We start from the raw sequence: 57671 nt of genomic DNA, 5'->3' as shown, positions 1-57671 counted from the left end.
TCCGCGCAAGCCGCGCGCCAAGCATATCGGTGCAACCCTCCTTCGCATGTGGGGTTATCTTCAGCAACAACGCACTGGACTGCTCACTGTTATTCTCCTTACCGTCCTCGGCAGCGGACTTGCGCTGCTCGGGCCTTATTTGATAGGCGTAGCGATTGATGATTACATCGTACCGCGCGACCGCAGCGGCTTGCTTGGACTCTGCCTCCTTTTGCTTGGCTGTTATTTGTTCAGCGGAGCGGCTACGTGGATTCAATCCTATGTGATGGCGGGGGTCTCTCAGCGGACGGTTTGGGAAATGAGACAGGATCTGTTTCGCCATCTGCACAAGCTGCCGATTAGTTATTTTGACAAGACTTCTCATGGTGAGCTTATGAGTCGCACGACGAATGACGTCGATAACGTAGCAACTACGCTCAGTCAAAATTTAACACAGATCATTACAAGTATCGTTATGATTGTCGGTTCTTTTATCATGATGATTACTTTGAATATTTGGCTTACTCTCGTTGCGCTCATTACTGTTCCTATCGTCCTTTTCACAACAAAACAAATTACGAGGCACACACAGCGCTTATTCAAGGAACAACAGCAGCGGCTCGGCGAGTTGAATGGCCTAATTGAGGAATCGATTTCTGGGCAAAAGGTGGTCAAAACATTTCGTCGTGAAGCTGCGACTGTCCGCCAGCTCGATTCCATCAACAGGCAGCTCCGTGCTGCCGGTACAGGTGCCCAGCAGCTCTCGGGCATGATGGGACCAAGCATGAATATGATTAATCATTTCAGCTTCATCCTGCTGGCTGCCATTGGCGGCTGGATGGTGCTCAATGGCTGGACGATGGTAGGCGTTATTATCAGTTTCCTCAACTATTCCAAGCAGTTCAGCCGCCCTATCAACGATCTCGCGAATCAATATAATATGATTCAGTCCGGTATTGCGGGGGCCGAGCGTGTGTTTGAAGTGATGGATCGCAAGACGGAATACGATCCATCGGGGAATGCTGTAGAGCTAACGGAGGTTAAGGGCGAGGTCGTGTTTCAAAATGTCTCCTTCCGTTATACCGACGATGTGCCTACGCTGAACGATGTTACGTTCGCCGCTGAGCCCGGCGATTTAATCGCCTTAGTTGGCCCGACGGGCGCCGGCAAAACGACGATCATCAACCTGCTGACCCGCTTCTACGATGTCGGCGAAGGCTCCATCACCATCGACGGCCGCGATATTCGCAGCCTCGACAAAGATAGTCTGCGCAGCCGCCTCGGCATCGTGCTGCAAGATGTGTACCTTTTCTCGGATACGATCCGAGAAAATATCCGCTTCGGCCGTCTGGATGCGACGGACGATGAAGTCGAAACCGCCGCGAGGCTTGCCAACGCGGACGGGTTCATTCGCAAGCTGCCTAACGGCTATGACGCCATGTTGACCGCCGGAGGCGGCAACCTGAGTCAAGGCCAGCGACAGCTGCTCACAATCGCGCGGGCGATTCTCGCCGACCCCGCGATTCTGGTGCTCGACGAGGCGACGAGCTCCGTCGACACGCGCACGGAACTGCACATCCAGCAGGCGATGGGCGTTCTGATGAAAGGGCGCACGAGCTTCGTGATCGCCCACCGGCTTAGCACGATTCGCGAAGCGAGTGCGATTCTGGTGATCCACGGCGGCGAGATCGTGGAACGGGGCACGCATGAGGAGCTGCTTGCGCTCCGTGGGCATTATTATGAATTGTATGCTAATCAATTCAGCCAGGTTAGCTCGCTTTAATAGGTAGAGAGCCTTCCCCACAAGGAAGGCTTTTTTTGTTTTTGAAGTAACGGGAAAATCTACCGGTATTCTGCGCTGTTTGGTCGCAGGATGCTTTTGGAAAATCAAACTAGGGCACCCTACCCCTAACACGAATTATCTTCAGCCGTAGTTATGCATCTTAAATCTTAGTTATATCAACACCCTACAGGAATCAGGTACTCTTAGAGATGTAAGGATGTAAGCACATTCATTTCTAAGTACACGGGAGGTCACATATTAGATGAAAAAATCATTCAAACAATGGATTGGTGTTGGCACGACGGCTGTCATGGCAGCAACGGTATTAGCAGGCTGCGGCAGTACGGCGAACACGGCACAGCCATCTACTCAGCCAAGCGCCGGTGCTGCGGCAACCGCTAACGCAAAGCCATACGCAGGTAAAACAATCTCGCTCGTAACGGCCAACCACCCTTGGGCAGATGCCATCAAGCCTTTGCTGCCGGATTTTGAGAAGGAAACAGGCATTAAAGTGAATGTCGAAAGCTTTTTCGAGGATCAGCTCACACAGAAGCTGACGGTTCAATTCACATCTGGCTCCGCAACGCCTGACGTTTTCATGTACCGCCCGCTTCAGGAAGGCAAGCTTTTCTACAAGAACGGTTGGGTACAACCTTTGGACGACTACGCTCAAAAAGCGAAGGATTACGATTTCAACGATTTCTCCAAATCCGCCATCGGCTCCACAACCGTCGAAGCGAAGTTAGCGGGCATTCCGATTATTACGGAGCAAGAGATTCTATACTACCGCAAAGACTTGCTGCAAAAAGCAGGCATCGCTGTACCGAAAACGCTAGATGAGCTGAATGCTGCCGTGAAAAAACTGCACGATCCGAAAAATGAGATGTACGGCTTCGTCGCAAGGGGGCAACGCTCTCCGCTCGTAACACAAGTCTCGTCCTACCTGTATTCGGAAGGCGCAGACTTCACGACAGGCGAGAAAGCCAGCATCAATACGCCTGAAGCGATTAAAGCTTTTACCACTTACGGCACGCTGCTTAAAGACTACGCGCCTCCAGGTGTGCTTAACATGTCCTGGCCGCAGGCCTTTGGTATTTTCGCACAAGGAAAAGTCGCTTTCCTGACGGATGCTAACTCCTTGTACCAGAACGCAACGGATCCAGCCAAATCCAAAGTAGCTGACCAAGTCGGATTCGCTGTATTCCCTGGCGGCAAAGCAGGCTCCAAGCCTTACAGCATTACATCTTGGGGACTTGCCATGAATGCCAAATCCGGCAATAAAGATGCGACTTGGGCCTTCATCCAATGGGCAACAAGCAAAGATGTTGTGCTGAAAACACAGCAAAAAGGCAACCCTGGCGCCCGCACCTCCGTATGGGATAAACCAGAAGGCACGACTGGATTCCCTGCAGAGCTAGTTCCGATCATCAAGGAAAGCGCCAAAACAGGTGTTGACCACGACCGTCCAACGGTTATCAGTGTAGGTGAAGCTCGTGATGCGGTTGGTGAAATCGTGCAAAAAGTGATGTCTGGCGAAACCAACATACAGCCCGTTGCAGATAAAGCTAATCAAGCGCTGCAAACGATTATCGATAAAGATAAAACGAGGTAAATAGGCGTTTGAGGGGTGAAAAGGGTCATCTGATGGCCCTTTTTCCTTTCATACAGTTCCTTCCTATACGAACATCAGAAAGGGTGACTTCAGGTGCAATACAGCTGGTTTAACCGCAACTTAAAATGGATTTATACCCTTCCGGCCGTCATCTTCGTCCTGCTGATGATGCTGTTTCCAATCATCTACACGGTCCGCATCAGCTTTTACGAATGGAGCATGTCCGCTACGACGCCTCCTCTTTGGGTGGGCTTATCCAACTACACGGCCTTATTAAAAGACGAGCGCTTCTGGCATGCAGCAGGCTCGACGTTTTATTTTACCTTTGCTGCACTCGCTTTGGAGGTTATCCTTGGCATTGCCATCGCCTTACTGCTCTCCAGGGAGTTTCGCGGGAAGAACCTCGTTAAGACGGTTTTCTTGCTTCCAATGGTCGCCACACCCGTTGCCATGGGCTTGGTCTGGATGCTGATTTACGAGCCGACAATTGGCGTCGCTAACATGATGCTTAAATCATTAGGACTCGAACCGCTGCTATGGCTGGCTTCCCCCAATCAGGTCATTCCTTCCCTGGTCATCGTAGATGTCTGGGAGTGGACGCCGATGATCGCGCTCATCATTATGGCCGGGTTGGCTACACTGCCAACAGACCCTTATGAAGCCGCTGACGTGGACGGCGCGAGTACATGGAGGAAATTCGTTTCCATCACACTTCCGCTACTAAGACCTACGATAATCGTGGCAGCTATGCTTCGTTTAATCGATGTTTTGAAAACATTTGATATCATCTACGCAACAACCCAAGGCGGACCGAACTTCGCTTCGGAGACACTGAATCTTTACGGCTATGTACTCGGCTTTCAATACTTTAAGCTCGGTATGGCATCGTCCCTGCTTGTCATTTTCTTCGCGTTAGTAATGGGGCTCACATTATTTATGATTTGGATGCGTAAACGAATGGAGGGAGCCACTTCGTGAAGAAAAAAAGAGGTTCACGGTTCCTGCAAACCCTGCTCACCTTCCTTGTGCTGATCGTTTTTGCATTCCCGTTTGTCTGGATGCTGCTCGCCTCCTTTAAAACACAGTCGCAAATTTTGTCAACCGGCCAACTATTTATTTTCAAACCAACTTTCCATAACTATGTCAGTGTGTTCAAGGAATACGACTTCATAAAATTCATCTGGAACAGCTTCCTAGTCGCTTTCGGCTCGACGCTGCTATCCCTTATCTTAGGCCTTCCGGCAGCCTATGCGATTGCAAGGCATCACCTTCATAAGCTCGGGCTTCTCATTCTAGTCGCTAGGATCATTCCAGGGATTACGTTCCTGATTCCTTGGTTTATTTTATTCTCCAAAATCCATTTGGTGGATACGTATACGGCCCTCATTTTGAGTCATATGCTCGTCGGTCTGCCTTTTATTATCTGGATTATGATCTCCTTCTTCGAGGCGCTTCCGACGGAAATTGAGGAGTCAGGCCTTATTGACGGCTGTACGCATCATCAGGTTTTCTTGCGGATTATTCTGCCGATCTCTGGACCTGGCGTGATCACGGCATCTCTGCTTTCCTTTATCTTCTCATGGAACAATTTCATGTTTTCTGTCATCCTGGCTGGGGACAAAACGAAGACGCTGCCGATCGCCGTATTTAACTTCATGTCTTATTCCGAGATTAACTGGGGCGCTCTTATGGCTGCAGCTTGCATCATCACGCTTCCGGTACTGATTATCGCCTTAGTATCCCAACGTTATGTGGTCAGCGGACTTTCTGCAGGTGCTGTAAAAGGTTAATCCTAAAGGGTTACCCCAGAATGCAACGACGAGAGAAGTTTCCATTCATTTGGAGGACTTCTCTCGTAGGCGTATACTCTAGGTTATAACGCTTAGATGACCCGGAAGGTGATTGGCATGCCCTATAAACTTAATATTTTTAGCAAAATCTTAATCATGTTGATCTTACTGCTTATTCCTATCGTGCTGCTGTACAGCTATACGAACCGGATTACGAACAATGTTGTGCAGGATCAGATCCAATCGTCGAATTTAAATCAACTCTCCTTCTTCATGCATCAGCTCGATGCAGATGTGGAGCGGCTTGCCATGTCCCCTGTTATTCTCGGGAGCGATCCCTACATGAGGGAATATATCAACCGGAGCGATTCACCGGATTATGATGTGCTGAAGGAACAATCGCGAATGATCCAAAAGCTTAGCTTACAAAGCGTCTCTAGCGGCTGGGTTAATGAACTCACGGTAGCCATTCCTAATGGAAGGCAGGTGCTTTCCTCCAGCATTTTCGTCAACGGCACCGATCAATGGCCTTGGCATCGAGCCATTCAGCGCACTTGGACATATGAGGTGCGGGAAGGCGACAAAGGGATTGGATCGTTCATCCGAGAAATTAGCGAACCAATACGTGCACAGACGGTGGATCAAGCAAATGTGCTCTATCAGGTAAGGTTCAGTGTTCAAAACATGGTGAATCTGATGGATGTGTACAAGCAGGACAAACGCAGTGATCCTTTTTTGGTGGACGGTAGGAACGCCTTGATTGTGAACAGCTCTTCTAACCAGCAGATTACGAATGCCATTAGAGAGCAGCTTACCCTTGATGCGAACCTGCCAAGCTCCGGTCAAGTCCAGTTCGAGATCGATCGCCAGCAGTATTTGATTAGTTATGTGAAGTCCACGCAGCTAGGATGGTTCCTAGTGGATTATGTGCCTGTTGAGAAAATACTCTCGCCCATTACTATGACGCGTAAATTGTTCTATATCACCATTGGACTTCTGCTCGTTATGAGTGTACTTGCTTCTTTCATGCTGTACCGGAACGTGCAAATTCCAATTGGCAAAATGATGCAAAGCGTGCAAAAGGTGAAGCGCGGCGATTTATCTGCCCGTATCCACTACAAAGCCAAGAATGAATTCGATTTCCTCATTCAGCGTTTCAATGAAATGGCGGAACAAATTCAAGTACTGGTCGAAGACGTCTATGCAGAGAAAATCCGGTCCCGTGAGGCGACCTTAAAGCAGCTACAGTCGCAAATTCATCCGCACTTTCTCTATAACTCCTTATTTTTCATTATTAATTCGGCCGAGATGGAGGACAAAGAGTCTGTCGTGGCTATGGCGCAAAACTTGGCCGAATTCTACCGCTATACGACCAGGGTTGAAAAGCAAGCCGTTAAGCTGGCAGACGAGCTCGACTTGGTCGGCCATTACTTGAATATTCAGCAACTGCGTATCCATCGTCTGAAATATGATATTTCGGTTCCCGTGAATATGTTGGAAGAATGGGTTCCCCGGCTGATCCTCCAGCCTTTAGTGGAGAACGCCATCCTCCATGGCATCGAGCGCAGCGTGGAAGGAGACTGTATCACCATAACTGGCGAGCAGGATGAGAGCTGGAACCGCGTCATTGTTGAAGATAATGGTGCAGGACTTCATGAGGCAGGACTAGCTGAGCTGCTGGAACAGCTGCATTCACCAATGTCCGATGACATTGGCTGCGGCACTTGGAATGTCCATCACCGGCTGTATTACCAGTTCGGAGAAGGATCAGGACTTACTTTTTATCCCGGTGAAAAAGGGGGCTTGAAGGCTGTGTTAACTTGGAAGCGCAGTGCGCAGATGAACCTTCCAGAAGCTAGCGGGGAGAGCAAACGATGATTCAACTTTTGATCGTCGATGACGAAGCTCATGTTGTAGATCGGCTCCATGCCACCATTGATTGGGCATCCCTTGGGATTGAACAGGTGTTCAAAGCCTACTCAGGCAAAGAAGCACTAGAGCTGCTGGAGCAATTCTCCATCGATATCGTCCTAACCGACATTCAGATGCCGGGCATATCCGGCTTGCAGCTCATTGCGGAAATCAACCGCAGATGGCAGAAAACAAAGTGCATACTCTTATCGGGTTACTCCGATTTCAATTATGCCAAGGAAGCGATTCTTCAAGGAACTGAGGATTATTTGTTAAAACCTGTTACCGAACAGGATTTGCTAGCTGCTGTTGGTCGGGTCATGGAGAAGCTTCGGAACGAGTGGCAGGAGGTTTTTTCTAAGCAGCGACTTAGCTATACAGTCAAGGAAAACCTCCCTCTGCTGCGGGGGAATTTACTAAGTGACCTCCTTCAGGGGCGCAAACTCACCGAGCAATCCCTCCGGGACAAAATGCAGATGCTGGAGCTTCCGGATTTCCATGAACATCCCTGTGTGCTGATGATGATTCGGCTTGAATCGGAATTTCTAGAGTACGATATGAGCCGCCTATCCCTTATGGAGTATGCCATCAGCAACATGGTCGAGGAGTTATTCGCGGAGAAGTTTGATAGCTGGCATACGAAAGATGCGCATGATTATTTGATTTTTGTGATGAAAAAGAAACCGTTGGCCGCGGATCAAGAGGACTCCTCTTGGCTCGAACGAACCGCCTCTGTGCTGCAATCAGCCGTAAAAAACTACTTAAAAGGAAAAATTTCCATTCTGCTGAGCAGTTGGGGACAATTCCGTAGCGAAATTACAACCCTGTACAACGCCTCTTTGAGCGCTTTCCGCAAGCAAATCGGCAGCGAACATGAACTTTTGATACGACTCGGGGACGAATCCGTCCAACCAGAGCTCTCAGCACTCCAAAGATTGTATGAACCGCCTACGCTCAATCATCTTCTGGAAGCCGCCCGTTGGGAGGATACGGAGGATAAGTTGACTCTGATTTTCGACGAAATGGAGGCCAAATTCTCCGAGTCCCAAGAGCATTTGCTGGAGGTTTACTTCTCTGTAGCGTCTGCTTTTGCCTATATTGCTCACAAAAATGGCCGGCCTCTGCACCAGCTCATTGGCGGAGATTACGACCGAATGACCGAAGGTATCCCCTTTCGTACGGTCAACCAGCTGCGTGAATGGACGATTCGTTCCTTGCATCGGATGAGGGAGGACATGGATCAGGAGCGGAAAAACAGCAGAGTCACCCTGATTAATGACATCAGGTCATTTATCGATCAGCGTCTAGCCAGCGATGTGTCGCTGCAATCGATTGCCGATCATGTCTTTTTGCACCCCGTGTACGTGTCTAAAATTTATAAGCTGGAAACCGGTGATAACCTCAGCGATTATGTCAACCGTGTGCGCATGGATCGAGCCGCTTATCTGCTGAAGAACGGTCACGATAAAATATACGAAATCGCTACACAGCTCGGATACCAACGTCCCCACTCCTTCAACCATGCCTTCAAAAAGCATTACGGCATGACCCCGCAGGAGTATCGTGATCAATATTCGTAGAAAAGGAGATGTGGTTCATGATCTCAGATTGTTAGCAGACGCTTTTTCCTTCGGCGTAGGAGGAAGTCTGGTTGCGCTTAGCGAAATTGAGAAGGGGAGTTATAAAGCGATTACAATATATGCCGAGCAGCTTATGGCGGCAGTAAACCAGTAAGACATTCTATGGTTTGGGAGAGGAAATTTACCATGAAGATTACGAAGTTAGAACTGTTTAAGGTGCCGCCAAGATGGTTGTTTTTGAAAATCGAAACCGATGAAGGCATTACGGGATGGGGCGAGCCGATTGTAGAAGGGAAAGCGGATACAGTCGCAGCCGCCGTTATGGAAATGAGCGAGCAAATCATCGGCAAAGATCCATTGCGGATCGAAGACATGTTTCAGGTGTTGTACCGCGGCGGTTTCTATCGCGGTGGGCCTATCCTGACAAGCGCGATCTCCGGGATCGAGCAAGCGCTTTGGGATATTAAGGGGAAATTTTACAATGCCCCTATTTATGATTTGCTCGGCGGTGCGTGCCGTGAGCGCACACGCGTTTATTCCTGGATCGGCGGCGACCGTCCGAGCGACGTTGGGCTGGCGGCCAAACAGCAGGTGGCCGCGGGCTTTACAGCCGTGAAGATGAATGCCACGGAGGAAATGCATTACATCGACTCGCTCAGCAAAGTGGACGAGGCTATCGCTCGTATTGCCGCTGTCCGTGAGGCCGTTGGCCGAGATATTGGCATCGGCATCGACTTCCACGGGCGCATCCATAAGTCCATGGCCAAAATCCTCGTCAAAGAACTGGAGCCTTACCGTCCAATGTTCATTGAAGAGCCTGTTTTGCCGGAAAATAATGAAGCGCTTAAAGAGATCGCGCGCCACACTTCATGCCCGATCGCAACCGGCGAGCGCATGTACACGCGTTGGGGCTTCAAAGATCTGTTGGCACAAGGCTATGTGGACATTATCCAACCCGATCTTTCCCATGCTGGGGGCATTCTGGAGACCCGCAAGATCGCCGCGATGGCAGAAGCCTACGACGTTGCGGTTGCGCCGCATTGCCCGTTAGGCCCTATTGCACTGGCATCCTGCTTGCAGCTGGACACCTGCTCCCCGAATGCTTTCATTCAGGAGCAAAGCTTGGGTATTCACTACAATCAGGGCAGCGACCTGCTCGATTATTTGAAGGATTCGGCGGTGTTCCAATATGAAGACGGCTTCGTCAAAAATCTAACCGCTCCGGGTCTCGGCATCGAAATCAACGAGGACAAGGTTCGTGAAATGGCCGCTATCGGGCACAATTGGAAGAATCCTGTCTGGCGCCAAGCGGATGGTACGGTGGCTGAGTGGTAGGTTGTTATAATAGGCTGTTCCCCATGGTCTGTAAAGGCCGTAGGGGCAGCTTTTTTCTTATTAACACCACCGTTACGTTACGGACTCAGATGCCGTTATTTTGCTGAATTCGGCTAATTTTGCGCTGCTATCGGACTGAGGAGGCGCTATCTATGGATTTATCCACTGTTTTTGGGTATTTTCATAGCCAATAGCGGCTTCTGTGTCCGTTAGATGCTACTTCTGTCACAAAAGCGGCAAATAGCGTCATCTCAGTCCGTTAGCTGACAGTAACGTCAATCGAGCATCTACACACGTTCCGGTGGAAGTTCTGGCACGATAAAAAAACGGAGCCACGCAAAGTTTGCGGGCTCCGTTCCATATTTAGTGTTATTTCAATTCTGCAATGAATCTGTCCACTTCACCATTCGGTGTAGTTACCGATTCATAGACTTTAATGGACACATTATTTTGAACTTGGTTTTGAGTCAGATTGTTGAAGCTCAGTGATTGGGTGCCGCTCACTAAACGATTTGTTCCGGTGAAAGGGAACGAACTTGAACCCAATGAACTTCCAGAACCATCAACTAATTCAAATTTCAATTTGGAGAAGTTATTATCTACGATAACTTCAGGATCACGCGTGAAGTCCAAATCAAGATTTAGTTTATACGAATAAGATAAGGACGGAGTCGTCATCGTCAGCTGAGATAATGTCCAGCTTTTGATATTCAGCTTGAATGGATATAAGGAAACATTGTTATGATCATTGTCACTTTGCGTGCTGACCGTGTAGCTGGCAATGGTAGATTTATAAGCAGAAGAACCATCAGCCGTTTGTCCTTGTGAAGCTCCTGAAAGGACTCCCTGCACGTTCATTGTGTACTGATCACTTTGGTCTGTCGTTGGAATCGTATAGCCATAGCTGACCACGACACCTGTTCCAGGAGCAATATCCGAAGTACCCATGGTTTGACGGCTTCCCGTGTAGGTGTTGCCATCTTTCCCTGCTAAATCCGCGGCAAAAGCCGGTACTGGAATTGGCTTATCACCTTTATTGATCAGTTTGAACTTAGCTAGTCCTGTTTTATTACCGGTTTCTTCGTTATTCGTTACATGCAATTCTTCCAGCGATACAGCCAGTTTGGGATTGATGAACTCATTTCCTTGCTGGAATACCATCGGTGTACCAAAGGTATAATTGCCTCCAGAAGGGACTGTGCTTGCATCTGTTCCTCCATTAGCCGGAAGTCCGAATCCGATGCGACCTGTATAGTATTGAAGCGGTGTAGTCTGGCCTTGTTTCAAGAAGCTTTCAGGCGTAAGAACGTAGAAGGCATTCAATTGCGTATTTGTATCAGTTGTAACCGCAAAATGAATATATTTCTGCTCACCGGCATTAAGGCTTATCGGCGATTCTTCAACTCTTTTTCCAATATAAGATTGTCCAGCCGATTTCCCGCTAAGTGTAAAGTCTGGAATGGTTTCCGCATAACTTCCTGAATTCTGGACTTTCACCTGCACGATATAAGTTGGCGATTGCCCCGTGAACTGCTTGGACATACTCGCGGCCGAATATTTCAGAGATGAGGTCACGCCTGGAATGGAGAAGGTAGCCCCCCACTCACCCATGAGCGCAGCGTCATTGATCACAGCATCGTTACCGCGCCATACAATTGAAGCAACGGGAGAATCCGCCAGCAGCGTCTCCTGCTTAGGATATACTTTTGTATTCACATCGATCCAAAGAACATCTGTTAAACTTACGTCCGACTTTACATTAATATCGGTCATATAACTAAGCGTCACATCACTCTGTGGCAAAATCGAACGAGCGTTGCTTGCGCTTGGCAATAGCGTATAGTCTGTGCCGTCTGCCGTTCTGACACGAAGTTCGTAATCGGGAATCCGTATTGTCGAATTGGACGAATTGGTCAACTTAACGACGGTTCCAACTTTCCAACCATCTGTAGTTTTTTCCTGTAGGACACTTTTGACTTGAGCCTGAGAGCCGCCTGGGAGACTGTAGGCTTTCAAATCCTCTGCATGGATTTCTGAATGCTGACCTGAGGATGTATTCCCCCCGTTAGCTGCAAATTGCTGCTTCGCTGCATAAGAGGAAGTAACCAGCAGATCGCGTGTCGCAGGTTGGACTCCCCCGAATGTACCGTCTGCTTGGTTCCCTAACAAGTTCAATTGAATAGCCAATGCGGCATACCCCTTGGCCCAACTCGAGACGGTGCTATCATTCACCGCTGTAGTCCCTTTAGCTTCAGCATCCTTATTCAGTCCGCGAATTAGGAATGCGGCCAGCTGTTCTTTCGTTACTTCCCCTGCCGGGTTGTATGTGCCTTGGCCGAATCCGTCGGTAAGGTTTGCAGCTTTCAGAGCTTCGATATAAGGCAGCGCATAGCCGTTAGCCGGATCTGAGCTGCTCACATCGCTGAAACTAGATACCTGCAAAGTTGAATTTACTTTCAATCCGAAGATCAAAGCCGCCACTTTAGCGAATTGCGCACGGTTCATTTTATCATGAAGGCCAAAAACGCCATTACTGACTCCTTCAAAAATACCTGCGGAAATCATCGCATCAAACTTAGATTTAGTTCCCGCATCAAGCTGACTTAAATCACTGAAATCCGCAGAGGATTTGGGGGCTGTCGCACCTAAAGCTACAGATGAAAATAAAGTAAGGGCCATAGCAGTGCTCACGATTACGGATAAATTTTTCTTCATTTTCGTACTCCTCTCAAAAGCTAGATTATAAAATGTGGATGCCTAACAGTTACTCTTTAACCTCGGTTGGCGCTTTTTTTCTCTGGATAAAGAAAAGAACGAAAGGTATACATATGAAAGCAGGAATCGCAGAAATATAAAAAGTGTCAGCGATGGACCTGACCAAAGATTCTTTTTGCATAAATCCAGCTAAATAAGTGGCCGCAGTTCCTGAGGCTGTTGTCATATCGACCGACCAGGAATAAATAGAACCTGAAAGCATGGATATCGTACTATTTGCTGTAACTGAATCAACCGGTACACTATCACTGATGTGTTGATAGTGAGTAATTTGACGATTGCTCATGAGCGCCGTAAAGATCGCAATCCCAAGGGAACCAGCAACCTGACGAACTACGTTGGATAGCGGCGAGGCGTTACCGACCTGCTGTGGAGATACCGCACGCATTCCCGCAGTGGTCAGAGGCATCATGCAAAGCCCAATACCAATACCGCGAATTGTTAATACGGTATTTAGCCAGTGGTTAGGTGTATCCGTCGTAAGATGGTGCAGATCCAATGTCGTAACACCAAGGATGGTAAGCCCTGTGATACACAAGGGGACAATCCCGAATTTATCGGCCAGCTTTCCACTAATCGGCATCATGAGCGCCATCGCTATGGATTGAGGCATCATTAGAAGTCCCGTCTGCATCGCTGTGAGCCCTTGGATATTTTGCAAATATAGTGGGGTCAAGAACGTGCCGCCCATCATCCCCATCATAACTAAACTACCCGCAATAACACTAATCGCAAACTTTAAATTTTTAAAAAGCTTCAAATCAAGCACGGGCTGCTCGACTCCGAGCTCTACCCAGATCAGCAGTAGCAGGCTGAAGAAGGCAACAAACAGCAAGCTAATGATGAATAAAGAAGTCCATCCTTGCTGCTGCCCTTTACTTAGCGCGAGTAACAGGCTACCAAAGAAGAGCATGGACAGAACGGCCCCGGTCAAGTCGAATTTCAATCCTTCTCTTCTCGGAGAATCTTTCAGCAAGACCTTTCCAAGAATGACAGCAAGAATCCCAATAGGAATATTGATAAAAAAGAGCAATCTCCAGCTGAAATTTTGGATCAGATAACCACCAAACGTCGGCCCGAGTGCAGGGGCACACATGGCCGCTACCCCCCATAAGCCAATCGCTGTACCGGTTTTCTCCCGGGGAAACGTGGTATAAATAATTGACATCCCGATTGGCATAATAAACCCACCGGCAAAACCTTGTATGATCCGGAACAAGATCATCGTACTAGAGCTCCAAGCCAGACCGCATACCACGGAAAACAAGGTAAACCCGGCTACAGAGTAAATAAATATATTTTTATTTCCGAATTTGGCACCGAGAAAGCCGCTCATCGGAATAACCATCGCAGATGCCAAGGTATATCCCGTAATGACCCACTGCATCGTATTGATATCCGAGCCGAATACGGCAACGAACTTGTTCATGGCTACATTCATTAAGCTGCTGTTCAGAACGGCAACGAAGGTCCCCATGACGATAGCGATAAGCGACAGCCACATTTTGCCGGAGCCTTCTGATTCTTGTTGTTTAACTGCCGATGCATCGGCCATAGCTGCGCCTCCTATTCGGCTTTTACCTTCGTGCCTTCAGCAATCTTGTCTGCAGGGTTCACGACAATTTGTTCATTAGCCTTTAATTTATCGGTAGGCAGCACGTACAACCAATCCTGGTTTTTCTCCTCTGTTTTCACTTCAACGAGGTGGGTTGTATTGTCGCTTACTGTGAACAAATATTCTTTTTGATCTTTTTTAATAACTGCGCTTTTCGGAACTTCCAAACGGCTCTCTTGAGCTGCGTTCAATTTAACTTCTGCCACCATACCTGCAAAAAGCGAACCATCTTTGTTGTCTACTTTCACTTTGACAGGGAAGGTATTGCTGTTCGCATTAGCCACTGGGCTTACGAAGAAGATCTCGCCTTTAAACGTTTGATTCGGCAAGTTTTGAATGGCAACGTCTACCTGCATGCCCGCCTTCACTTGTGAGATTTGGCTATCAGATACACTCAATTCCACTTGAACTTGATCCATGTTCACCAGAGAGAGGATCTGCACACCGGGTTGAGCAAGCTCACCCACCGAAATGCCTTTTTTAACAATGAGTCCGTCGATTGGCGCGGTAATCGTGGCATTGCTCAAACCGCTGCTAGCAAGCTCTAATCCTGCATTCAAACGGTCAACATCCGCCTGAAGCGCCGAAATCGTGTTATCCGTTGGTCCGACCTTGGCCAGTTGCAGCTTGGCTTCTGCTCCTTGCAACTGTGCTTCAGCCGCTTTTTGCGCACCCTGTGCTTGTTCAGAGCCGGCTTTCGCCTTCTCAAAATCAAGTGCTCCTTTATCCAAATCTTCTTGCGTCACGCCAGAATTGCTGTCGTAGGAATTTCTTAAACGATTATAAGTGCTTGTAGCGAGATCTAATCCTGCTTTGGCTTGCTCCATCGCCGCGGTCGCTTGTTGATAAGCACCTTGAGCCGCGCTGACTGCGCTTTGAAGCCCTTGAATTTCCTGTGAACGGGCACCGGCTTTCGTATCAACAAGTTTCGCTTGGGCTGCAACGAGGGCAGATTCAGCTTGCTTCATTTGTTGCGTTAGATCACTCGTTTCCAGTTGCACCAGTACATCGCCTTGTTTGACTTTACTGCCTTCTTGCACATTGACACTGGCAACTTTGCCCGCTACTTTGGACACGATTTTAATGTCCTGATCGGGAATAACTTTCCCGCTTAACCCTGCAGATGCAGGTTGTCCCACTTTAATAACTTGGATCGGAACGGCTGTGGAATCCGCTTGTCCTGAGACTTTCGCGCCACATCCCGGAAGGATTGCAATGGCTGCAAATATGAGAATCGCTGGAACGATTAATTGATTTCGTTTACTCATCGTCGACTAACTCCTCTTGTTTTAGTTGCCCTTCAAATGAATCTTGATCGAAGTGCTAATTCCGGGTGATAAATCAAGCCCTTGGTTGTCATCGATCGAGATTTTGATAGGGATACGTTGGGTTACTTTTGTAAAATTCCCGCTGGTATTAGTAGAAGGTAAAAGTGAAAAGGTCGACGCAGTGGCTTTACTAATTTCCTGCACTTTGCCTAATAGCACTTTGCCTGGAAAATTGTCCAAGTTGATTTCTACGACTTCGCCTTCCTTGACCTTATAGATCTCTGTTTCCTCAACATTGGCCGACACATACAATTTGTTCGTATCTACGACCATGGCTACAGTTTGACCTGGCGAGGAGACTTCTCCGGTTTTGACCAATGTTTTAATGACAGTTCCTTCAATTGGTGATCGCAGTGCTGCTTGATCAAGGCTGCTTGTGGGCAAATTATTGTTGTCTTGCTGCCCAATAATCTGATCGGCCAGCACATGATCCCCTTCGTTAACCTGCAACGAAGTTACTTTCCCTGTAATTCGCGGCATCACTTTGTAGATGTCTCCGGCAAGTCTGGAATCATCCGTAGAAAGATAGTTTTGGCCTTCATACCAAAAATAACCACCGATTCCTCCGCCGACGACGACCAAAGCTGTCAATATGACATACAACATTACTTTACGCTTCATAATTTCTCCTCAACCTTCTTTTCCAAATGTCTTGTAATCAAATCGAAAGAATTATGAATGGTCACTAATTCTTCTTCTGAGAATCCATTTAAAAATTTAGAATAATTACTCTCTTGAAAAAAAGAGTTTTCCTCAAACTTTGCTTGCATTTTCTCAGACATATAAATCCAAGTCATGCGGCGATCCACTTCGTCTTTCACACGCTCAATCCAACCATCGCGTTCAAGCCGATCTATGATACCCGAGACGGTACTGTAGGATAAATCAACAGCGTCGACAATCTGCCCGATCGTCTTAGGCTCCTTCTTAATTTGATGCAACGTCATGAATTGGGGAGGTGTTAAACCCAAACAATTAATCCTTCTAGCTAATGACTCTTTATGGTATCTCGTCAGTTGCCTCAAAAGTTTAGCAATGTTCGTCTCAAGATACATCCACACACCTCATTTCAGACAAATAGATTTGAAGAGTCGACATTGACTCCCCCAAAAACAAGTTGTATCATAAAACTACATTGTTGTATTATACAACTTTATGATGGGTTGTCAATAATCAATTCTAGCCTTCTTTTTCAGATTCAAAATTAGAGTGTGGTATGTTACCATAGTTCATATAGCTAATGAGGTGAAGAAGTATGAAAATAGATTCATTGGAAATCATAGAACTTGAAATGGCCATATTTGTTCGCCGCCTCACATCCTTATCATCTGACAAAAAATTCGGTAATATCGATCGTTCTGCTTATCTTTTGCTGCACCAAATATCGGCTCATGGCTGTGCTGGCGTAAAAGCATTAGCAGATGTATTCCAATTGGACATCTCCACTGTCAGTAGACAAACTGCTTCCTTAGAGCAGAAGGAATATGTGTACAGAATTCCTGACCCACAAGATCGAAGAGCCTACAGCTTACAAATAACGGATCTGGGCAAACATGAATTAGATGAGTACAAAAAGGCAAGGTCGGTCCGATTTAAGGAAGTGTTAAAAGAGTGGTCAGATGACGAATGCCAAACATTCGCACAATTATTAAGAAAATTCAATCTTACGATCAATCAAAGTCGTGCCAAAGAGCCCAACTAATCCTAGTTGGGCAAAAAAAGAGGTCCACCAGATAAATCCGGTGACCTCATATATGGTGAAACCTCTAAAACAAATCCAGCTGCCTCGGCGCCAGCCCCTCATAATCAAGCTCCAGCATCGCCATCAACTGCTTGGCATTCCCAGCCGCGTGTCCACCCGAGTTATTGTTGAACACCACACATACTTCTCGCGTCTGCTCTTGAAGCCCCTGCAACCAATCCTTCCATTCCAACAATTCCTGTTGATTGTAGTTATACAAATACCTCACGTCACGCCAATTCGCCTCGTTGTTTTGCACCCAACCACCGACATTCCGCCCGTGGAAACGTACCATCGTCATCTCGGGATGCGTGACCGCAAGCACCGTAGGAACAGAGCCAACTCCCGCTTGCGGCTCGTCACAGATGCTGTGCATCCAGCCCTCGCGTTTCATGAACGTGAGCGTCTTATCCTGCATGTCCTCTTTAAACCAACTCTGATGGCGGAATTCTAGAGCTACAGGCACATCACCCATTTGCTCCCTCGCATCACGCAGCACGTCCACATTTGCTTTGCTGCAATCGAACCAGGGTGGGTACTGGAAAAGCACCGTCTTAAGCTTTCCAGCTTCTTGAACAGGTCGGATTGACTGCAAGAAAGTCTCAAACATCTCTTGGGTCCCACCAGCAAAAGGGCTCGCGCCCCGCAAATGTCCCGTCATTCCCTGGTAGGCCTTAATAATGAAACCGAATCCTTCCGGCGTTTCTTGATTCCATTTGATATAATTGCGCTCAGGCTGAATCGCGTAAAAGGAAGTATCCACCTCCACAACTGGAAAGTGTGCACCGTACTCCCGCAGCTTCCCTCTGCTGCCGCCCAGCTCGTGATCGCCCCATCCGGCGAGACCGATATTGATCATTGTAAGTTCCCCTTACATCGCTGACTTTTCTTTATTGTAGCTTTTGCAGGGGCTTTGGACAACTAACTCACCTAAAACGAAACATGGAACATTTTCATCCAAAACACCGTCAGTAAAGCCGAAAAACCATACGCTAATAACGGTTTGACAGAAAATAATTTGAGCATAGGAAACATGATGATATTGAAAATAATCGACCATCCTAAAGACCAGCCGTATTGGTACTCAATTCGACCCGTCAGAGAGTAAATGTACTCCACTCCACCATAGATCAACACCCACTGTACATAGTGAAAAAAGACCTTCATCCGGCCTTGCGGATAATTCGTCAGAAACAGCAAGGCTGTGGCCGGAAAAATGATAAAGGTATATATCAATTCCGTCAGGCCTGTGTCCCCAAACCAATCCGGGGTCAGCGTCCAGAGCATACGTTCAGCACATAAATAATTGTATAATAAATTGCCTATAGCGAAGTACATCATGGTTGGTTGATACTTCTGCCAGTTTCGCCAATCGCCCCATCGATACGCCGCCCAAATAATGAAAATAGCCACAAATAAGTGCATAAATAACATGTCTCCTTCTCGCGTTGTATCTATTATACAAATAATTTACAATTATATACAAATAAGTGTAGGAGGCCTGATCATGACTGATCATACGGATAACACTCTCAGCCGCCGCGACCTCAACCGAGCCCTCCTGGCCCGGCAACTGCTGCTGCGGCGATCGGACATGCCCGTCCTAGCGGCGGTCCGGCATCTAGTCGGGCTGCAGGCGCAAGCCCCCAACCCACCCTACGTGGGGTTGTGGACCCGCCTGCAAAGCTTTCACCATGAGCAGCTGTCGCAGCTCATCCTAGATCGAAGCATCGTGCGCATCGCCTTGATGCGCTCGACGATCCACCTCGTCACGGCAGACGACTGCGTGACGCTGCGCCCGATCCTGCAAGCCGTGCAGGATCGCGGCTTGCAGGGCGTGTTCGGCAAGAAGCTTGCCGAACTAGACCTGGACGCGCTTGCCGCCGCCGGACGAGCGCTGCTTGAGGCGCAGCCGCTCACGCTAGGTGAGCTCGGCAAGCGCCTCGAAGCCCAGTGGCCGCAGCGCGACGCCACGGCCTTGGCGCAAGCGGTCCGCTGCCGCTTGCCGCTGGTTCAGGTGCCTCCGCGAGGCATCTGGGGCGCCACCGGGCAGGCGGCCCATACCACCGCGGAGGCGTGGCTCGGCCGCCCGCTAGCGGAGGGGGCCAGTCTGGAAGCCATGTTGCTGCGCTACTTGGCGGCATTTGGGCCTGCATCCGTGAAGGATATGCAGGTGTGGTCCGGGCTGACTCGGCTGCGCGAGGTCGTGGAGCGGCTGCGTCCTAGCCTGCTCACCTTCCGCGACGAGCAGGGCAACGAGCTGTTCGACCTGCCGGAGGCCCCACGGCCGGACGCTGGTACTCCTGCTCCCCCTCGCTTCTTGGGGGAGTTCGATAATATGCTGCTTTCCTACGATGATCGCTCGCGCATCATGGCGGAGGGTGTGAAGCAGCGTGTGTTTACCGATAACGGCATCATACGCGCGGCGCTGCTTGTTGACGGTTTTGTCAGTGGCATTTGGTCCATCACGCTAAAGCGCAAAGTGGGAGTGTTGACAGTTACTTTATTCCGAGAGTTATCCGAGGAGGAGCGGAATGTTGTTGAAGCGGAGGCCGAAGGGCTCTTTACCTTTCATTTTCCTGAGGCTGAATCCACGGAAATCCACTATAACTAAAGAGAGCTGCCCCAAAAGGTTAGGAACAACCTTTGAGACAGCCCTCTCGGCTATGCACGTATTCATCGAGTGGGAACTATGGGACCTGTAGATCCCTCTGCATCACCCTTCTATTTGCGCACAGCTTACTTTGCAGCTTTATCTGCCCATTTCGCCTTCAGAGCACTTTCCACTTCTGCATAAATCTGATCGGCTGTTTTACCATCGGTAGAGATACCTAGCTTCTCAGCTCGTTTATTTAACGCTGCGGATTTTTTCGTATCTTTGCCTGCTTTGAGAGCAGCACGAATCTCTTTTGCTGTTTTGCCGTCCGTTGCAATGCCCGCTGCTGTTGCTTTCGTTTGCAGTTTAGTCAACTCCGCTGCTTGCAGCGCTGTTTTGATTTCTTTATTCGTTTTGCCATCTGTGCTAATCCCGAGCTTAGTCGCTTTTGCTTGCAGTTTCGTTAATCCTGCCGCTTTCAGCGCCTCTCTCAATTCTTTGTTCGTTTTCCCATCCGCACTGATCCCGAGCTTAGTCGTTTTTGCTTGCAGTTTCACCTGAACGGCTGCTTGGATGTCCGCTTTGAGCTGATCTGCTGTCTTACCTTCTGTGTTAATGCCTAGTTTCGCTGCGGCTTTATTCAAGCGCTCTGTGTTTTGAGCTGCATGCGCAGTTTTCAGTTCATCTTTAATCTGTTTGTTCGTTTTACCGTCCGTCGATATGCCAAAAGCACGTGCTTTATCCTGTAATAATTGTTTGAGCGGATGAAATGTACTGCTCTGTGATTCCGCCGCGAAAGCCGCCACCGGAACAGTTAATGCGATTGCGCCTACCAAAGCTAATCCTGTTAATTTTTTCAACATAAGTATCACTCCTCGATTGGTCTATGGTTATGGTTATGTTTACCTTACAGACCCTATCTTAGCGGATAATTATGTCATAAGTTTGTCATGGTGCGACGCTTACACAGCTGGCAAAAATATTTTAAAAACCGTCCCCACCCCAAGCTTCGACTCGACGCGAATGGAGCCTCCGTGGGCTTCAATGATATGTTTACAGATCGTCAGCCCGAGGCCTGCGCCGGAGCGATTGCGGCTTTCATCCGCTTTGTAGAAGCGATCAAACAGATGCGGCAACTTCTCAGGCGCAATCCCCTGACCGTTATCCCAGACTTCGATCCAACGCTCATTTCTGATCGCTTTCACCCGAATTCCTGCCTCTGATCCCTCTGGGATATGATTAATCGCGTTATCCAGCAAATTGATGAAAACCTGCCTCAGCCGATCAGTATCCCCTTGTACCCTATACGGCATCTCGGCTTCCGAGCTCAGTTCAATTTGTTTGGACTTGGCTTTCATCTTCAGCTGCGTGACCACGTGGGCAATGACATCAGATACATCCATAGGTTGAAAGCTTAACTTCACCTGCTTCTCCTCAAAAGACGACAGTTCCATCAAATCATCGACCAAACTGCTCAGTCGCAGCGTCTCTTGGAGAGACACTTGAATGAACTCCTTAGCATCCTCTGGCTCCACGACACCGTCCGTTATCCCCTGCAGAGAGGCCCGAATCGTCGTTAGCGGTGTCCGCAGCTCATGTGAAATTTCAGATAGAAACCTTTTGCGACCCTCTTCAACCTTCTGCAGCTTGCCTGCCATGCGATTCAATGATCCCGACAGCGATGCAATCTCGTCTTTTCCTCGAACGGGGACCCTTCCGCTAAAATCCCCCAAAGCCAGCGCCTCCGCTGTCTTGCTCATGAGCTGAATCGGCTTCACAAAATGCCGTGAAACAAAGTACAGCACAGCCATCGCCAGCAGCGCGACCGATACCGCCGAGACATAAATCGCCCGATTGATATCGTTGATTGTCCCTTGAATATTCATAATTGGCGTATATAGAAAAATAGCCCCAACCACACGGTTCTCCAACACCACAGGGCGCCCGACAATCAACATTTTTACCGTACTATTTTGGGCAAAATTACTACGTACCGTCACCTGGTTCCCTGCCAGCACCTTGTCCAGCCATTCCTTGCGTGCCGGGGACTCGCCGATGGACTGGATTTTATCTACATTCACTTTTGGATGCTTAATCAGAGCCACGCGTACGTTGGACGACTTCTCTATGGCGCTTATTTGCTTGCGGAAATCCTTCTGCAACGTGGATCCGTCGAATAACTCTTTGGCTAGCTCATCGACTTGTTCAACTTTCTCCAGCAATAGCTTCTCGCTGCGGTCATACGTCTTCTGTTTCATGGAATAACCAATCGTTCCCGAAATCGCAAGAATCGACACAACCGTAATCGACATGTAAATAAATAATAGCTTGCGATAAAAAGAGTTCAGCATGACTCGGGTCCCTCGAACTTGTAGCCGATACCCCACACCGTCCGAATGTTCCAGTCTACTTTTCTTTTCGTATGTGCGGAAAGTTTCTGTCTTAGACGTTTTATGTATAAGTCAACGACACGGTCCTCCCCCTCGAAATCCCAGCCCCATATCTTGGCGATGAGGTCTTCGCGAGTGAATACTTGATTCGGATTGCGCACGAAAAACAGCAGGAGCTCGTACTCCTTTTTGGGCAAACCGACCTGTTGACCCTCAACGGTGACATCGTGGGACAAGGCGTCTAGACGCAAACTGCCGACTTCATACATATTTGAAGGAGCTGCCGCTGCTGTTCGAATCAGTGTTCTACGAAGTATCGTGGTCACGCGTGCGACCAGTTCGTTCGGGTCAAACGGCTTGACCAAATAATCGTCTGCACCCATTTGCAAGCCTTCGATCCGCTCATCCACGTGAGCTTTCGCTGTCAGCATCAGAATCGGTACGTCGCTCATCGCGCGAATCTTCTGGCATACGGACCAGCCGTCCCGCTTCGGCAGCATAATATCCAGCACGATGAAATCGGGCTGCAGCTCTTCGAACTGCGTGAGCGCCTGCTCGCCGTCGTTTGCAGTTACCACTGCATAACCGCTTTTTTCTAAATAAAGCTTCGTAATGCGGCAAATATTCAAATCATCATCTACCACCAAAACGGTTTTCACAAGGCACACTCTCCTGAACTTAGGATCTATGACACCATCATACTGGATAATTGTGAATAAAAAATTAATAAATTGCGGAAATACGGGATGGCTCCTGACGAGGCGGGGTTCATGTGCGATGGATTTCTTCCTTCCCGTACGGTTTCCTCACTCGAGACAGCCTTTTGGGATACCTCACTTCGCTAACTCTATCATCTCGCTGTCGAGACGACCTTTTCGGCTCTCTCACGCCTACATCCACCCTACCCCGTACGTTTGCCTCACTCGAGACGGCCTTTTGGGAGGCCTCACTTCACTAACGCTATCATCTCGCCACCGAGACGACCTTTTCGGCTCTCTCACGCCTACATCCACCCTACCCCGTACGGTTGCCTCACTCGAGACGGCCTTTTGGGAGGCCTCGCTTCGCTAACTCTATCATCTCGCCACCGAGACGGAATCGACGGGTGCGGCTCCGGCGGCAGTCTAAGCTTGTTTTTCAGCTTTAACTCAGCATCTCGGCGCGCTGGACTCACGTAGCGATGTTTCCACCCTATCCACTCACCACTGCCGCCAATGCTTCCCCACCACCCAAACAAATCAAAAAAAAATCCTAGCCTAAGCTAGGATTTTCCTCACTTCACTACACTTCAAAAGAGCTTTTCAGCGAAACAATCAGGTTAAACACCAGTTTGTCGCTAGTTGTATACTTCGGATCCACGTTGAAATAGCCGTGGCGGAAAAATTGGAACTTATCAAGCGGCTTCGCTTCTTTCATACCCGCTTCCACGAATCCTTGCACGATTTGCAATGAGTTCGGGTTCAGGTTCTCTAAGAAGGAGGCATTTTCGTCCTCTTGGTCATCTAGAATGAGCGGCTCATACAAGCGGAACTCCGCCGGTACTGCGCTTTTCGCGTCGACCCAGTGGATCGTACCTTTGACTTTACGGCCTGTAAAGCCGCTGCCGCTTTTCGTTTCGACGTCGTACGTACAGTGAAGTTCGATCACTTTGCCGCTGTCGTCTTTGACGAAATCGTTGCATTTGATGAAGTAAGCATTCTTCAGGCGCACTTCATTGCCGGGAAATAACCGGAAATATTTGTTTGGCGGATTTTCCATGAAGTCTTCTTGCTCGATGTAGATCTCACGGGAGAAAGGAATTTGGCGACTGCCCATTTCCGGGTTCTCGGAATTATTCTCGGCTTCCAGCATCTCAACGCCATCCTCTGGATAGTTGGTGATGACGACTTTCAGCGGGTTGAGAATACCCATCGTGCGCAGTGCCTTCAATTTCAAATCCTCGCGGATAAAATGATCCAGCATTTTCGCATCAACGGTACTGTTACTGCGGGCAACACCGATTTCACGGGCAAAGGTGCGAATCGCCTCTGGTGTAAAACCTCTGCGTCGCAGCCCAGAAATAGTCGGCATCCGCGGATCGTCCCAACCGTCAACGGCCTTCTCGTCTACGAGCTGTTTCAGCTTTCTTTTGCTCATCACGGTGTTCGTGAGATTCAAACGTGCAAATTCATATTGTCTCGGCACATTTGGCATTTCGCATTCGCGGATTACCCAGTCATAGAAAGGACGTTGATCCTCGAACTCCAAGGTACAGATGGAATGCGTGACACCTTCGATCGCATCCTCAATGGGGTGAGCATAAGCGTACATCGGGTAGATGCACCAAGCATCTCCCGTATTGTGGTGGTGGGCATGAACCACACGGTAGATCACCGGATCACGGAAGTTGATGTTCGGCGAGGACATATCGATCTTCGCGCGAAGCACGCGCTCGCCATCTTTGAACTCTCCAGCACGCATGCGCTCGAACAAGCTAAGATTCTCTTCCACACTGCGGTCACGGTGCGGGCTGTTAGTACCGGGTGCGGTCAAGGTACCGCGGGTTTCACGAATTTGATCCGCTGTTTGATCATCTACGTAGGCCAAGCCTTTACGAATCAAAACCACAGCGCGGTTGTACATTTCCTCGAAATAATTCGAAGCAAAGAAGAGACCATCCCATTTAAATCCGAGCCATTCGACATCAGCTTTAATAGATTCCACATACTCGGTATCTTCCTTAACGGGATTCGTATCATCAAAGCGGAGGTTCGTTAACCCTTTGAACTCGTCCGCTAATTCAAAATTAAGAACAATTGACTTCGCATGTCCTATATGAAGGTATCCGTTCGGTTCTGGGGGAAAACGGGTTACGATCTGGCTGACTTTGCCTGAATTCAAATCTTCGATTACAATATTCTTAATGAAATTGGACGGGGTGCTCGTTGGAGTCTTCGTTTCCATATTGCGCCAGCCTTTCTCCCAATGGTTAAAGTTTTATTTTCTATCATACACTAAAAGTTACTAAAATATAAAGGAGCCCGAGCAATGGAAACATTCGAGCATTATCTGGATAAATACGCAGAACTAGCAATTCGTGTAGGATTAAACGTACAGAAGGATCAAACCGTCGTCATCATGACGCCAATTTCTTGTGCTGAATTCGTGCGCAAGCTGACAAAAAAGGCGTACGATGCAGGTGCCAAGGACGTCGTTATTGACTGGGATGACGATGAAGTAAAGGCGCTGCGCCTCAAGCACGCGCCAGAGTCAACACTTCGTGAATACCCCATGTGGCGAGCGAATGGCCTGGAAGAAATGGCGAAGAACGACGCTGCCTTTTTGCAAATTTATGCACCGAACTCCGACTTACTTAAAGATGTAGACCCAGAGCGTGTTGCTATTTCCAGTAAAACTGCAGCCACAGCGCGCGAAGGCTTCCTCAATTATATGCGCAACAATCAAGTTAGTTGGTTAATGGTCTCCTACCCGACGGCCGAATGGTCCGCTAAGGTATTCCCGAATTTGAACGAAGCTGAGCGTGTTCAGAAGCTTTGGGAGCAAATTTTCAAGCTTACTCGCGTGGACAAAGAAGATCCCGTCGCTGCATGGAATGAACACATTGAAACCTTGACGGGCAAACAGGATATGCTGAACACCAAGAAATATAAGCAGCTCCATTTCCAAGCAGAAGGCACAGATCTGTACATAGAACTTGCACCTAAGCACCAATGGGTTGCTGCAGGGAGCGAAACGGAGAAGGGCGTATTCTTCATTCCGAACATCCCCACAGAGGAAGTATTCACCATGCCTGCCAAAACAGGCACGAACGGAACAGTGCGCAGCACGCTGCCTTTGAGCTACCAAGGCTCTCTCATCGATGGCTTCACGCTCACTTTCGAGAACGGCAAAGTGGTGAAAGCAACCGCCGAAGTAGGGCAAGAAGTGCTTAACAAAATGCTGGATATGGATGAAGGCGCCCGCTACTTGGGGGAAGTGGCACTCGTGCCGTATGATTCGCCGATTTCAAACTCTGGATTGATCTACTACAATACGTTATTTGACGAAAATGCTTCCTGCCACATCGCGTTAGGTAATTCGTATCCTTTCACGATTGAAGGCGGAACGTCGATGAGTCTCGAAGAGCTAAACCAGAATGGTTTTAATAAAAGTTTAATCCACGTCGATTTCATGATTGGTTCAGCTGACATGGCAATCGATGGCCTATCGGAAGATGGGACTCGCGAGCCTTTGTTCCGCAATGGCAACTGGGTGTAAGAACAACAAGTCATCCCTATTAACAAGAAGACCGCCAAATCAGGAGCTAGAGCCCCTTAACCTGGCGGTCTTCGTTCAATGTTCTTGACGGTTATGATAGTTCTTGACGACAGCGGACTCTTTCAATATCCATCTGCCTTTCTTCCACTGCCACAGCGAGGTGGCGTAACCAAGTGTATCGGCGTTCGCAATGCCCGTAATTCGCTGAACTCCCCTCAGATCACACTTTCCGTTCCCACTTTTATCAATAGGCTGCAAAAGGCCATAAGGATCCACATTCACAATGATCGGCTTCACGACCTTACCATCTTTGTACACGCCGAACTGTTCGTAATCGTCTTTCCGGTCTTTGATATCGATTTTGTACGATTTACCAGTCTCTTGAATTTTCATTTGCACCACATAGTTATTCTTAAAAGTGGCATAGACACGGAGCGGTGTAGGGAGCGGGATCGCCGTCGGCACATTATTATTCAGCGAATATAGATAAAAGGTCGATAATCCGCCGCTTCCCCCATTCTCCGCAGAAACATAAATCTGAGGCAGCTTCTCACCGATAAAATCACAGAACTGCATGTTCGGATTGTATCCACCCTGCAGAGGGATAACGACTTGCGTTTGCCCTGGACTCGTCACAACAATGAACAGCTTGTCATAGTATGGACTGTTCAAGTCCATCTTCGTGCCGGCAAGAGCTACCTGATCCGGTACGCCATCGCCTGTCACGTCGATTTCGCGCTTCTGAATGAGCTGCGCTTGTCCAAGCTGCCCAGGCTGCTGCATAGACGGTGGAGGCGCCGGATGCTCTTCATTATTTGCCGCTTGGACCGTAGCTGCAACCGCTCCCTGTCCCGCAAAGGATAGGCAGCCCAGAAGCAAGCCGAATACCGCTGTTTGCAGCGCTATTTTAGCGCTTTTTCGAAACATGTGAATCATCAGACTCCCTTTACTTGGATTTGAATTCGGCTTATTGTTTCAAATTTTCCCAAGTTGTATGCGGGGATCTGACGCTTTACAGAATAGGAGGCCGACGGTATTTCGTCGCCTGCTCAAATGCATACCCTAAAGCCAGCAGCTTCCATTCGCTAAAGGCCCCGGCGGAAAACATGACGCCCATAGGCCCTTCATCTGTATAGCCCGCAGGCACGTTCAGCAGCGGATAGCCAGCACGAGCAGCAATGTCATAGCCTACATCGCCTGGGAAAAGGATCGCGTCCAGCTGATGTTCCTCGAGCACATGATCAATTCCGTTAGTACGCGTAAGCTCTTGATATTTAGCTAAATTGCGGAGATATTCATCCTCCATCAATGTACCGCTAGTTTCATCCGACCAATTTAGTGTATGTTGTCCATAGACCAGTGCCTTCTCCGCATGTTCGGTATTGAACGCAATAACCTCCTGCAAAGTATGTACAGGGACAGAGGCATCGAGTTTGGATAAATAATCGTTGAGATCTTTTTTGAATTCGTATCTCAGCACTTCAGAAGTCCACTCTGCCTGCTCACATGGAAGGGATACGGGGTCAATGACAACTGCCCCCTGCTCGCTCAGCACATGGATGGCATTCTCGGCAATACGCCGCGCCTCATCGCTCAAATCATTGTAGAACCATCGAGGAATACCAATTCTGGCCCCTTGAAGGCTATTTGCATCCAGAAAGGTTGTGTAGTCACGGTGCCTGTGACTGTTCCTTTCGCTGGCGAGACTCAAAGGGTCACGCGCATCCACGCCAGTCAGCGCCCCGAGCAGCAGCGCAGCATCCGTAACTGTTCGCGTCATCGGCCCCGGCGTATCCTGCGAGTGAGAGATGGGAATGATGCCAGTACGGCTAAGTAGTCCCACAGTCGGCTTCAGGCCAACCAAGCTGTTATGATGCGCAGGGTTCACAATGGAACCGGACGTTTCCGTCCCGATTGCCGCTGCTGCGAAGCTCGCTGCGGTCGCCGCGCCAGAACCTGAGCTGGACCCGCCAACCTCGAACTGTCCCGGACCGTAAGGGTTCAGGACTTGTCCACCTCTGGAACTATAACCTGACGGCATCGGCCAGGACATGAAATTAGCCCATTCGGTCATGTTCACTTTCCCTAACAGCACAGCCCCGGAATCCCGCAGCTTGGCGGCGATGAAAGCATCCTCAGCAGCCCGTGATTGCGCTAAAGCTATAGAACCCGCACTCGTATGCATGCGGTCTCCTGTATCTATATTATCTTTAAGCAGAATCGGAATGCCGTGCAGCTGGCCTCGGCTTCCTTGCTTCTGACGTTCATCATCAAGCGCTTGCGCAATTTGGAGCGCATCCGGATTGATTTCCAGCACCGCATTAATGACCTTATTAAATTTCTTAATCCTTTCTAGATAAAAAGCAACCAACTCGACAGCACGGATTTCACCCGCTTCCATGGCCTTTTGCAACGATGTGATATCGGCTTCTACAATCCAGTCCTCTGGTTTTTCAGACAAATTTGATCGCCTCCTGTAAGTTTCGAGACATGACTACCTAAGTTATACTATACTCTTGGTGTGGGTATTTTTGGAATGCATTCCAGCGGGTATTTTCCGCTCTTCAAATAAGGCAGGTGATCCTCGTGCAAATGATCAAACGAATAACAGACAGCGATATGTTGGGTGGCGATCCTGTATTTATAGACCGCGTTTCTCGCTATTCATCCCGAGGCATTGTCATTGATGGCTTGATGAACATTGCGATAATGTACTTATCAGAATCTGATCTGTACAAGCTGCCTGGCGGCGGGATTGAAGATAACGAGCAACCGAGGGCTGCTTTTTTACGAGAAATCAAGGAAGAAACTGGCTATGAGGCTGAAATTACACATGAATTAGGCATGATCGAGGAGCATAAGAACCGCAATAGTTTTATGCAGCTTTCTTACTGTTACATTGCCAAAGCGCATCACCATTCCAGCGCACCTACGCTAACAGAAAATGAATTGAGGCTAGGAATGTCGGTTGCTTGGATGACGCTAAGCGAAGCCTTGGACGTGATGGCTGTTTCCCTGAACAAATGCCAGCGTTATTCCGCCAAATTCATGCTTTTGCGCGATAGAATCATTCTGGAGCATGCGGTTAACCTTTTAACCGGACAAGACAGGGCTAAAGGAACGTATTTGAATCAGTGAGGTGTTTTTTTGAAAATCGACCGTTTGCTCGCGATCACCATGCTGCTGCTGAATCGCCGAAGAATAAGCGCGAAGGAACTCTCCGAACGTTTTGAAGTTTCTTTGCGAACAGTATACCGGGACGTGGAAGCCATTAACCAAGCGGGTATTCCTATTGTGTCATTTGCCGGGTTAAGCGGCGGGTATGAAATTATGGACCAGTACCGATTGGAGCGCCAATTCCTGTCACTAGAAGAGCTGCAATCCATCATCGTCGGGCTAAAAGGAATTCGTTCCACGGTCGGCGACCAGGAAATCGGCAACCTGCTAGATAAAGTCGGCGCTCTCGTAGCGAAGTCGGAACAAAACACCGCTGCCAGGTTAGACGATCAGCTCATTATTGATATGAACCCTTGGCGAAGAGGCAGCGAGGACAAAGAAAAGCTGAACACGCTGCGATGCGCGATTAAGGAATCGAGACAGATCTCCTTTCAATATATCTCTTCCCAAAGCGAGCAGTCCGTTCGCTCTTGCGAACCTATGAGCATCGTAGCCAAAGGTTTTGGCTGGTACTTGTACGGCTACTGCCTGCTTCGTCAAGATTTTCGTATTTTCCGACTAAACCGCATGAAGGAAATAGAAGTGCTTTCGGAGACGTTTGAACGCCGGACAGAAACTAGGGAACCCTTTCAACATGGCTGGGGCCAAAGAGATCCTTCTACGTTGATCACGCTGGTTCTGCATGCGCAGCAAAGCATCCAGGCGCAGATTGAGGATTATTTCCAGCAGAAGCAGATTGCTTATCAGAGTGATGGCTCCATGATCATTACCGCCAACCAACCAGAGGAGCCTTGGCTGCACAGCCTGCTGCTTGGATATGGGCCAAGTGTACGGATTCTCGAACCCGCTCATCTGGCGGCTGCCATCAAAGAAAAAGCTGAAAAAATTGTTCAGCTGTATTCCTAACACTGACAATATGCTGTCAGTCATACTTGTCTATACTTAGGGTATATCCAATCTAAGGAGGCTTTCCTAATGTTTAGAACAATTCAAGATTTCGTGAACGAATGGAACAATGAATCCACAGCAACTCAGCGCGTGCTCGATACGCTTACAGATGCATCCTTGAATCAACAAATCGCACCAGACTTCCGCTCACTCGGACAATTGGCTTGGCATATCGCCACAACCATTCACGAGATGCTTTCTCGCGTAGGCCTCACTTTTGAAGCACCTGAAGGCGATGAGCATGCGCCTTCCTCAGCCAAAACCATTGCCGATGCCTACCGTTCCTCAGCAGCTGGACTGACCAATGCCATCCAGTCCCAGTGGACGGATGCCAAGCTTACGGAATCCACTGATATGTATGGCCAAATGTGGTTGAATGCTACAACGCTCCGTATGCTAATCTCACACGAGATCCATCACCGTGGTGAAATGATCGTCTTGATGCGCCAAGCTGGTCTGCGTGTTCCCGATATCTACGGACCTACCCGCGAAGATTGGTTGGAAAGAGGCATGCAGCCGCTAGTCTAATCTATAACTCGCGTCTTACGACCCTCTATGAGCTATAATGGAAGAAAAGCCCAAGGAGTGGTCACGCTTGCACAATCATACCGTTATTGTTACCGGCGCTAATTCCGGAATGGGACTCGCGACAACCGTGGAGCTCGCCCGCAAGGGTGCCCACGTGATCATGCTGTGCCGCAGCCGGCCAAGAGGCGATCTTGCGCTTGCCGAAGCGCGTCGTCAGAGCGGCTCGGAGCGCATCGAGCTTATGCTTTGCGATCTAGGCTCACTCGCCAGTATTCGCGTGTTCGCGGACGGCTTCCTCGCCAAGCATAAGGTGCTGGACGTGCTTGTGAACAACGCAGGCGTTGTCACCGTGAAACGGCAAACAACATCCGACGGCTTCGAAGCGATGACCGGCGTTAACCATCTGGGCCACTTCCTGCTGACCCAGCTGTTGCTCGAAGCCCTGATTCGCGCCCCACAGGGGCGCATCGTCAATGTATCCTCAGGCGCCCACAAGATCGGGCGCTTCGACTTCGATAACCCTTACCTGACCCGAGGGTACAGTGTCTGGAGAGGTTATTCGCAATCCAAGATCGCGAATATTTGGTTTACACGCGAGCTGGCCAAGCGGCTTGCCGGCACAGAAGCGACAGTGAACGCGCTGCATCCCGGCGCGGTCGGTACGAATATCGGTGTCGATCGGGACACCGGATTCGGTAAGGCCGTTCACAGCTTGCTTCGGCCCTTCTTCCTGACGCCGGCGCAGGGTGCTGAGACAGCCATTTATTTGGCTTCCAGCCCGGATGTGCACGCAGTTAGCGGTGAATATTTCTACAAGAAGAAGATTGCTCCTATCTCCGAGAAGGCCAAAGATGATGAATTCGCTAGGCGTTTCTGGGCATGGAGCGAACGAGAAGTTGGATTAAATTCTGGTAAATAAGGGGAGAATAATCGAAGTTTACAATTCTGATGCACGGAGCGTGACTTCGATTGGACTTCTTTCATAGTCAGGAATCCCTTACTACGGCTGAATGGGTGATGAGAGCTGTTGTCGGCTACTTTTTCCTGCTAATTGCCGCTAAATTGCTTGGACAGCGTTCCATTTCTCAGCTTAGATTCCTGGATTTCATCATTGCACTTATTTTGGGAAACATTATCGCCCATCCGCTTTCTGATGAGCATTTGTCGTTAACTGGCTCTATGATCTCTACCACCGTGCTTGTAGTCCTTTACGTTGTGACATCCTGGTTAAGCCTGAAGTGGAATTTTCTTAAGCATTTTCTGGACCCGGCTCCTCTGACGCTAATCAAGCACGGGAAAATGATAATGAACAATTTGCGCAGAGCTCGCATTTCTGTAGACCACCTCTTCTCTGAGCTGCGGAAGCAACAGATTGAGGATATAGATAAAGTCGCCCTTGCTTTATGGGAGCCCGGGGGAACGATTTCCGTATTCCTTGAGACGCAGTACCAACCGCTTACACCCAAAGACATGTACATTCCCACCTCTTCTTTCTCGTTGGTAAAGCCGATCATTGTCGAAGGTACGACGAATGTGAAGCAGTTGGCCCAGCAAGGAAAGAACAGGATCTGGTTAGAAGGCCAGATTCATGCCGCGCAGGTTGATTTGGAGGATGTTGTGCTGGCCACCATCGATGATCAAGCTCAAATACGCGTATACACAAAAGCGGATACAACCGAACAAAACGAACGAACTCCTTGCTAGGGAGCGTTCGTTTTTTTTATTTCAAGGCAGGAGATATGTATATACTTTTTCCAATAAGAATGTTATTATCGTTTTACGTAATTACGTATTTAAATAGTTTAAAGGAGTGATTCTTTTGAATGCAAGGGATTATGGAGCCGAACTAGACGCCATGCAGGTTCAACTAAACAAGCTGCAACAGCTGATGGAGAATATCTCGCCTAACAAGGGTGTTTTGGGCAGTGGGGCAATCACGAAGTCTCACGTGCAGGAACAAAAACAACACTCTGAGGAAGAACGCGGCGGTGTTTATTACTCGGGGCAGTTTCACAACGGGCAATCCCATTATCGGTGGGAACCCCAGGAAAGAGGCGTAGATCAGCTTCTGGAACTGGACGGCGATAAAGCCGCCAAAATCCTGGCCGCTTTGGGCCATGAGATGAGGCTGGATATTTTAAGAACCGTTTTACAGGAGCCGCTCACGGGTCCTGAGCTCGTCGAACGACTGAACATGGGCACAACGGGGCAGCTTTATCATCATTTGAAAGCCCTCGCAGGAGCCGACCTCCTTGTGCAGGAGGAAAGAGGCGGCAAATACGCCATTCCTGGTCATCGCGTCCTTCCCTTGCTGCTGCTGTTTGCAGCCACTTCAGACTTCATGGATACAAGCGACTATCTGGACATGTTCGAGGTTCGCAGCGATGCGCGTTCCTACCTAGGTCCGGCTGCCGGTAATAGCGAAACCTTCGATCCGCATAATCTGTTGTGGGCCGTTGTGGAGAACAGCCTTTTGGAGCACACACATGGCACCTGCACGGAGGTTCATCTCTTCCTGCACCGGAACGGCAGCGTGACTGTCGCTGACAACGGCCGGGGTATTCCCGTGCATGCACTGCCCGATCAACAGCCACGGGTTCAGAAGGTGCTCACAGACATGAGCCGCTTAAGCGCAAGTGCTTCTTTCCTGGCACCTGGCGGTGAAAAAGGCATCAGCATGCCCATCGTCAACGCATTATCCCGCATGTTAACGGTCGAAATTCGCCGTGATGGCAAAGTGTTTGAGCAGCACTACAAGCATGGCATTCCGCAAAGCGAGCTACAAATCGTCGGAATCACCAAAGAGACAGGGACTCGTTTAACGTTCCTGCCGGATCGGGACATTTTTAACACAACCTTCGAGCTCCCTGTCTTGATCAAACATGTTGCAGAGCTTTCAGAGCTCTATCCGAAGCTAAAACTGCAGGTGCTAAGCGACTAATTCAATCAGCCAACCCCTGCTGTTAATGACTGAAACGCTTCTCGATTTTTTTACTAATCACCATCGAAGCCCCTACAAATAGGACGACGTAGATAAGTCTAGCCGGATTCTCGATAAACCGGTGAATATCATAGCCGATAAAAGAAACGGACATCACCATAACCGCTTTGCCGGCGAGCACAGCAACCAGAAATGAGCGGAACCTCATCCCAACTAGCCCTGCCGCCATATTGATGACAACGAACGGTCCCACGGGAAAGAGACTAAGCAAAAACACATAATTAAAAGCCTGCCGGCGAGCCCAAATCAGACTTTTCTGCACCTTCGGTTTCTGCGACCACCGTACTAAATAGGGATGACCTGCCACTTTTTTCACAATCGCGAACGTCACCAAACATCCGGCCACAATCCCAATCCATGAGTACAAAAAGCCGAGCCAGAGCCCGTATACAGCCGCATTCACACTAATAATGACAAGTGTCGGCAGAGGCGGAATGAACGATTTCATAAAAGGAAGAAGAAGACCTGGCAATGGGCCTAGTGATCGGTATTTATCGACCAGCATGGCCAAATTCTCTTCCGTCATATAAGACAGAAGCTCTGTCAATCCCATTGGGGACACACCTACTTTGCTTGCAATAATGAAAGGCGGAAGCGCCGCCGCCGTCTATAGGCATGATAGCATATTTTGCGAGATTGGAGCACGTTTTTAAGCGCAAGCGCAGACAACGAAAACGGGGCTGTCTCAACAAGTCAGGAATGACTTGTTGAGACAGCCCCGTTTCGATTCTGACATTCGAACAAAAAAAAGCCCACCGAAGCCGTGTAAACGGTTACGATAGACTTTACGTTTTCTTCTCTTTGGCTTTCTTACGATCAACCACACACTGCTCCCACTTCTCCTCTACTTCCTTAATCATCGGATGGAGCATATCGTACATAGCAGCTAGCAGCGAAAATCTTTGTGAAAAATGCTCCAGTGATTCCTTCTGCTCCGAACTGCAAGTTTCGATATTGGGAATTTCTTGTACGGTTTTTTCGGCCCATTTATGAAATAATTCCAAATCCTGAACGATTTTGCGAACGTGATTCAGACTATAACTTTCAGAAACATAGTAATAATCTCTTCGATCATTACTAGAAGGCATCTTCTTGCACATGCCCATTCTTTCCATATTGCGTATTTGAATGCTTACAGCGGCTTTGGTAACGCCAAGTTGCTCTACAATATCCTGTAAACTAAGAGGACATGTAGCGAACATAAGCTGTGCAAATATTTTCCCAACAAGCGGGCTAAACCCTTTTTTTTCGTAATTCAGTGACATAAAATCGCTAATTGTTTGCTTCCACTCAGAGAAAGTCTGTTCATGTTGATCCATCCCTTACTCTCCCTCTCTGTGAACAATTTTAATAACTAACAATGATAATCATAGTCAAAATAAAACGGTCAGTCAACTTTAATGTCGAAATATTGACAAATATCGATATTGTGAACGTTGTGTGACGTTACACGTTGTGTAATTGACATTCGTGTTGCACGGACTTATATTATGATCATTAACAACGTTGTTAACGATAAATACTAACGCAATACAGTTAGTGACATTTTATATATATCCGAGGGAGATGTTCCAAATGAAAAAACCATTCAAAATTTTAACAACAGGCACACTTGCTGCCGCAATTCTACTATCGGGTTCCGCCCTTACTGCAGGCAAAGCATTCGCTGACGAAGCTGTTCCAGCACAAAATACTTCACAAGCAAATTCGTTTGCAAACCAACTCATCAACTATCATCTATCCATTCTTGCTAAAGATGCTGCTCAAGCCACTGGTAAAGACGAAGACGATATCAGAGATGCTCTCGCAGTTGGAAGCACGCTGCCGGAAGCTACAGGGCTTAGCAACACCGATCTACTTTCTGATTTGACACCAATTATTACCCTTGATTTACATAAAGCAAACAGCTATGGCATCATTTCGGCCGACGAGGTTCTAGCTAGCGAAGCTGTTGTTGCTGAACAGTTGGGTTCTATTTTAGGAACACAAGGAGATAAACTCCCTGCTGCTGACAGCAACGCGGTCCTGGCTCATCTTGTAATGACTCGATTGGACAATGTTGTGCAGAATACAGCTAGCTTTGCAAGAAAAGATCAACATGACGTTTCCGAAGATCTTCGCCAAGGTCAAACACTCGTTCAATCAGCAACATCTTTAGACCCAGGCGAGTTAAAAGATGATTTATTGGGCTTGCTTAAACAAGATCTACAATTTCAAGTCTCTACGTATGGAGTCTCTCAAGCGGATGCCGATCATTTCTATGCAATAGGCGCTGGTAAACTATCCGAAATCATTAATACGACTGGCTACAATCCTGATAGTGTGAAATCAGCAGCTAGCGATTTAAGTAAACTTGTTGCTAGCCGAATTAGCCATGTTGTTGCGGATACAGCATTTTTCGCCAAAAAAGATGAGAAAGACGTTTGGGATGATTTGCATCAAGGCAAAACGCTTGTCGCTTCAGCAGCTAACTTAGATCCAGGTGAATTGAAGGAAAAAATCTCGAATGTGATTCGACAAGATCTTGATTTCCAAGTCGCTATGGGCCATGCTGCACAAGAAGATGCTAACAAATCCTATGCTGAGGCTGTTTCTAAACTCGCGGGTATTTTGAATACGCCTGGTTACCAACCAGAGTCGACTCAAGCTGTTCAGGCGGATCTGCAAAAGGTTATTCAATCGCGTATCGATCGTGTAATCAATGACACAGCTGTCTTCGGTAAAAAAGAGGAGCGCGATGTCCGTGAAGACCTTCGCCAAGGTCAAACGCTTGTTGCCTCAGCGGCAAGATTGGATTCAGGCGAACTGAAAGAGAAAGTGTTAAACCTTCTGAGACAGGATCTTGATTTCCAAGTGTCCTTGAACCGCGCAACACAAGAAGATGCTGACAAGTATTACTCCGAAGGGGCTGCGAAGCTCACGGATATTATCAACACACCTGGTTACACACCCGAGTCCGTTACAGCTAAAGCGGATCTGCAAAAACTAATCGATTCTCGCATTAATTTCGTGATCAACGACACCGCTGTTTTCGGCAAAAAGGAAGAGAAAGACGTGCTTGAAGATCTTCGTCAAGGAAAAACCCTTGCGGCTTCAGCGGCTAACTTGGATCCAGGCGAGCTGAAAGAAAAGATTCTAAATGTCCTTAGACAGGATCTTGATTTCCAAGTATCCTTGAATCGCGCAACACGAGAAGATGCGGATAAGTACTACTCCGAAGGAGCTTCGAAGCTTACGGATATTATCAACACACCTGGTTACACACCAAGTAAAGCCTAATTGTTAATATAAAAAGAGCTGTCTCAAAAGGTCAGAAATGACCTATGAGATAGCTCTTTTTTGCTGTATGAAGACCAGGGCGAGTGGAACTATGATACGCTATTCACTGGATAACTGGGGTAATAGCCCATTAAGGGGAATTATGGTCCTCTATTTTATGATATTTAGCCAAAAAGAAGGATTTCGGGGCATATAAGGCCCCCTATTTCCGCTTTACCCTGTTATCCAGCCATTACGGTTGAATAGCGCCCTGTAGTTCCCTTACCGTACAAAAAGCGTTTGAGTGAATCTGCGTCATTCCATGAGATGGCGTTGGTTTACGCCTCGAGCGGGTTCACCGCCTCATGGAGTAGCTGCTCCAACTCGGCGGTGTAAGCCGCTTGCTGCGCTTCGTCCCAGCCGAAGCGCTCCGCCATGAAGGCGACCACGGGCGCCTTCCACTGCCGTGCCCACGCGATATCGAAGAAGAGGGCTCCCGTGCGGCGAATGAAGAAATCCACCGGCTTCACAGCCATCTCGCTTTCGATCGCGTACACGAGCGAAGCGAGCACAGAGGCCGGCATCCCCTGGCACTCGGCCTCATCCTTGTACTGCGCCAGCAAGTCAAACACGGCATCCACATTGGAGCCGTATCGCCGCGCCAGCAGCGCAGCCTCAGCACGTGTCAGCCCCAGCCGCTGGCCTTGGCTGACTTTGCTCTGCAAGAACGGCTCCAGCATCGCGGAGCCGCCCACATTGCCGCCAGATATCGGCAACGTGCGCGTACGACTCGGCGACAGCGCAGTCGCCGAAACCACACCCTCCGCCACCAGCATGGCGGCGATTTTGTCCACGACCGTCTCCGCCATTTTGCGGTAGCCGGTCAGCTTGCCCCCGGCCATCGAGATAAGGCCGGAGTCCGACACGAAGATTTCATCTCGGCGCGAAATCTCGGAAGGATCTTTGCCCTCCTGATGGATCAGCGGGCGCAGCCCCGTCCAGCTCGACTCCACGTCCGCTTCCGTCAAGCCAAGGGTCGGGAACATCTCGTTCGCGGCGCGCAGTACATAGGCGCGGTCCGCCACGGTAATTCGGGGATTCACGATATCCCCTTTATAATTCGTATCCGTCGTCCCGACGTAGGTTTTGCCGTCACGCGGGATAGCAAACAGCATGCGCCCATCCGGCGTATCAAAATAAATCGCCTGACGCAGCGGGAATTTGCTCTGATCGAACACCAGATGCACCCCTTTGGTCAGATGAAGCGTTTTGCCCTTCTTGGAGTGGTCCATTTCGCGCAGCGTATCCACCCAAGGTCCTGCTGCATTCACAATCTTGCTCGCGTACAGCGAGTAAGACGACTTACCGCCCTTTTCGCCGCCGGCGTCACCACCCAGCTGATCCGCCACTCGAACCCCAACTAGCTTGCCATTTTCCACCAGCAGCTCTTCCACTTTGGCATAATTGACGGCCTGTGCGCCAAGCTCCACAGCTTTTTTCATAACTTCGATCGTCAGACGCGCATCATCCGTGCGATATTCCACATAATAGCCGCCGCCTCTCAGATCTTTCTTTTTCAAAAGCGGCTCATGCCCCAGCGTTTCCTCTGGACGAAACATTTTACGGCGCTCTACTCGTTTAACTCCCGCTAAGAAATCGTAAACCCTTAAACCAAGAGAGGTAGACAGCTTGCCGAACGTGCCCCCTTTATAAAAAGGCAACAGCATCCACTCCGGTGTCGTTACATGCGGACCATTTTCGTACACAATCGCACGCTCTTTGCCTACTTCGGCTACAACCTTCACATCCAGCTGCTTCAAATATCGCAGCCCCCCGTGCACAAGCTTCGTCGACCGGCTCGACGTTCCCGCCGCAAAGTCCTGCATATCAATCAACGCCGTGCGCAGCCCTCTGCTCTGAGCATCCAACGCAATACCTGCACCTGTAATGCCTCCGCCAATTACGATTAGATCAAATGGCCTCTCCGACATGGCTTGCAGCATTTCTTTTCTTTTTAACCCGCTAAAGTTATCTGTCATTTCCGTCATCCCAGTCATCTTGAAAATCTCCCCTCGCATATGAAAAATAAAAAGCCGCAACAAACCCAACACGTTATCACGTGCAGGCCGCTGTGGCTTCTCCCTTGTCTCCAACCAATTATTAACTTGTTATAAGTATATCATATCATGGCACAAATTATTTAAAAGCCATCGCGGCTTTAACTGCTTTTTTCCAACCGTTGTACAATTGTTCTTGACGCTCCGTCTCCATCACAGGCCCAAAGGCCTCATCCACCTGCCATTGCGCCGCAATCTCCGCTTGATCTTTCCAAAAGCCTACAGCGAGCCCAGCCAAAAAAGCTGCGCCAAGCGCTGTCGTTTCACTAATGACCGGACGCTCCACCGTGACACCCAGCATGTCGCTCTGGAACTGCATAAGGAAGTTGTTCTTCACCGCACCGCCATCGACACGCAGCTTCGTCAGCTGAATGCCGGAATCGTCTTCCATCGCCTGCAGCACATCCTTTGTCTGGTAGGCAAGGGATTCGAGTGTAGCCCGGATAAAATGCTCCTTGGAAGTCCCGCGTGTCAGCCCGAAAATCGCGCCTCGAACATCGCTATCCCAGTATGGCGTACCCAGTCCAACAAAAGCCGGAACGACATACACGCCGTCTGTCGACTCTACACGCTGTGCATATGCCTCGGTATCCTGAGCCATTTTGATCATCCGCAGCCCGTCACGCAGCCACTGAATGGCCGACCCCGCTACGAAAATACTGCCTTCCAGCGCATATTCTACCTTCCCGTTCAGCCCCCAAGCAATCGTGGTCAAAAGCCCGCTGCGCGACGGAATCGCATGATTACCTGTATTCATCAGCATGAAACAGCCGGTGCCATAGGTGTTCTTGGCCATCCCTTTTTCAAAACAAGCCTGCCCGAACAAGGCCGCCTGCTGATCACCCGCCGCACCCGCAATCGGGATCGCCGAGCCGAAAAAGAGATGTTCCTGCGTATGCCCATACACTTCCGAAGAAGAACGCACCTCTGGCAGCATGGAAGCTGGGATGTCTAGATAACCTAACAGCTCTTCATCCCACTTCAGCTCATGTATATTATAAAGCAGTGTTCGCGAGGCGTTGGAATAGTCCGTTACGTGCGCTTTGCCGCCGGTAAGCTTCCAAATCAGCCAAGTGTCCATCGTACCAAATAATAAATCTCCACGCTCCGCTTTCTCTTTTGCGCCATCCACGTGATCCAGAATCCATTTGATCTTGGTGCCCGAAAAGTAAGCGTCAATTAAAAGCCCTGTGCGTTCCCTAAAAATGTCGTTAAGCCCTTGTGCCTTAAGTGTTTCACAAATATCGGCTGTCTGGCGAGACTGCCAGACAATGGCATGATACACGGGCATTCCCGTGTGCCGATCCCATACAACCGCCGTTTCACGTTGGTTCGTGATGCCTATGCCTGCGATCTCCGCAGGCTGCACACCGGATTCCGACAATACGGCCGCGATGACACCTTGAATCGAAAGCCATATTTCATTCGCATCGTGCTCAACCCAGCCCGGCTTCGGGAAATGCTGCTTAAACTCCTGCTGAGCCGTGTGTACGATGCTGCCTTTTTGATTAAATAGAATCGCTCTGGAACTTGTCGTCCCCTGATCCAGCGAAAGAATATAGGAAACGGCTTCTGCCATTGTTATACCTCCAATAGTTAGGATCGTTGATGATACTGCTGCCACAGCTCGATGTTCGACGTCGTGACAGCTGTCGCTCCAGCTCCTAATGCCTGCTCCACGTCACCTACAGAACGAATGAGTCCTCCTGCAAAAATCGGAATACCCGAACGCTCCTTCACTTCCTTAATAATGTGTGGAATGATGCCAGGAAGGACTTCGATGTAATCTGGCTGCGTGCGTTCCAGAAGCGTGTAGCTTTTTTCAAGTGCGCTGCTGTCTAGGAGAAAAAGCCGCTGAATGGCGATGAGCCCATTCTGTTTCGTCTTCGTAATGACCGTTCCCCGTGTAGAAATGATCCCGGCAGGACGTATGCTTTGGCACAGAAACTCAGCCGCATACTCGTCATTCTTCAGTCCTTCAATCAAATCCGCGTGCAGCAGCAGCTTCTTGCCGTTTGCCCGGCCCAGATCCACAATGCTTTTCAACTGCCCGATATGGCTGTCCAGCAGCACAATATAGGTATAAGAAGTTTTTAGCAGCTTCTCTAAATCCTTCATTTTGCGAATCGCCGGTAAAATCCGTTGCTCCTGCAAAGACAAGTTCATCATCTCCGTTCACTCGTTCCTATGCACGCCCCTTAGGGGGATGACAACAAAAAAACTCACCAAAAGATGTGCCAATTCATATGCAAATGGCAATCCTCTGTGAGTCTCCTGTTCTCCGTCACATGTTATTAACTTACTTCCCATTGTACTGAGACCTGCCCCACCTGTCAATGCGAACAGCCGCCCATTCTAGGTCATGTGGAGAGCGCCTTGCGTACGGCTAAAATGTATTTGGATTGGTCGAGCGGATTCACGCCCCGCCGCTTCCGCTCCGCATGCACATCTGGCGGACTTGGCTGATAACCCCCGAACGATGAGGTGATGACACCTCTGCCTCCGGACATCGCGCTGAGCTTCACTGGATAGTCCAAGGAAGTAGCCACCGGCAGTCGGCCCTCAACAACAAAGCGATCACCGCTCAACTGAGGCGGATCAAAGCTCGCCCGCATTTGCACCAGATCGCTCAGCACCTTACCTCCGTAAACCTCTGGAACGGTTATTCGCACTTGCAGCATCGGCTCAAGCAGTGTGGTCCCCGTTTGCGCCAAACCCTGCATGAGCCCCATCGGTGTCGCAACAGCAAAATCGAGCGGATGAGTATGCCAGACATGATGCTCCCCTTCCACAAGCGTTACCTTGAGATCGGTAACTTCCCAACCGAGCAGTCCCTGCTGTAGGGCTTCCGGCACACGGCGCTCCACTTCGCTCTGGTACTGCACCAGCAATTGATCAGCGCGCACCTGCGATGAGTATATTAACCCGCTGCCCGGCGCCCCGGGCTCGATGCGAAAGCGCAGAATGGCCCAGCACGGCTTGGGCATTGTATAAGCAATGAAGCCTTCACCTGGCTGAGAAGGCGTTTCTTTGTAGATCACGGAGGGCTGATCGAACCTTACGTGCAGCCCAAAACGCGAAGCCAGCAGACTGGTCAGAATCTCAAGCTGGATGGCGCCCATAACCTTCACGTGCAGCTCGCGCTCTTCTTGGAGCCACTGCAAATCAAGCAGGGGATCTTCGTCCGTTAGCTCCTGCAGCGCGGCTACAAGTGCCGGGTACTGCGCGTCGCTTTCCGCATGCACCTGCACGGTCAACAGCGGCACTGCGAGCCGTGGAGCCGGCGGTACAGCGTCAGGCCGGCCTAGCACATCGCCGATGCGCACCTGCGTCAAGCCGCAGACAGCCGCGATGTCGCCAGCTGCGACATAACCGATATCTTCGGCGCGGCGGCCGTCGATTTTGCGAATCTGGGTCACCTTCTCCTCCACGCCCCGCGTGGCATTAAGCACGGTGTCCCGGTTGCGGATCGTCCCCTCGTAGAGGCGGACGTACGCCATTCTTCCCATGGTCTTGTCCCGCTCGACCTTGAAGACCACGGCCGAAAGCGGCTGCTCCGCGCTGCCGCTCGGCCCGGGCAAATAATCGAGGATGGCTTCCATCAGCTCCTCGATGCCTAATCCTTTGCTCGATGCGCCGACGAGCAATGGAAAGGCCTGCCCCTGCCGCGTATATCGCTGCAGGGCTGCTTTTACTTCGCGTGCCGCGATGGGCACGCCTTCGATGTAGCTCGTGAGCAGCTGCTCATCGAGCTCGGACAGCTTTTCGACCGCTGCCGTGAGGTCGAAGCTGGGCGCGCCGGACGCGCCCTCAATCAGCACGTTCTCCGCGCCGCGGAACGTGTCTTCAGCGCCGAGCGGTGCATAGATCGGCACCGCCATGCCCGTGAGCTGCTTCTCTATGTCGCGCAGCACTCTGGCCGCGTCCGCGCCGACGCGGTCCATTTTATTCACATACAGCAGAGTTGGAATTTGGAGCGTCTGCAGCGCATGCCAGATCATCTCGGTCTGTGACTGCACGCCTTCAACGGCAGAAACAATCAGAATCGCCCCATCCATCACTCGCAAAGAGCGCTCCACCTCTGATAGGAAATCTACATGCCCGGGAGTGTCTACCAGGTTAATCGACGTTTCCTTCCATGTAAAAGTGGTCGTAGCACTGCGCACCGAAATGCCGCGTTCCCGCTCTACATCCATAGAATCCGTTTGCGCGGTACCGCTATCCACACTGCCTAAGGCGCGGATTCGCCCGCTATGATAAAGCAAATGCTCGGTTGTCGTCGTTTTGCCCGCGTCCACGTGTGCGAAAATCCCCACATTTCTTCGGGGAATTGCATGATCCTTACCCATTTCATTGGTCATTGAAGTGCTCTGCTCCTTCTATTTACCAGGTTTTGTCTCCCTATTATACTTGAAGAACGGACACCTATGAATCTTTATACTAGAAGTGCATCTGCGTACATTTACTCGTTTAACTTTTAAGACTTTTAAGGAGGTAAACTGCTATGTTGGATATCGCTCACTCTAATGAACAAGATCCGCCCGTCTCAACGCTTACAACCATCCTGTTACATAAAGATCACCCTGCTATCCTTGCGCTTTCTGAAGCAGACGACCGCTTAGCTTGCCTCATCCGCCTGGTTGGCGAGCTGACTTTAACACCAAGTTCCTCGCCCTTTGAGTCCTTGGCCATGTCCATTATTTCTCAACAGCTATCCGCCAAAGCGGCAGGTACTATCAAGGCCAGAGTGAAGCTAGTTTTGCCAGCATTCACCCCTGAGCTCGTGCTTACTGCAGATGAGGCTGCCATACGGCAGTGTGGGGTCTCCTTTCCCAAGATCCGCTACATTCGCGATCTTAGCACGAAGGTCATAGCCGGAGATCTGCGTTTGGAAGCCTTGCATGAGCTCGATAACGAGGAGCTTCTGAAGCAGCTTACTAGTGTCAAAGGCATTGGTGTATGGACAGCAGAGATGTTTATGATTTTTGCTTTGGGCCTGCAGGATGTCATGTCCGTCGGCGATGCGGGTCTCCAGCGCGGTGCCCGCTGGCTGCACCAAATGGAGGAGCGCAAAGACGGCAACTACTTGGGGCAAATCGCTCCGATATGGTCGCCTTACCGGAGCTTCGCATCGCTCTATTTATGGCGAGCTGTCGATATGGGCTTTGTAGATTCTGGGCTTCCGGTGGAAGCATGTTTGCCATCGTCGATCGCTGCGGAAGAGGCTTGAGGACTGGACAGACGAGTCGCGCACGTAAGGGATTCAGCGTAATGGGCAGTAGAAGCCGTGCAGCCTCATTGGATGATTTCCAATGCAAACACCAACGACGCACCAAATTTGCTCATTTCATTGGACGAAATCCAATGTACACACCTATTCCAACCATCAAAACCGCAATCTTATCCTGACTCGTGCTAATCTTACAGCAGAATCACGAAATAGCGAGCCTAGTTTACTAAATTCCACTATTTTATCAGTTCCGCCCAAAGAGGAAACTGCTCGTTTACTCCAAATAAAAGACTCTAGTTCCGTAAGCCTTAGCGTTATTCACGCTAGGTTTGATTAATTTGTTATTTGCTGGTTAGGTAGAAGTTTGCTGTATAGTGAATAGTGTGATGGGTTAGTGGGGTTTAGTTAAAGTAGCAAACACAAACAAGTAAAGCCTTAGCGTTGTTCACGCAAAGGCTTTTTGAAATTTGTTATTGGGGATGAGGTGGAAGGCGTTTGTATAGTGGATAGCGTCATAGAATGGTCCAGGATCGCCTTCCAATACCAGCTCCCAAGGACTTCTGCTTTCTCCTTGTTGCACTTTTGTTGCACTTTGTGCAACATTATGTCCTCAATTGAACCAATGTCGCCTTCTATGTTGTACTTTGTGCAACATTTCGGACAGATCTATGTGATTTTCGCGCAGCTCGGTCTAAATGATTGTACTTTGTGCAACATTATCGCCTTAGTTCACCGATTGTCGCCTTCTATGTTGTACTTAGTGCAATGAATTCAAGCATCATTCCACCGACGCCCGCAGTCCCTTTAAATAAGTCTGCAGCAATCGCCGCAAACTCTCATCACGTTCAAGACCCATGCGGAACCCGTTCCTATGTTCAAGCGACGCGAATCCATGCACCATACTCCGAAAGCCGCGCACCACATGCAGCGCATCTTCCTCGCTGAGTCCATACGGAGCAAGAACCCGCAGCAGGAAAAGCACAACATCGTTGCCCGCCTCCCTAAGCTCCGGATCTTCATAATCAGGCAAGATGGATATCGCTTCATAAAGACCCGGGTGATTTCTGGCAAAATTCACGTAAGCAAAGCCTACGGCTAACAGCGCATCGTCTTTCGCTTTGCCAATCACCGCATCGACCATAGCCGCCTTGATAAGCATCAATCCACGCCGGGAAAGTTGCATCCTAAGATCAGGTAAACCTTTAATATGGTTATAGAGTGAAGGCGTCTTTACATTCAATTTGGCTGCTAATGCTGCTAGTGTTAGGCCTTCGACACCTTGTGTATCCGTCATCTCCACAGCTGCTTGCAGCACATTTTCTGCGTCTAGTCCTCGTTGTGCCATTGATGTCCCGTCCCTTACCTAAATGTTTGCTGCTGCCATCTGAAATTTTTGAGCTGCTTCCGCAATGGCGCGGTCGATCACCGCAAGCGGCTGTTCAATCATTACGCCGTGTCCAACAGCAAGAACACTTGGAGATAGCTGCCTCAATTTGCGTGCGCTCTCCAGTGAGACTTCTTTGTTCCATGTTGCCATAGCCGGGAACGGAAACCATAACTTCATTAACCCGGAAACCGCTACTCCGCCGCGAACTTGAAAAGCATCACCGGCAATCAACGCGCGGCTGCGTACATCCAGGAATGCCATCAATCCCGGCGTATGCCCTGGAGCGGCAATGGCTTGGAGCGAACCTACGTAATCGCCATCCTTCAACAGTACATCCGGCTTCGTCTGTACCGCCTTCGGAACGTCTCCTTTAATCGGCGTATTCGGTTCACCGGCTTCCAGTTCCTTGCTGCCCGCCAGTAGTTTGGCATCTCTTCGCGAAATATACACCTTCGCCTGCGGCAGAACTTTTTTCAACCCATCTAACGCTCCGATATGGTCGCCATGTGCATGAGTAAGCACGATGCGCGTAATTGGTTTACCAATACTCTCTGCGGCCTGAAGAATCCCTTTTACACTGAATGGCAAAGCCGCATCAACTAGCGTCAATTCGTTTTCTTCCTCCACCAAATAACAATTCACCGGAAAAAATCTCGGCATAAAAGCCACCTGATACAAAGAACCTATTTTCGTTACTTTCATTTTGAACGCCTCCCGCTTGTTATCTATATAAGTATAATAACTAATGTCATTAGTTTTGTAAAGCTGTCTTTCGCCTAAAACTCATTTTTTTTTCTGTTATGATAAAATAAAGTTTATCGCACTACCCCATCATGCAAAAAAAGTGAGGATTTCCCATGAATACTGAAACGTTAGAGCTTTTCCGAACATTGACTGAACTCCAGGCAGCACCTGGCTTCGAACGAGACATCCGCAGGTTTGTCCGCGGCGAAATGGAGAAATATACCGACGAGTTCGTCCAAGACGGCCTCGGCAGCTTGTTCGGCATCCTGCGTGGCGACGAGGCTGGTCCCCGAATCATGGTTGCCGGCCATTTCGACGAGGTTGGCTTCATGGTTAGCGGCATCACCGAGCACGGCACCATCAAATTCCAGCCCCTCGGCGGCTGGTTCAGTCAAGTGCTGCCCGCCCAGCGCGTGCAGATCATGACCGAGCGGGGGCCGATCATCGGCGTGATCGGCTCCGTGCCCGTGCACTTGCTGGACGAAGCGGCGCGCAGCAAGCCCGCAGACATCAAGACGATGTACATTGACATCGGGGCTGAAGATAAAGCCGATGCACTCGCCATCGGCATCAAGCTCGGGCAGCAGATTGTTCCCATCTGCCCGTTCACGCCCCTGGCCAATCCGAAGCGGATCATGGCCAAAGCTTGGGACAATCGCTACGGCGTGGGCCTGGCGATTGAACTGTTGAAGGAGCTTCACGGCGGGCCGAAGCTCCCTAATGTCCTGTACGCGGGCGCTACCGTCCAGGAAGAGGTTGGCGTGCGCGGTGGTCGCACGGCAGCGAATCTCATCCAGCCGGACTTGTTCTACGCGCTGGATGCCAGTGCCGCCGGGGATATGACCGGCGACCGCAATGCTTTTGGGCAGCTGGGGCGCGGAGCGCTGCTGCGCATTTTTGACCCAACGATGATCACCCATCGCGGGATGGTCGAGTTCATTCTGGATACGGCGGAGACGCATAAGATTCCATATCAATATTTTATTTCGGCGGGCGGTACGGACGCCGGACTGGTGCACGTGCAAGGTACCGGAATTCCTTCTGCCGTGATTGGCGTCTGCGCGCGTTATATCCATACGTCCGCGTCGATTCTTCACGTGGATGACTATGCTGCAGCAAAAGAGCTGCTCATCAAGCTCGTGCAAGCGAGCGACCGTACAACATTGAACACGATCCATGCGCAAGCGTGATTCGTGACGCTCAACCCGCCCTTCGGCGGGTTTTTTTATGCAAATGTAGAACTCATGTTCCAATATATGGTATAATTAGCAGAATCATAGGATCATAGAAAGAAGGCCCGTAATGACGTATATCATTCGAGAAGCACAACCCCAAGATACGAAAGAAATCAGCAATTTTGTTTCCAGGCGGACAGGCAAGATGATTTCTCCTTTGCACATTGAAAATAGGCTGCATTTTATACGTGACAATCCCGATGAATCCCTCTATGTATACGAAGAAGAGAACCAAATTCTAGGCACTTTAGGTTTTCGTATTCGCCAGGCGGACGATACCGTTGTGAAGTTTAGTGAAATCTCCGTCATTTCCATGGAGGAGACGAGCAGCCGCCCAGCAGCAGCAGATAAGTTAAAGAGCTATGCAGAGCAGTTGACCCAAGAGCACGCTTGCACCGGGATGTGGTGGATTACAGGTTCCGAGAACAATGCGGATAGCCGGAATGCGAAGCAACCGCTTGGGTTTCATGAAACTGGGTATCGATTCGTCAAAAGATTCCTCTAAAAAAGTCCGAGAATTTACTACGAAACTTGGAGGAGTGATTGTTATGTCAACAGGTTTTAACATAGGTAATTTCACAAGTGGTAGCATCATCTTTTTTGTCGTTGCAATTATCTTTATTCTTGTCATTTGTTTACTTATGTTCATGGCCATCAAAGGATTTATCTCCTGGTCATCCAATAACGCTTCCCCCATCCACAACCTAACCTGCAAGGTGGTAGCCAAAAGAATGCAGGTTAGCGGAGGTTCCGGGGATTCGAGTGCGAATACGAGCTATTATGCTACATTTGAATTTGAGGACCGCGAGCGATTAGAATTGCGCGTCGGAAGAGATCAGTTTGGTTATATCGTTGAGGGAGACCAGGGAATACTGACTTATCAAGGCTCCAGATTCAAAGGTTTTTCTCGCCAGTTATCTTTTCAAGCATAAGGAGATTATCTATGACACATCATCAATTTGTAACAGCCAAAGGTCTAGAAGGAGTTGCCAAAGTAAGAGCTTTCTGCGAACAACTTCCTGAAGTTGTAGAGAAGATCGACGGTTTTGGCCATGTCACCTTTCGCGTGAAGGACAAACCCTTCGTCATGATGGGAGAAACGGATGGACAACCTTCCACTGCAATCAAGACCAATATGACGACGCAAGAATTTCTCCTCCAACAGGAGGGTACGCCCTATTATAGGACGGCCTATATCGGACAGCATGGTTGGGTGTCGATTCGCGATATGGACCTAGTTCCCTGGTCCGAAATAACCGACCTAATCACAGAGGGGTATGCCCGAACTGCTCCCAAAAAACTGCTTCAACTGATCCAAACGAAATAGAACTACGCATCCTTTACAAAAACTACGCAATTCGGAGAAAATCAAAGGAAACACTAAACTAGTCGGTAATAATCGCTTTTTAGCAAATATTCTGAATATTTACAATATTTTAATAATAGGCTATAGTTGGTTTAGGCTCACTTGAAGGACAAACCTTACAGCTGGTAAGGACCCCCAAGAGTAGCCAGGATATTCTCAACTTAGGAAGGGGATAGTCCAATGGACAAGGTTAGCGAAACATGCCCACTTTTCCTTCTTACGACGGAAGAAAAGGTGCGGGAACGAGTTACGTTCATCGGGCATGTGGGAACCCAGAGGCGGTAAATGTGAACAGCGTTTATTCGAGGAAAGGATCCGTAACAGCGTTAAGTCGTAATTTCAACGGAAGTTGGTTTGATTGGAGTGTGTTTAGGGACAATTGAATACCATGTATGAAACTTAGAGACCCCCGGTTATCACTGATAAGCGGGGGTCTCTATTTGCGTCCCTTTAAGATTCCAGCAGCGACAGCCGAACGATAAAAGTCGTCTTCTTCTCCGGTTTACTCTCTACGGATATCGCACCTGCATGCATATCAATGATTTTTTTCACGATCGAAAGTCCTAATCCGTTGCCGCCATGGGTTCGATTTCGCGATTTATCCGCTTTGTAGAAGCGTTCAAATATATGCGGCAAATCTTCCTCAGAAATATTAGCGCCGTTATTGGATATTCGGATGATGGCTTCTTTACGAGTGCTTTCAACATGGACACCTATTGTGCCGCCAACGGGCGTGAATTTAACCGCATTATGAATTAAATTCGTCCACACCTGGCTCAGCAGATCTTCATCAGCCGATAGGGTTACTGGTTCCAAGTCAATGTCCATCTCGATGTTTTTCTCTATCCATTGCGGTTCACAAGCAAGAATATGATTGCGTATTTGCTTATCTAGACGGTAACTTTTCGGTTCAAAAGGGTGATGTTGTGACTCTAGCGACGATAATTTGAGCAAGTTATCACTCAGCTTGGAAAGACGCGTGCTTTCGGCCTCAATAATTTCCAAATAATGCTTGCGTTCTTCTAGCGTAATGGTCTCGTTCTGGAGCGCTCGCGAAAAACCGCTGATAGAAGTGAGCGGAGATTGAATTTCATGAGAAACGTTAGAGATGAATTCCTGCCTCATTTTCTCCAATTGCCCCAGCTCCACCGCCATGTTGTTGATGGAATCAACCAGCTCTACAAAAGGGCCATTGTGAGGATTATTGTCAACGGACACATTGAAATCCCCTCTGGACATGCTTTGGATTGCCGCAATCATGGTCTTGAAGAATTTCATTTGCTCACTGCGGAAGAACCTACCTAAGAAAGTCATGGTGACGCCCCAAAGAAACATTCCGCTAATACAGTTAATAAGCTGAACGAACACTTCACTTGGGCGCTTATCGATATAGGCGTAGAACCACTCTGTCCCATAGAAGGCACCCAGCCAGTACAGAATAATGAGCAGAAAAAAACCTATGGCGAACAAAGTGCCGCGTACACGCTGGCCGCGACTTCTATGATCCTTCCTCCGCGCTCTCCTGTTCATGATTGCAGGACCTCCATCCGGTAGCCTAACCCCCGAATCGTCGCAATGCGAAAAGCGTGCCGCTCCTCTGGAAACCGTTCGCGGAGCCTATTGATATGAACATCAATGGTCCGCTCATTGCCTTCGTAATCAAAGCCCCAGATCTGCTCGATTAACTGGTCGCGTGAGAACGTTTTTCCCGGGTAACTCGCCAACTTATATAGCAGCTCAAATTCTTTGAGCGGCAGCGTCAAACTCTCGGAACCGACGGTTACCTCGTAGGTTTTTTTGTTCATGCTTAGGTCGCCGACCTGAACGGTTTGGGACGAAGCAATTTTATAACGTTTCAGCAGCGCTTTAACCCGCATCGCAAGCTCCACAGGCTCGAAGGGCTTAACGAGGTAGTCATCCGTCCCCAGCTCGAAGCCTTTGACCTTCTGCGAAGTCTCGCCTTTGGCGGTGAGCATGAGCAGCGGGATATCATAGTGCTCCCGCAGTTCCTTGCAGAGCTCCCATCCATCCATATTCGGCATCATGATATCCATAATCACCATATCGACTTGGACGGTTTCTAACAGCTTGAGCGCTTCCGCGCCGTCCGAAGCTTCAACCACATCGAAACCTTCGTTCAGCATAAAGACGCGGACCAGCTCACGAATATAAGGATCATCATCTACGATCAGAATTGGAGCCATTTTACATCCAGCCTCGCTTCTTGTTGGTCTAATTTTTTATCTTCCTTGAGCATAAGGCACTTTTATAAACTGAATTTAAACCAATCAAGGCCAATTGTATGTAAGGGCTTTTTTTGGCAAAAAATTTGTGATACATTTTGGAGAAAGTAACTGTTTAGGGGGATCTCACCGGATGATAACGAACACGTATACCGAGTTTTCCATGCTAAGAAGTGCCGAAGCTGAAGCAGCTTATCAGCAAGAGGTAATCTCTGAGGGTTATGCTGGCTTTCGCCGCCTGCTGGACGGCTTAACCGAAGCAATCAAAGCAGCCGGAGATGCGGACATCCCTGGCCTAGAGCAGATCCTAGCAAAAGCTAGCCGCCTATTTCCTGAGCCGGTTCATTTCAGTCCGTCGTGGGAGCGCGTTTGGGCCGAGTTGGAAGCTACCTTAGCCGCGAAGAAGCATGTCCTGTCGACCATTTCACCAGCGGAACGCACAGGAGAATGGCAAGTTATCATGGATAACCCACAGGTTGTTCAAGAGGTTGTGTGCTACCCCGGACTGGACTTCCATGACGCGGCTTACTTGTACGCCTATTTCCGTCCCCAGCTGGAGAAATCGGAGTATATTCGCCTTCAGAAGATTCAAACTGTCATTCAGGAACTTGGTTACTGAATGACACTGCCATGAATCTACCTATTGCAGCTTCGACTTCATCCACGCACACCATTCCAGGTCTGCATCTACTTTGAGCGTGGCTTTCCTTATCAGGACATAATTACCGAACAAGCGGTCATGTATCCCTAACTCCTCAAGCGGTATCTCACTTAGTCCTTTGACCTTCTCAAAGCTCTCTATAAATCGCTCTTTCTTCCCTTTATAATAGCTTTCGCGCTCAATCAGCATTTTCATTGCCTCTTCTTTGTTTACGAGGCCAATGCAATATACTTTCAACGCAAATTCATCACGCGTTACCGGAGGGTCTGTCGGCAGCCCAATCCACTCCTGAAGTGCCTTCAATCCAATTTCTGTTAACGAATATACCTTTTTATCCGGTTTATCCGACTGTAGTACATGTACAAATTCAACATACCCCTTCTGCTCTAACTGAGCAAGGAGTGGGTATATTTGACTGTGCTTTGCTGGCCAAAAAGGCTGAATATGCTGCATAAGCTCATAACCCGTTCGGGAATCTTTAGATAGTAGGCTGAGCAAGCCATAGGAAAGGGTATTCATAGGAACTCCTCGTTATGTCATAATTGACATATATCCACTTTGGTAGTATGATGATTTTCATTCAAATTATAGAGAATCCGGCGAGTAAGATCAATGGAGAGTGGAGGTATCAAGTGAGCAAGGATGATTTACAACAGGTTCGTTTCTGGCCAATTATGATTGCAATCTTCTTCGGATCTTTCGTTTCGATCTTGAGTATGAGCACAATTAATATTGCTATACCGATTTTGAGTGAACATTTTCATGCTGATTTGAGTAAAATCCAATGGACAATCACAGGATTCATGCTCGCAAGCGGTACGATTGCCCCTATAACTGGTTATTTAGGGGAGCGATTCAGCTATAAACGTCTGTACGCTTTGGCTCTAGTCGGCTTTACTATCTTTTCCTTATTATGTGCAATTTCATGGGATGCTTCCTCCCTTATTGCTTTCCGTATCATCCAAGGGGCATTCAGCGGGCTCATTATGCCAGCGACGATGACTATCGTATATCAGGTCATTCCTCGTGACAAGCAGCCTATTGCGATATCCCTATGGTCCTTATCCGCTATGATGGCTCCTGCTATCGGGCCGACTTTGAGCGGCTGGCTTCTGCAAAATTGGAGCTGGCACTGGTTATTCCTGCTTAATGTACCCGTTGGACTTATTGCTATTTTTCTCGTTCTCAAGCTAATTCCATTCTACCGTCTTTCTGTGCCGAAAAGGTTCGATGCGATCGGTTTAGTTACCGTCGTCCTTGGAAGTCTCTCTTTACTCGTTGCTTTCTCTCAAGGTCATTCTTGGGGATGGGCATCGGGTCGTGTCATCGGTTTGTTCGCAGGAGGTATACTTATGCTCGGTCTCTTCATTTGGAGGGAACTGAAAGCAGATTCTCCTTTGCTGAATGTTCGCGTCCTAGCTAATGCGCGTTACTCTTTGACACTTATTATTTCTAGTATTGTTACTATCAGCTTGTACTCAGGAACTTTCCTTACACCTATTTTCCTGCAAAATATTCAACATGTCACGCCGCTCGATACTGGCTTGATCCTGCTGCCAGCTTCTCTTGCTATGGCGCTCTGTATGCCGATTGTAGGTAAACTATACAGTATTCTAGGTCCGCGCATTCTCCTGTTTGCCGGAATTTCCATGATTGCAATAGGCACATTAACACTTAGCTGGTTGAGTGTCGATGTTTCCCGCGGCTATATCGTATTCTGGATGATCGTACGTAACGTCGGGATCGCTTTTGCGACAATGCCTGCAAGTAACGCCGGTATGGAGCAAATTCCACGCACGCTGTCCGGTCATGCAACATCCATGAGCAACTGGGTGCGTAACGTTTTTGGCTCTTTCGCTATTGCTCTTTTCACATCCGTTCTAGCCTCCCAAACTGCGACCCATTCCCAGGACCTCGCTGCTAGCGGAATCACGGATAAAGTCGTTATCGGCATGCAATCTTTTACAATGAGTGTGAACGATGTGTATCTACTAGCTACCTTCATCGTGCTAGTTGCATTGCCACTCAGCTTATTCGTCGGCAAACGCCCGATTGAGAAAGAATCTCCTGCTGCAATTGCTGCGGTAATCAAGCCTGAAGCAGCTAAATAATTAGAAAAGTCCTTACCCTTACTGTGTATTAGACAGTGGAGTAGGGACTTTTTCTTTTTAGCTGCCATCTGGCTTGCTGCCGGCGTTGAGACGGCCTTTTTGGCTTTCTCGTCTCTTTGATGTGGGGCTACGTTGTACTTTATACAACGATTTGATGGCTTTTATGAGCTGGAGCCACCTTTCATTATACAAAATACAACAATTTCACCAAAATGGGCCGTATAGCCATCTTTAAGAAGCAAATGGTTGTATTAAATGCAACATAGCATGCTGCCAAAGCATGCTTAGGCTCATTTGATTGTACAAAGTGCAACCAAGGGATAGCCCTTATTTGCGCATCCACGAGAACGAGCAACCTTCACTTTTGGAGTAGCTAATTCTACATAGGTGGAATAGCACCGATTCACTTTAACTTGTTTAACTTCCTCATCCCGCACCATTCTCGCTAACAAGCATTCTTGCTGCATCTTTGTCACTTGGAGTAGCTACCTCCAGCTCTTGCCACTTAAAGCAGCTTCTCTCGCAATAGCCGCTCTACTCAAACAAAAAAGCCTTCAGCCAAGGATAACTCCTTGCACGGAAGGCTTCTTCTTATTAACCCAAAACCACGCGGTCATCCGACAGCTTGCTGCCGCTGATGTTCTCGAACTCACCGAGCAGTTGCTCCACGGTGAGGTCCTTTTTCCGCTCCTCGCTCACATCGAGGATGATGCGGCCCTTATCCATCATGATCAGGCGATTGCCTAGACGAATCGCCTGCTCCATGTTATGCGTGACCATGAGCGTGGTCAGCTTCATTTCGCGCACGATTTCCTCGGTCAATCGTGTGATTAGCTCCGCCCGCGCAGGATCGAGCGCGGCGGTATGCTCATCCAGCAGCAGAATCTGCGGTTGGGTGAAGGTCGCCATCAGCAAGCTGAGGGCTTGACGCTCTCCGCCGGAGAGCAGGCCCACCTTCGCGCGCAGACGGCCCTCCAGGCCGATGCCCAGGCGCTGCAGCTGCTCCAGGAACAACGCGCGTCTACGCGCGTTGGTGCCGAAGCTAAGCCCGCGCTTCTTGCCGCGGGTGTACGCCATGGCGAGATTCTCCTCGATGGTCATTCGAGGAGCGGTCCCCGCCATGGGATCTTGAAAGACGCGGCCGATCCAGCGGCTGCGCTCGTATTCAGGCAGGTGGTGGATCGTCTCACCACTGATCGACACTTCGCCGGCATCGGGCGTCATCACGCCGGAGATGATGTTCATCAACGTAGATTTGCCGGCGCCGTTACTGCCAATGACCGTGACGAAGTCGCCGGGCTTCAGGGTTAAGTTAATGCCGATCAGCGCAATTTTCTCATCGGCTGAACCAGGGTTAAACAGTTTGGAAACATTCGAGAGCTTAAGCATCAGCGGCCACCTCCCTTATTCATTTGCACAGCACGGGCGATAAGCTCAGCAGAGCGGCGTTTGGCCGTTGCCTTTTGCCGAATAGACCGCTGCACGGATGGCAGCACAAGCGCGATGATAACGATAATCGCTGTAATCAGTTTCAAGTCAGAGGCATTGAGCCACTCAACGCGCAGCGCCAAAGCCACCACGATGCGATACACAATAGAGCCAAGAACAGCCGCAAGTGTCGCTCGGAACACACTCTGGGAACCAAAGATCGCTTCTCCGATAATGACGGAAGCCAAACCAATGACAATCATCCCGATTCCCATTGATATATCGGCAAACCCTGACTGCTGAGCAATCATCGCACCGGAAAGCGCTACTAATCCATTCGATAAGCTGACACCTAGGATTGTGGTATTATCTGTATTTGATCCAAAGCTGCGAATCATGCGGGCGTTATCCCCCGTTGCACGTAGCGACAGCCCCAGATCCGTATGCAGAAACCCGTCTAGCAGCAGTTTAAACAAAATCACGACAATGAATCCTACTGCAATCGGAGATATGGACGTGAACATGGTATCCGCACCAAGCAGCGAAATGTTCGGTCTTCCCATAATCCGCATATTAATCGAATACAAGGCAATCATCATCAAGATACCAGACAAAAGCCCGTTAATTTTCCCCTTCGTGTGAAGCAATCCCGTACAAGCCCCCGCAGCTAGTCCCCCTGTAAAAGCAGCCAAACAAGCGAGCACTGGCGAGTAGCCATGCGAAATCATAATAGCCGCAATCGCTCCGCCCGTCGTAAAACTCCCGTCCACCGTCAAGTCAGGGAAATCGAGTATCCGAAAAGTGATATAGACACCAAGTGCCATCAGGGCATAGAGAAGCCCCAGCTCGACAGCACCGTTCATGGAATCCATCATGTTGTAACAACCTCCTAGTTTAAAAATAAACAATACCCATCCCTCAGGTCAGACGGGAGAAAAAAAGAGGTGAACGAAAGTGACGTCCACCCCTTTTGTATCCCCAAACTTTACTGAATGATGTTTTTCTCTTTATCTTTCACAGCATTTTTCATTGCATCCGTCACTTCAACGCCTTGCGCCTTAGCTGCTTTCAGGTTCAAGATCAGATCCAGCTTATCAGGAACCGTTACTTTCATGTCCGCTGGTTTTTTCCCGTTTTTCAAAATATCAACAGCCATTTGACCAACTTGATAACCATGATCGTAGTATTTGAAGCCAACCGTTGCAAATGCTCCTTTTTCCACGGTGTCGCGGTCACTGGAGAAGAACGGAATGTGCTTTTCATTAGCAATTTGAATGATGCCGTCTACACCGCTAACAACGGTGTTGTCAAGTGTAATCAAGAAAGCGTCTGCGCGTCCAACAAGGGATTGTGCAGCTTGCTTCACTTCAGATGTATTCGTTACTGGCGCCTTAACAAGCTTGATGTTATTTTTCGCCAATGCTTGCTCTGCATTTTTCGCCATAATAACCGCGTTTGGCTCACCTTCGTTGATAACAAGGCCGACCGTTTTCACTTTAGGCATGTTAGCTGCAACGAAATCCATCAATTGAGCGACCGCCATTG

Annotated in this window: 53 protein-coding genes (2 of these 53 running past the window's edge); 25 read left to right on the top strand and 28 right to left on the bottom strand. The window is 49.0% G+C overall.

All coding sequences use genetic code 11. The annotated features are described in order from the left end of the window. The 8 genes from AC58VC_RS28375 to dgoD all read left to right on the top strand — a co-directional run. Positions 1 to 1762, top strand: the 3' portion of a protein-coding gene (locus AC58VC_RS28375) for an ABC transporter ATP-binding protein (RefSeq protein ID WP_497373674.1). It extends 20 nt beyond the left edge of the window; the window shows 1762 of its 1782 coding nt (coding positions 21–1782); the start codon falls outside the window, past its left edge; the stop codon is at positions 1760 to 1762. Positions 1763 to 2024: 262 nt separating this feature from the next. Then, a complete protein-coding gene (locus AC58VC_RS28370) occupies positions 2025 to 3374 on the top strand; it encodes an ABC transporter substrate-binding protein (RefSeq protein ID WP_497373672.1) in 1350 nt (449 codons plus the stop codon). 93 nt (positions 3375 to 3467) lie between these two features. Then, on the top strand, positions 3468 to 4352 hold the full coding sequence (locus tag AC58VC_RS28365; protein ID WP_497373671.1) for a carbohydrate ABC transporter permease: 885 nt from the start codon (positions 3468 to 3470) through the stop codon (positions 4350 to 4352). Continuing rightward, complete coding sequence (locus AC58VC_RS28360) at positions 4349 to 5164, top strand: carbohydrate ABC transporter permease (protein WP_145665038.1); 816 nt, start codon at positions 4349 to 4351, stop codon at positions 5162 to 5164. Before AC58VC_RS28365 ends, AC58VC_RS28360 begins: the two co-directional genes overlap by 4 nt. 117 nt (positions 5165 to 5281) lie before the next feature. Continuing rightward, a complete protein-coding gene (locus AC58VC_RS28355) occupies positions 5282 to 7042 on the top strand; it encodes a sensor histidine kinase (RefSeq protein ID WP_497373669.1) in 1761 nt (586 codons plus the stop codon). Next, complete coding sequence (locus AC58VC_RS28350; RefSeq protein WP_497373667.1) at positions 7039 to 8655, top strand: response regulator; 1617 nt, start codon at positions 7039 to 7041, stop codon at positions 8653 to 8655. Before AC58VC_RS28355 ends, AC58VC_RS28350 begins: the two co-directional genes overlap by 4 nt. Next, entirely contained in the window at positions 8639 to 8809 is a 171-nt protein-coding gene (locus AC58VC_RS28345; protein ID WP_497373665.1) for a hypothetical protein, read from the top strand. The genes AC58VC_RS28350 and AC58VC_RS28345 overlap by 17 nt, the downstream gene beginning before the upstream one ends. Before the next feature lie 32 nt (positions 8810 to 8841). After that, the gene (gene dgoD, locus AC58VC_RS28340) at positions 8842 to 9990 is read left to right on the top strand and encodes a galactonate dehydratase (protein WP_497373822.1); all 1149 of its coding nucleotides are present in this window, start codon (positions 8842 to 8844) and stop codon (positions 9988 to 9990) included. A gap of 369 nt (positions 9991 to 10359) precedes the next feature. On the opposite strand, the gene AC58VC_RS28335 is transcribed toward dgoD, so the two are convergent. Genes AC58VC_RS28335 through AC58VC_RS28315 form a run of 5 tightly spaced genes read right to left on the bottom strand, consistent with a single transcriptional unit; the run spans position 10360 to position 16763 of the window. Then, positions 10360 to 12705, bottom strand: coding sequence for an S-layer homology domain-containing protein (locus AC58VC_RS28335; RefSeq protein WP_497373663.1), 2346 nt, complete (start codon positions 12703 to 12705; stop codon positions 10360 to 10362). A 49-nt stretch (positions 12706 to 12754) separates the two neighbouring features. Next, positions 12755 to 14320 (bottom strand): DHA2 family efflux MFS transporter permease subunit, encoded by a 1566-nt coding sequence (locus AC58VC_RS28330; protein ID WP_497373662.1) that lies wholly within the window; start codon positions 14318 to 14320, stop codon positions 12755 to 12757. A gap of 11 nt (positions 14321 to 14331) precedes the next feature. Then, positions 14332 to 15648, bottom strand: a complete 1317-nt coding sequence (locus tag AC58VC_RS28325; RefSeq protein ID WP_497373660.1) for an efflux RND transporter periplasmic adaptor subunit — start codon at positions 15646 to 15648, stop codon at positions 14332 to 14334. A 21-nt stretch (positions 15649 to 15669) separates the two neighbouring features. After that, complete coding sequence (locus AC58VC_RS28320) at positions 15670 to 16329, bottom strand: HlyD family secretion protein (RefSeq protein ID WP_497373658.1); 660 nt, start codon at positions 16327 to 16329, stop codon at positions 15670 to 15672. Then, positions 16326 to 16763 carry a MarR family winged helix-turn-helix transcriptional regulator gene (locus AC58VC_RS28315; protein WP_497373656.1) on the bottom strand — a complete coding sequence of 146 codons (438 nt, stop codon included), beginning with the start codon at positions 16761 to 16763 and terminating at the stop codon, positions 16326 to 16328. Before AC58VC_RS28315 ends, AC58VC_RS28320 begins: the two co-directional genes overlap by 4 nt. A 200-nt stretch (positions 16764 to 16963) precedes the next feature. On the opposite strand from AC58VC_RS28315, the gene AC58VC_RS28310 reads away from it, so the two are divergent. Beyond that, positions 16964 to 17410 (top strand): MarR family winged helix-turn-helix transcriptional regulator, encoded by a 447-nt coding sequence (locus tag AC58VC_RS28310; protein ID WP_497373654.1) that lies wholly within the window; start codon positions 16964 to 16966, stop codon positions 17408 to 17410. Positions 17411 to 17474: 64 nt separating this feature from the next. On the opposite strand, the gene AC58VC_RS28305 is transcribed toward AC58VC_RS28310, so the two are convergent. Both AC58VC_RS28305 and AC58VC_RS28300 read right to left on the bottom strand, forming a co-directional pair. Continuing rightward, positions 17475 to 18308 (bottom strand): DUF72 domain-containing protein, encoded by an 834-nt coding sequence (locus AC58VC_RS28305; RefSeq protein ID WP_497373652.1) that lies wholly within the window; start codon positions 18306 to 18308, stop codon positions 17475 to 17477. 71 nt (positions 18309 to 18379) lie between these two features. After that, positions 18380 to 18874, bottom strand: coding sequence for a CBO0543 family protein (locus tag AC58VC_RS28300; RefSeq protein WP_497373650.1), 495 nt, complete (start codon positions 18872 to 18874; stop codon positions 18380 to 18382). Positions 18875 to 18956: 82 nt separating this feature from the next. Here AC58VC_RS28300 and AC58VC_RS28295 point away from each other — a divergent pair, with 82 nt between their 5' ends. Further along, complete coding sequence (locus AC58VC_RS28295; protein WP_497373648.1) at positions 18957 to 20063, top strand: winged helix DNA-binding domain-containing protein; 1107 nt, start codon at positions 18957 to 18959, stop codon at positions 20061 to 20063. A gap of 125 nt (positions 20064 to 20188) precedes the next feature. Here the strand turns inward: AC58VC_RS28295 and AC58VC_RS28290 are convergent, their stop codons facing one another. The 5 genes from AC58VC_RS28290 to AC58VC_RS28270 all read right to left on the bottom strand — a co-directional run bounded on the left by AC58VC_RS28290 (position 20189) and on the right by AC58VC_RS28270 (position 25378). Continuing rightward, complete coding sequence (locus AC58VC_RS28290; protein WP_497373646.1) at positions 20189 to 20908, bottom strand: hypothetical protein; 720 nt, start codon at positions 20906 to 20908, stop codon at positions 20189 to 20191. Between the two features lie 99 nt (positions 20909 to 21007). Continuing rightward, a complete protein-coding gene (locus AC58VC_RS28285) occupies positions 21008 to 22396 on the bottom strand; it encodes a sensor histidine kinase (RefSeq protein ID WP_497373644.1) in 1389 nt (462 codons plus the stop codon). Beyond that, positions 22390 to 23094 carry a response regulator transcription factor gene (locus AC58VC_RS28280; protein ID WP_497373642.1) on the bottom strand — a complete coding sequence of 235 codons (705 nt, stop codon included), beginning with the start codon at positions 23092 to 23094 and terminating at the stop codon, positions 22390 to 22392. The genes AC58VC_RS28285 and AC58VC_RS28280 overlap by 7 nt, the downstream gene beginning before the upstream one ends. Before the next feature lie 344 nt (positions 23095 to 23438). Then, positions 23439 to 23672, bottom strand: coding sequence for a hypothetical protein (locus AC58VC_RS28275; RefSeq protein ID WP_497373640.1), 234 nt, complete (start codon positions 23670 to 23672; stop codon positions 23439 to 23441). Positions 23673 to 23716: 44 nt separating this feature from the next. Then, the gene (locus tag AC58VC_RS28270; RefSeq protein ID WP_497373638.1) at positions 23717 to 25378 is read right to left on the bottom strand and encodes a glutamine--tRNA ligase/YqeY domain fusion protein; all 1662 of its coding nucleotides are present in this window, start codon (positions 25376 to 25378) and stop codon (positions 23717 to 23719) included. A gap of 84 nt (positions 25379 to 25462) precedes the next feature. Here AC58VC_RS28270 and AC58VC_RS28265 point away from each other — a divergent pair, with 84 nt between their 5' ends. Beyond that, the gene (locus tag AC58VC_RS28265; RefSeq protein WP_497373636.1) at positions 25463 to 26692 is read left to right on the top strand and encodes an aminopeptidase; all 1230 of its coding nucleotides are present in this window, start codon (positions 25463 to 25465) and stop codon (positions 26690 to 26692) included. Between the two features lie 75 nt (positions 26693 to 26767). Here AC58VC_RS28265 and AC58VC_RS28260 read toward each other — a convergent pair whose 3' ends face one another. Together AC58VC_RS28260 and AC58VC_RS28255 are read right to left on the bottom strand one after the other, a co-directional pair. After that, complete coding sequence (locus tag AC58VC_RS28260) at positions 26768 to 27619, bottom strand: YybI family spore inner coat protein (RefSeq protein WP_497373634.1); 852 nt, start codon at positions 27617 to 27619, stop codon at positions 26768 to 26770. Between the two features lie 85 nt (positions 27620 to 27704). Further along, on the bottom strand, positions 27705 to 29153 hold the full coding sequence (locus AC58VC_RS28255) for an amidase family protein (RefSeq protein ID WP_497373632.1): 1449 nt from the start codon (positions 29151 to 29153) through the stop codon (positions 27705 to 27707). A 131-nt stretch (positions 29154 to 29284) separates the two neighbouring features. On the opposite strand from AC58VC_RS28255, the gene AC58VC_RS28250 reads away from it, so the two are divergent. From AC58VC_RS28250 to AC58VC_RS28225, 6 genes are all read left to right on the top strand, one after another. Beyond that, the gene (locus AC58VC_RS28250; protein ID WP_497373630.1) at positions 29285 to 29830 is read left to right on the top strand and encodes an NUDIX hydrolase; all 546 of its coding nucleotides are present in this window, start codon (positions 29285 to 29287) and stop codon (positions 29828 to 29830) included. A 9-nt stretch (positions 29831 to 29839) separates the two neighbouring features. Continuing rightward, positions 29840 to 30775: a helix-turn-helix transcriptional regulator gene (locus tag AC58VC_RS28245; protein ID WP_497373628.1), complete on the top strand. Its 936-nt coding sequence runs from the start codon at positions 29840 to 29842 to the stop codon at positions 30773 to 30775. Positions 30776 to 30844: 69 nt separating this feature from the next. Then, a complete protein-coding gene (locus AC58VC_RS28240) occupies positions 30845 to 31345 on the top strand; it encodes a DinB family protein (RefSeq protein ID WP_497373626.1) in 501 nt (166 codons plus the stop codon). A 37-nt stretch (positions 31346 to 31382) separates the two neighbouring features. Next, positions 31383 to 32264, top strand: a complete 882-nt coding sequence (locus AC58VC_RS28235; RefSeq protein WP_497373624.1) for an SDR family oxidoreductase — start codon at positions 31383 to 31385, stop codon at positions 32262 to 32264. Between the two features lie 50 nt (positions 32265 to 32314). Continuing rightward, positions 32315 to 33049 carry a DUF421 domain-containing protein gene (locus AC58VC_RS28230; protein ID WP_497373622.1) on the top strand — a complete coding sequence of 245 codons (735 nt, stop codon included), beginning with the start codon at positions 32315 to 32317 and terminating at the stop codon, positions 33047 to 33049. Positions 33050 to 33155: 106 nt separating this feature from the next. Next, positions 33156 to 34286 (top strand): ATP-binding protein, encoded by a 1131-nt coding sequence (locus AC58VC_RS28225; RefSeq protein WP_497373621.1) that lies wholly within the window; start codon positions 33156 to 33158, stop codon positions 34284 to 34286. A 22-nt stretch (positions 34287 to 34308) separates the two neighbouring features. Here AC58VC_RS28225 and AC58VC_RS28220 read toward each other — a convergent pair whose 3' ends face one another. Beyond that, entirely contained in the window at positions 34309 to 34899 is a 591-nt protein-coding gene (locus AC58VC_RS28220) for a TVP38/TMEM64 family protein (RefSeq protein WP_497373619.1), read from the bottom strand. A gap of 232 nt (positions 34900 to 35131) precedes the next feature. Further along, positions 35132 to 35665: a GbsR/MarR family transcriptional regulator gene (locus tag AC58VC_RS28215; RefSeq protein WP_497373617.1), complete on the bottom strand. Its 534-nt coding sequence runs from the start codon at positions 35663 to 35665 to the stop codon at positions 35132 to 35134. Between the two features lie 256 nt (positions 35666 to 35921). Between AC58VC_RS28215 and AC58VC_RS28210 the strand changes: the two genes are divergently transcribed. Then, on the top strand, positions 35922 to 37625 hold the full coding sequence (locus AC58VC_RS28210; RefSeq protein WP_497373615.1) for a hypothetical protein: 1704 nt from the start codon (positions 35922 to 35924) through the stop codon (positions 37623 to 37625). A 317-nt stretch (positions 37626 to 37942) separates the two neighbouring features. Here the strand turns inward: AC58VC_RS28210 and AC58VC_RS28205 are convergent, their stop codons facing one another. The 4 genes from AC58VC_RS28205 to AC58VC_RS28190 all read right to left on the bottom strand — a co-directional run bounded on the left by AC58VC_RS28205 (position 37943) and on the right by AC58VC_RS28190 (position 44070). Further along, the gene (locus AC58VC_RS28205; RefSeq protein WP_497373820.1) at positions 37943 to 39643 is read right to left on the bottom strand and encodes a glycerol-3-phosphate dehydrogenase/oxidase; all 1701 of its coding nucleotides are present in this window, start codon (positions 39641 to 39643) and stop codon (positions 37943 to 37945) included. Between the two features lie 157 nt (positions 39644 to 39800). Further along, positions 39801 to 41300, bottom strand: coding sequence for a glycerol kinase GlpK (gene glpK, locus AC58VC_RS28200; protein ID WP_497373613.1), 1500 nt, complete (start codon positions 41298 to 41300; stop codon positions 39801 to 39803). A 17-nt stretch (positions 41301 to 41317) separates the two neighbouring features. Continuing rightward, the gene (locus tag AC58VC_RS28195) at positions 41318 to 41881 is read right to left on the bottom strand and encodes a glycerol-3-phosphate responsive antiterminator (RefSeq protein WP_497373818.1); all 564 of its coding nucleotides are present in this window, start codon (positions 41879 to 41881) and stop codon (positions 41318 to 41320) included. A gap of 200 nt (positions 41882 to 42081) precedes the next feature. Continuing rightward, a complete protein-coding gene (locus AC58VC_RS28190; RefSeq protein WP_497373816.1) occupies positions 42082 to 44070 on the bottom strand; it encodes a GTP-binding protein in 1989 nt (662 codons plus the stop codon). 155 nt (positions 44071 to 44225) lie between these two features. On the opposite strand from AC58VC_RS28190, the gene AC58VC_RS28185 reads away from it, so the two are divergent. Next, a complete protein-coding gene (locus AC58VC_RS28185; protein ID WP_497373611.1) occupies positions 44226 to 44951 on the top strand; it encodes a DNA-3-methyladenine glycosylase family protein in 726 nt (241 codons plus the stop codon). A 778-nt stretch (positions 44952 to 45729) separates the two neighbouring features. On the opposite strand, the gene AC58VC_RS28180 is transcribed toward AC58VC_RS28185, so the two are convergent. Together AC58VC_RS28180 and AC58VC_RS28175 are read right to left on the bottom strand one after the other, a co-directional pair. Next, the gene (locus tag AC58VC_RS28180; protein ID WP_497373609.1) at positions 45730 to 46296 is read right to left on the bottom strand and encodes a TetR/AcrR family transcriptional regulator; all 567 of its coding nucleotides are present in this window, start codon (positions 46294 to 46296) and stop codon (positions 45730 to 45732) included. A gap of 18 nt (positions 46297 to 46314) precedes the next feature. Further along, a complete protein-coding gene (locus AC58VC_RS28175; protein WP_497373607.1) occupies positions 46315 to 47040 on the bottom strand; it encodes an MBL fold metallo-hydrolase in 726 nt (241 codons plus the stop codon). A 155-nt stretch (positions 47041 to 47195) separates the two neighbouring features. Between AC58VC_RS28175 and AC58VC_RS28170 the strand changes: the two genes are divergently transcribed. The 4 genes from AC58VC_RS28170 to AC58VC_RS28155 all read left to right on the top strand — a co-directional run bounded on the left by AC58VC_RS28170 (position 47196) and on the right by AC58VC_RS28155 (position 49644). After that, complete coding sequence (locus AC58VC_RS28170; RefSeq protein WP_497373605.1) at positions 47196 to 48272, top strand: M42 family metallopeptidase; 1077 nt, start codon at positions 47196 to 47198, stop codon at positions 48270 to 48272. Between the two features lie 112 nt (positions 48273 to 48384). After that, positions 48385 to 48822, top strand: a complete 438-nt coding sequence (locus AC58VC_RS28165; protein ID WP_497373603.1) for a GNAT family N-acetyltransferase — start codon at positions 48385 to 48387, stop codon at positions 48820 to 48822. A 43-nt stretch (positions 48823 to 48865) separates the two neighbouring features. Continuing rightward, positions 48866 to 49249: a DUF2500 domain-containing protein gene (locus AC58VC_RS28160; protein ID WP_497373601.1), complete on the top strand. Its 384-nt coding sequence runs from the start codon at positions 48866 to 48868 to the stop codon at positions 49247 to 49249. Between the two features lie 11 nt (positions 49250 to 49260). Beyond that, positions 49261 to 49644 carry an MmcQ/YjbR family DNA-binding protein gene (locus tag AC58VC_RS28155; protein WP_497373599.1) on the top strand — a complete coding sequence of 128 codons (384 nt, stop codon included), beginning with the start codon at positions 49261 to 49263 and terminating at the stop codon, positions 49642 to 49644. Between the two features lie 489 nt (positions 49645 to 50133). Here the strand turns inward: AC58VC_RS28155 and AC58VC_RS28150 are convergent, their stop codons facing one another. Together AC58VC_RS28150 and AC58VC_RS28145 are read right to left on the bottom strand one after the other, a co-directional pair. After that, positions 50134 to 51213 (bottom strand): sensor histidine kinase, encoded by a 1080-nt coding sequence (locus tag AC58VC_RS28150; RefSeq protein WP_497373597.1) that lies wholly within the window; start codon positions 51211 to 51213, stop codon positions 50134 to 50136. Further along, the gene (locus AC58VC_RS28145; RefSeq protein ID WP_497373595.1) at positions 51210 to 51887 is read right to left on the bottom strand and encodes a response regulator transcription factor; all 678 of its coding nucleotides are present in this window, start codon (positions 51885 to 51887) and stop codon (positions 51210 to 51212) included. The genes AC58VC_RS28150 and AC58VC_RS28145 overlap by 4 nt, the downstream gene beginning before the upstream one ends. A 172-nt stretch (positions 51888 to 52059) precedes the next feature. On the opposite strand from AC58VC_RS28145, the gene AC58VC_RS28140 reads away from it, so the two are divergent. Beyond that, complete coding sequence (locus AC58VC_RS28140; protein WP_497373593.1) at positions 52060 to 52545, top strand: hypothetical protein; 486 nt, start codon at positions 52060 to 52062, stop codon at positions 52543 to 52545. Between the two features lie 21 nt (positions 52546 to 52566). Here the strand turns inward: AC58VC_RS28140 and AC58VC_RS28135 are convergent, their stop codons facing one another. Then, complete coding sequence (locus tag AC58VC_RS28135; RefSeq protein WP_497373591.1) at positions 52567 to 53106, bottom strand: PadR family transcriptional regulator; 540 nt, start codon at positions 53104 to 53106, stop codon at positions 52567 to 52569. Positions 53107 to 53261: 155 nt separating this feature from the next. On the opposite strand from AC58VC_RS28135, the gene AC58VC_RS28130 reads away from it, so the two are divergent. Next, the gene (locus AC58VC_RS28130; RefSeq protein WP_497373814.1) at positions 53262 to 54698 is read left to right on the top strand and encodes a DHA2 family efflux MFS transporter permease subunit; all 1437 of its coding nucleotides are present in this window, start codon (positions 53262 to 53264) and stop codon (positions 54696 to 54698) included. A 594-nt stretch (positions 54699 to 55292) separates the two neighbouring features. On the opposite strand, the gene AC58VC_RS28125 is transcribed toward AC58VC_RS28130, so the two are convergent. The 3 genes from AC58VC_RS28125 to AC58VC_RS28115 all read right to left on the bottom strand — a co-directional run. After that, positions 55293 to 56087, bottom strand: a complete 795-nt coding sequence (locus AC58VC_RS28125; RefSeq protein ID WP_497373589.1) for an ABC transporter ATP-binding protein — start codon at positions 56085 to 56087, stop codon at positions 55293 to 55295. Further along, positions 56087 to 57001, bottom strand: coding sequence for an ABC transporter permease (locus AC58VC_RS28120; protein WP_497373587.1), 915 nt, complete (start codon positions 56999 to 57001; stop codon positions 56087 to 56089). The genes AC58VC_RS28125 and AC58VC_RS28120 overlap by 1 nt, the downstream gene beginning before the upstream one ends. Before the next feature lie 110 nt (positions 57002 to 57111). After that, positions 57112 to 57671: the 3' portion of an ABC transporter substrate-binding protein gene (locus AC58VC_RS28115; protein ID WP_497373585.1), read on the bottom strand. 490 nt of this gene lie beyond the right edge of the window; 560 of the gene's 1050 nt are visible here — the last part of the coding sequence; its start codon lies off the right edge, out of view; it ends in the stop codon at positions 57112 to 57114.

Source organism: Paenibacillus sp. J22R67, from assembly GCF_059692175.1.
Note: the sequence above shows the minus strand (reverse complement) of the source record. Positions and strands in the feature narration are given on the sequence as shown.

Coding starts and splice junctions, on each gene's coding strand:
- AC58VC_RS28370 (WP_497373672.1), top strand. CDS start 2,025: ATGAAAAAATCATTCAAACAATGGATTGGTGTTGGCACGACGGCTGTC.
- AC58VC_RS28355 (WP_497373669.1), top strand. CDS start 5,282: ATGCCCTATAAACTTAATATTTTTAGCAAAATCTTAATCATGTTGATC.
- AC58VC_RS28350 (WP_497373667.1), top strand. CDS start 7,039: ATGATTCAACTTTTGATCGTCGATGACGAAGCTCATGTTGTAGATCGG.
- dgoD (WP_497373822.1), top strand. CDS start 8,842: ATGAAGATTACGAAGTTAGAACTGTTTAAGGTGCCGCCAAGATGGTTG.
- AC58VC_RS28335 (WP_497373663.1), bottom strand. CDS start 12,705: ATGAAGAAAAATTTATCCGTAATCGTGAGCACTGCTATGGCCCTTACT.
- AC58VC_RS28330 (WP_497373662.1), bottom strand. CDS start 14,320: ATGGCCGATGCATCGGCAGTTAAACAACAAGAATCAGAAGGCTCCGGC.
- AC58VC_RS28325 (WP_497373660.1), bottom strand. CDS start 15,648: ATGAGTAAACGAAATCAATTAATCGTTCCAGCGATTCTCATATTTGCA.
- AC58VC_RS28320 (WP_497373658.1), bottom strand. CDS start 16,329: ATGAAGCGTAAAGTAATGTTGTATGTCATATTGACAGCTTTGGTCGTC.
- AC58VC_RS28315 (WP_497373656.1), bottom strand. CDS start 16,763: ATGTATCTTGAGACGAACATTGCTAAACTTTTGAGGCAACTGACGAGA.
- AC58VC_RS28310 (WP_497373654.1), top strand. CDS start 16,964: ATGAAAATAGATTCATTGGAAATCATAGAACTTGAAATGGCCATATTT.
- AC58VC_RS28305 (WP_497373652.1), bottom strand. CDS start 18,308: ATGATCAATATCGGTCTCGCCGGATGGGGCGATCACGAGCTGGGCGGC.
- AC58VC_RS28300 (WP_497373650.1), bottom strand. CDS start 18,874: ATGCACTTATTTGTGGCTATTTTCATTATTTGGGCGGCGTATCGATGG.
- AC58VC_RS28295 (WP_497373648.1), top strand. CDS start 18,957: ATGACTGATCATACGGATAACACTCTCAGCCGCCGCGACCTCAACCGA.
- AC58VC_RS28290 (WP_497373646.1), bottom strand. CDS start 20,908: ATGTTGAAAAAATTAACAGGATTAGCTTTGGTAGGCGCAATCGCATTA.
- AC58VC_RS28285 (WP_497373644.1), bottom strand. CDS start 22,396: ATGCTGAACTCTTTTTATCGCAAGCTATTATTTATTTACATGTCGATT.
- AC58VC_RS28270 (WP_497373638.1), bottom strand. CDS start 25,378: ATGGAAACGAAGACTCCAACGAGCACCCCGTCCAATTTCATTAAGAAT.
- AC58VC_RS28265 (WP_497373636.1), top strand. CDS start 25,463: ATGGAAACATTCGAGCATTATCTGGATAAATACGCAGAACTAGCAATT.
- AC58VC_RS28260 (WP_497373634.1), bottom strand. CDS start 27,619: ATGTTTCGAAAAAGCGCTAAAATAGCGCTGCAAACAGCGGTATTCGGC.
- AC58VC_RS28250 (WP_497373630.1), top strand. CDS start 29,285: ATGATCAAACGAATAACAGACAGCGATATGTTGGGTGGCGATCCTGTA.
- AC58VC_RS28240 (WP_497373626.1), top strand. CDS start 30,845: ATGTTTAGAACAATTCAAGATTTCGTGAACGAATGGAACAATGAATCC.
- AC58VC_RS28235 (WP_497373624.1), top strand. CDS start 31,383: ATGGAAGAAAAGCCCAAGGAGTGGTCACGCTTGCACAATCATACCGTT.
- AC58VC_RS28220 (WP_497373619.1), bottom strand. CDS start 34,899: ATGGGATTGACAGAGCTTCTGTCTTATATGACGGAAGAGAATTTGGCC.
- AC58VC_RS28215 (WP_497373617.1), bottom strand. CDS start 35,665: ATGGATCAACATGAACAGACTTTCTCTGAGTGGAAGCAAACAATTAGC.
- AC58VC_RS28210 (WP_497373615.1), top strand. CDS start 35,922: ATGAAAAAACCATTCAAAATTTTAACAACAGGCACACTTGCTGCCGCA.
- AC58VC_RS28205 (WP_497373820.1), bottom strand. CDS start 39,643: ATGACAGATAACTTTAGCGGGTTAAAAAGAAAAGAAATGCTGCAAGCC.
- glpK (WP_497373613.1), bottom strand. CDS start 41,300: ATGGCAGAAGCCGTTTCCTATATTCTTTCGCTGGATCAGGGGACGACA.
- AC58VC_RS28190 (WP_497373816.1), bottom strand. CDS start 44,070: ATGGGTAAGGATCATGCAATTCCCCGAAGAAATGTGGGGATTTTCGCA.
- AC58VC_RS28185 (WP_497373611.1), top strand. CDS start 44,226: ATGTTGGATATCGCTCACTCTAATGAACAAGATCCGCCCGTCTCAACG.
- AC58VC_RS28180 (WP_497373609.1), bottom strand. CDS start 46,296: ATGGCACAACGAGGACTAGACGCAGAAAATGTGCTGCAAGCAGCTGTG.
- AC58VC_RS28175 (WP_497373607.1), bottom strand. CDS start 47,040: ATGAAAGTAACGAAAATAGGTTCTTTGTATCAGGTGGCTTTTATGCCG.
- AC58VC_RS28170 (WP_497373605.1), top strand. CDS start 47,196: ATGAATACTGAAACGTTAGAGCTTTTCCGAACATTGACTGAACTCCAG.
- AC58VC_RS28165 (WP_497373603.1), top strand. CDS start 48,385: ATGACGTATATCATTCGAGAAGCACAACCCCAAGATACGAAAGAAATC.
- AC58VC_RS28160 (WP_497373601.1), top strand. CDS start 48,866: ATGTCAACAGGTTTTAACATAGGTAATTTCACAAGTGGTAGCATCATC.
- AC58VC_RS28155 (WP_497373599.1), top strand. CDS start 49,261: ATGACACATCATCAATTTGTAACAGCCAAAGGTCTAGAAGGAGTTGCC.
- AC58VC_RS28150 (WP_497373597.1), bottom strand. CDS start 51,213: ATGAACAGGAGAGCGCGGAGGAAGGATCATAGAAGTCGCGGCCAGCGT.
- AC58VC_RS28145 (WP_497373595.1), bottom strand. CDS start 51,887: ATGGCTCCAATTCTGATCGTAGATGATGATCCTTATATTCGTGAGCTG.
- AC58VC_RS28140 (WP_497373593.1), top strand. CDS start 52,060: ATGATAACGAACACGTATACCGAGTTTTCCATGCTAAGAAGTGCCGAA.
- AC58VC_RS28135 (WP_497373591.1), bottom strand. CDS start 53,106: ATGAATACCCTTTCCTATGGCTTGCTCAGCCTACTATCTAAAGATTCC.
- AC58VC_RS28130 (WP_497373814.1), top strand. CDS start 53,262: ATGATTGCAATCTTCTTCGGATCTTTCGTTTCGATCTTGAGTATGAGC.
- AC58VC_RS28125 (WP_497373589.1), bottom strand. CDS start 56,087: ATGCTTAAGCTCTCGAATGTTTCCAAACTGTTTAACCCTGGTTCAGCC.
- AC58VC_RS28120 (WP_497373587.1), bottom strand. CDS start 57,001: ATGATGGATTCCATGAACGGTGCTGTCGAGCTGGGGCTTCTCTATGCC.